Below are 56,255 nucleotides of genomic sequence, written 5' to 3' on the forward strand. Positions count from 1 at the left end.
GCACGCCGGGCTGCACCTGCTGTTGCGGGGCCAGCGCACGGATGAGCTGCCCGCCGAGCAGGCCGGCGCGCTGCGCAGCGCCTTCGGGCTGGAACCAGCGCGTGATGCCGATCGCTTCCTGGTGGGAATGGCGGTGCTGACCCTGCTGGGGCGGTTGGCGGCGCATCGCCCGCTGTTGTGCGTGATCGACGACGCCCACTGGCTCGATGCCGCTTCCGCGGAGGCGATGCTGTTCGCCGCCCGCCGATTGGACGGCGAACGCGTCGCCGTGCTGTTCGCGGCCCGCGACTCCTTCGCTCCGGACTTCCCGGCCCCGGGAGTGCCCGAGCTGCTGCTCGGAGGGCTGGACGAGGCGGCGGCCGCCGACCTGCTCGCCGCCGACCTGCCCGACCTCGCCCGCGCCGCGATCCTGCGCGAAGCCCGGGGAAATCCGTTGGCGCTGCTGGAAATCCGGCGCACGGGCCTGGGCTACGACCCGGGTGCGCCGCCGCCGCGCCACCCGGTCCAGCGCGGCTTCGCCGCCCGGCTCGCCGAGCTGCCGCCCCGCACGCGGAACCTGCTGCTGATCGCGGCCGCCGCCGACGCCGGTGAGGCCGAAGCGGTGCTCGACGCGGCGAGCCGGCTCGATTCGTCCATAGTGGATCTCGCGCCCGCCGAGAACGCCGGGCTGATGAGGCTTTCCGGCGGGGTGTTCGTCTTCGGCCACCCGCTGATCCAGGCCACCGCTTACCAGCGCGCCGAGCTGGTCCAGCGGCTCGCTGCGCACCGCGCCCTCGCAGCCGCCTTCGCCGATCGGGCGGATCCGGGCCGCCGGGCCTGGCACCTGGCCGCCGCTACCCTCGAACCGGACGAGGACATCGCAGCGGAGCTCCAACGGATCGCGGCCGACGTGCGCGGATGCGGTGGCTACGCGGTGGCCGCCGAGCTCCACCGGCGGTCCGCCGCGCTGACGCCCGATCCGCGTCGGCGGGGCCGTCGGCTGCTCGCAGCGGCGCGGGCAGCGGCCAACGCGGGCCGGCTCCGGCTCGCTTCCGGCCTGGTGGAGGAAACCGGCAGGTTCCTCACCGACCCCGTCGATCTGGCCGAGGCGGTCGACGTGGCCGCGGTGCTCGCCCACGAACAGGGCCGCCGCCCGTACCGCGAGCTGGTCGACGCGGCGGCCGACATCGCGGCACGGGCCCCGGAGCTGGCCGGGCGCCTGCTGTTCCGCGCCGCCAAGAACGCCTGGGAATCCGGTGATCTGGCTGCCGTCGTCGACGCCGCGGGCAGCGCGGACGCGCTCGGCCGGAGCAATTCCGCGCTGGTCGGCGCGTTGGCCCGGACGGCGACCGGGTTCGGCAGGCTCACCACCGGCGGGGCTGTGGACGGGATGGCCGCGCTGCGGGAGATGCGCACCGAGCTCGGGGTGATGTCCGGTTCCCTGCGCAAGCGCGCGGTCATCGTGTGGTCGCACGTGCTGCTCGGGGACTTCCGCACCGCGCGCGAGCTCGCCACCGCGTTGGAGGCCGGCTGCCGGACGGACGGCGCGATCGGGCTGCTGCCCAACGTGCTGGCGCTCTCGGCGATGGCCAACCTGCAGCTCGGGGGTTTCCAGGAGGTGCGGAACAGCAGTGGGGAAGGGCTTCGGCTGGCCGAGGAGATGGGGCAGACCGAGGTCGCGAGCACGCTGGCGGTCGTCCTCGCGCACCTGGCGGCGCTGGAAGGGGACGACGTCCGGTGCCGGGAACTGCTCGACGCCGCGTTGCGCGCCGGCGCGCCGGCGGCCGCGATCCGGGCGACCCGCGCGCTGGCCCTCGCCGATCTCGCGGCCGGCCGACCGGAGTCCATCCTGGACCGATCCGACGACATCGCAGCCGGCTTGACCAGGATGGATGCCCGCAACGGCTTGCCGGAACTGATCGAAGCGGCGGCGCGGGTCGGGCAGCCGGAACGCGCGCAGGGCCCCTGCGACTGGTACTCGGACTGGGCGGCAAACCTCGGGCGTCCCTGGGCCGAGGCGGTCGCCCTGCGCTGCCGGGCCCTGCTCAGCGAGGGCGACGTCGCCGAACGGCAGTACGCCGCAGCCGTGCACCTGCACCGGGAGGGCGACGAGTTGCCGTTCGAGCGAGCCCGCACCGAACTGCTCTACGGCGAGTGGCTGCGCCGCCGGCACCGCCGCACCGACGCCCGGCCGCACCTCCGCTCGGCCCTGGACACCTTCGACCGCCTCGGCACCCGGCCGTGGGCGGAGCGCGCCCGCGACGAACTGCGCGCCTCCGGCGAAAGCCGCGGCGCGTCGGCCGATCCCGGGGCCCGCCTCACCCCGCAGGAACGCCAGGTCGCCCGCCTGGCCGCAACGGGTTTGACCAACCGGGACATCGCGGCCCGCCTGTTCCTCAGCCCGCGAACGGTCGGCTACCACCTGTCCAACGCCTACCCGAAGCTGGGCGTCGCCTCCCGCCTCGAACTCGCCCGCCTGCCGGGCCTTCCCGAATGACCGCGGTGCTCGTGATGACGATCACCCTGCGGATGTGGTGTGCATTTCACGATCGATGCAGCTTCCCGGAAATCCGGCCACGAGCACCCCGCCGCGTGCGGGATCATGGGTGGGGGAGTCGAGGAGTGAGGAGCGGGCCCATGCGGATTCGCGTGCTCGCCGCGGTGGTCGCCGCGGCCGCGGTGCTGTCGGGTTGCGGGCAGGACGCGCCGGTCGAGCCGAACGCGCTGCCCGGGCCGAAGCCGCACGCCCCGACCACGGCGCCGACGAGCCAGGCCCCGTCGGCCGGCAACTCGGTCGAACTCGACACCTCCCCGACCCTCGCGCGGATCAAGCAGCGGCGCCTGCTCCTGGTCGGCGTGCGGGAGGACGCGCCCCAGTTCGCCACCCGGGACGGGGCGGGCGAATACCGGGGATTCGACGTCGAAATGGCCCGTGACCTGGCGAAACGCATCGGCCTGGATCCGGCGCAGGTGCAGTTCCGGCGGCTGCCGTCGACCCTGCTGCTCGACGGCGTGGCCGCGGGCAACGTGGACGTCCTGTTCGGCGGGACCGCCGACAACCCGCAGCTGGCCCAGGTCGGGCCGTACGTGATCACCGGCAGCGAACGCTACCTCGTGGTCAAGTCCGACGACCGTAAGCTGGTCGAGGAGCTGCAGCGGATGCTCGACGAGGCGGTCGCGGACGGCAGTTGGCAACGCGCCTACGACGCGACCCTCGGCGCGGCCGGGATCCAGGCCCGGCCGGGCTCGTGACAGGGATTCCCGAAGTGCGCTGACCACCACGACGCGACCGGGTTCGGGGACGAGGCCCCGGAGCCGCCTGCTCTCCGGAAAAGGACGTGCCGATTCGTCGGCGGATGAGCAGACTCGTAGTCCACACCTCGTGCTCGTTGCCGGACATGGCCAAAGGCGGCCGTGCCCGCGGTCGAGCGCGACCCGACTTCAGTGAGGTGCCCCCAACCATGATCGACTCCGCGAGCGCTACGACCGCGGATGCCGGCCGCGAAACGACGCCACCGCGCGCCCCAGTGCTGATAGCCGTGCTGGTGGCCTCGGCGTTCGTGATGATCCTCAACGAGACGATCCTGAGCGTCGCGCTGCGCGAGCTCACCATCGATCTCAATGTCACCACCACGACGGTGCAGTGGCTGACCAGCGGCTTCCTGCTGACGATGGCCGTGGTCATCCCGACCACGGGCTTCCTGCTCGAACGCTTCACGCCGCGCCAGGTGTTCCTGGCCGCGCTGACGCTGTTCAGCGTGGGCACGCTGCTCAGCGCGCTCGCCCCGGGCTTCGCGGTCCTGCTGGTCGGGCGCGTCGTGCAGGCGTGCGGCACAGCGGTGATGATCCCGCTGCTGATGACCTCGGTGATGCGCCTCGTGCCGCAGGAGAAGCGCGGCGCGACGATGGGCACGATCAGCATCGTCATCGCCGTCGCGCCCGCGGTGGGGCCGACGATCGGCGGCGCGGTGCTGGCCTCGCTGGGCTGGCGCTGGATGTTCTGGATCGTGCTGCCGCTGGCGGTGCTCGCGCTGGTCATGGGCGCGGTCTGGATGCGGTTGGACACCGAAACGCGGTCGGTGCCGCTGGACCTGCCCTCGGTCGTGCTGTCGGCCATCGGCTTCGGCGGCGTCCTCTACGGGCTGTCCTCCATCGGGGAGTCCAGCGGTGAGCCGCACCTGGTGGCGCCGTGGATCCCGATCGCGGTCGGCGCCGTCTCGCTCGCCGCGTTCGTGGCGCGCCAGGTCCGCCTGCAGCGCGACGACCGGGCCCTGCTCGACCTGCGCCCGTTCACCAACCGCGCGTTCTTGGTGGCCCTGGTCCTGAGCATCCTGCTGTTCATCTGCCTGCTGGGCGCCGGGGCGATCCTGCTGCCGATGTACCTGCAGGCCGTCCTGCACGCCAGCACCTTCGTCAGCGGGCTGGCCGTGCTCCCCGGTGGGCTGGTCCTCGGCCTGCTCGGGCGTCCGGTGGGCCGGCTGTTCGACCGCGTGGGCGCCCGGCCGCTGGTGATCCCCGGGGCGCTGGCGATGGCGTTGTCGTTGTGCCTGTTCGCCGCCCTTGGACCGGGTTCGCCGGTGATCGCGGTGGTCGGCATCCACATCGTGCTCATGGCCGGGCTCGGGCTGATGATGACTCCGCTGATGACCGAGTCCCTCAGCGTGCTGCCCGATCACCTCTACTCGCACGGCAGCGCGATCCTGGCGACCCTCCAGCAGGTCGCGGGTGCGTTCGGCATCGCGGTGTTCATCACCATCGCCTCCGTGTCGACCACCGACCCCTCCGGCGCGCCCGACGCGGTCGGCCTGCGCACGGCGTTCATCGCCGCCGCCTGCATCGGCGTGCTCGCGTTCGTCGCGTCGCTGTTCCTCCACCGAGCGCCGAAGCCTGCTCCCGCGGATCGCGAGGAGGCGCAGGAGGAAAGCCGAGCGATGTCCAAGCCGTGACGCTCGCCGTGTCCGGCCGGTGACTACCGGCCGGACACGGCTCACCGCTACCGGGCCGCCGTCGGGATGGCTGCGTCGAGCAGCGATTCCGCGGCGGCTCTCGCGTATCGGCCGCAGCCGGCATCGTTGAGCACCATCGAACGGCTGGCGGCGCCGTCGGCGAGGATCGCGAGCTGTTCGACCAGAACCGCGGGTTCGGCGACCCCGAGCGCGCCCACCAGCTCGGCCAGCCGGTCGGCGAGCCGCCGCTTCTGCTCGGCCGCGTACCGGTGCACCGGGCTCCGCGGGTCCGGGAACTCGGCCGCCGCGTCGATGAAGGGGCAGCCCCGGATCGGGCCGTCGCCCTCGTCCGGCACCGCGAACAGCGCGAGGAGCCGCTCCCGCGGGGCGAGATCTTCGCGCTCCAGCACGGATTCCATCGTGCGCCCGGACTCCACGAGGTGCCGGAGGTAGCCCACGACCAGCTCGTCCTTGGTGGGGAAGTGCGCGTACAAGGTGCGCTTGGAGACCGGGGCGGCGGCCGCCACCTGTTCCATGCCCGTCGCGATGATCCCCTGGCTCTCGAAGAGCGCGGTGGCCGCGGCGATGATGCGCTCGCGCCCGCCCCGGCCTCGGCGGCGCTGGACCGTCTGTTGCTCACCCACCCGCAAAGTGTACACATCCGTTTACTTAAAGCGGGTTCTGCGTGGTAGCCTCACGACGCGTTATGTAAACGCTTCCGTTTACTGCGATCGAAGGGTTGAGCCTTGGTGGGCACCACGATGCGGAACTACTCGCCCGATCACGTCGAGGAGCTGATCCGCGGCCGACGAGCCGTCCGCTCCTTCCGGCCGGATCCGGTCCCGGACGCGACGATGCGCGCCGTCTTCTCGCTGGCGAGCGCGGCTCCGTCGAACTCCAACACCCAGCCCTGGAGCGTCGAAGTCGTCAGCGGGGCGGCGCGCGACCGGCTGAGCGATGCGCTGCTGGCCGCGCACGCGCAGCAACGCCTCTCCGTGGACTTCCCGTTCCGGGAGGATCTCTACGACGAGGTGCACCAGCGGCGGCGCAAGGACTTCGGCGAAGCGATGTACGGGGCGCTCGGCATCGGTCGCGAAGACCGGGAAGCCCGCGACGCCTACAACGCGGAGAGTTTGCGGTTCTACGGCGCACCGCACGTCGCGTTGGTGTTCGCACCGTCCAATGCGGACGCACGGATGGCTGCGGACGTGGGCATGTACGGGCAGACGCTGCTCCTGGCGATGACGGCGTACGGGATCGCCAGCTGCCCGCAGGGTTTGCTGGGCTTCTACGGGGACGCGATTCGCGAGTCGCTGGAAATCCGTGGCGGCAAGGTGCTTTTCGGCGTCTCCTTCGGATACGCCCGCGAATCCGCTCCGGTGAACCACATCGCGGTCGGCCGCGCGGAACTCGGCGAGACGACGAGGTTCCGCGCGTAGCCGCCGGCCGGATCAGGTGGCGGTGCGCCGGGCTTCGGCGAGGCGCTGCAGGCCGTCCAGCTGCCACTCCAGGTGCTGCTCGGAGGACACCACGTCGGCCAGGCAGTCCGGTTCGCCGAGCCACCGGATGTAGTGCGGGTACTTGCCTTCCGCCCTGATCCGCTCCAGGTAGGGGTGCGCCGCCTCGGCGAGCTGGGCATCGGACACCAGTCCGGTCCGCTCCCGCATCGCGCGTTCTTCCAGCAGCGCGAGCCCGGACTTCAGGGCCTGTCCGAGCACCGTGTTGACGAAGGTGATGCGGGTCGCGGCGTCCAGGTCCAGCTCGTCGACGGCGGCGAGGGCCGCGTCGTAGAGGCGCAGCGCGTTCGGTCCCAGCGGTGGCCGGCTGAACGACATCCGCGCGAACCAGGGGTGCCGCTGCACCGCCGCCCATGCGGAGCGGCCCATTTCGCGCAGGCAGGCCCGCCAGTCGCCGGGCGGCGGGACGGTGATCTCGCCGTAGACCTCGTCGACCATCAGGTCCGTCAGGCCGTCCTTGCTGCCGACGTAGCGGTACAGCGCCATCGGGCTGCGCGTGCCGAGGCGGCTCGCGATCGCCCGCATCGTGATCTCGCCGGTCGGGCTTTCGTCGGCGAGCGCGATCGCTGCGGCGACGATCCGCTCGCGGCTGAGCTGCGTGGTGGCCGGCGGGGGCGGCGGCTCGTCGAACCAGACCAGGCCGCCCGGAGGTTTCGCAGAAGTCATTTGCCTCGGATACTAACCTGCGTGTACAACGTACATCGTGAATGTACAACGTACACAGACTGAGGTGCTGATCGCCGGCGGTGGACTCGTCGGGCTGACGACGGCGTTGGTGCTGCGCCACCACGGCGTGGACGTGACGCTCGTCGAGAAGCGCGCGACGACCTCGCCGCAGCCCAAGGCGCGCCGCTTCCACGTGCGCAGCCTGGAGATCTTCCGGGAACTGGGGCTGGCCGAGACCGTCCACGAGGCCGCGCGAGGGCTCGCCGACCACGACTGCATGGCCACCGGGCGGACCCTGGCGGAGGCCGAGCAGTTGCCGCCGTGGCGGCCGTCCGGGTCGGGCGAGTCGATGGACGTCAGCCCGGAGCTGCCCTGCCTGGTGGCGCAGAACGTCCTTGAGCCGGTGCTGCGCCGGGCGGCCCAGGACGCGGGTGCGGACATCCGGTTCTCGACCGCTCTCGCGTCATTCGAGCAGGACGCCGATGGAGTCGTCGCCGAGCTCGCGGGCTCCCGGCTGCACGCGGCGTACCTGGTCGCCGCCGACGGGGCGCGCAGCCCGGTGCGCTCGGCGCTGGGCATCGGCCGCTCCGGGCGCGGCGCCATCGGCGAGGACAACGTGAACGTCTACTTCCGCGCCGATCTCGCGGATGTCGTGCGCGGCCGGGAGTTCAACATCTGCCAGATCCAGCACCCCGACGCGCCCGGCGGGCTGGCCTCGGTGGACGGCCGGCTGGACTGGGTGTTCATGACCCCGGGCGGCGAAGTCGACCGCGACTGGCCGGCGCTGCTGCGCACCGCGCTCGGCGTGCCCGCGCCGGACCTCGAAGTCATGAGCGTGCTGCCCTGGCGGCCCGAGATGCTCGTCGCCGACCACTACTCGTCGGGGCGGGTGCACTTGGCCGGCGACGCTGCGCACGTCATGCCCCCGTACGCCGCGGTCGGTGCCAACACCGGCATCGCCGACGCGCACAACCTCGGCTGGAAGCTCGCAGCGGTGCTCTCCGGCGCTGCGGCGCCGTCGCTGCTGGACAGCTACGACGCGGAGCGCCGTCCGGCGGGCTGGTTCGCCGCGGACCAGTCGAGCAGGCGCTCGACGGACCTGACGGCCGCCCCCGATCCCACGCTGGCGCATCCGTTCGTGCTGGCGGCGGGCGGGTTCCAGTACTCGGCCGGGGCGATCTCCGGAGGCCTGGCGGAGGGCGGAGAGGTGGAACCGGTCACCGAGTTCGCGCCGGCCGGGCGGGTCGGCACCCGGGTCCCGCACCGCTGGCTGGACGCCGCCCGCACCAAGTCCACAGTGGACCTCGCAGGTCCCGGGTGGGCGCTGGCCGTGGCCGACGATCCGCAACGCTGGCAGTCCGCCGGGATCCCGGTCCACCGCCTCGACGTCGACTTCCTGCGAGCGGGCGAGGGCGTCCTGATCCGCCCCGACGACGTGGTCGCCTGGCGCGGTACCGACCCCACCGCGCCCGCGAACGTCCTGGAGAAGCTGCTCCGCGCCTGAGAAGCGAAGGGCGCCTCCGACCGGCCCGGTCGAAGGCGCCCTCCACTCGGTGCGGTGCTCAGTCGCCTGCCGTGGCCTCCGCCAGCGGCTTGGCGGCCGGAGCGAGCTGCCTGGTCTTCTTGGTCCGGCGGTTGCGCCGGTCCAGGTACGTGGCGAACCACGTGAGCAGCAGGCACATCGTGATGTAGATCGCCGCCACCACCAGGCTGACCGGGATGATCGGGCGGTCCAGCGTGGGGATGCCGCCGAGGTAGCGGGCGTAGTACAGCAGCTCCTGGTAGGTGATCAGGAAGCCGAGCGCGCTGTCCTTGAGCAGCACCACGAGCTGGCTGATGATCGCGGGCAGCATCATCCGGATCGCCTGCGGCAGCACCACGGTCCGCATGACCTGGTTCTTGCGCATCCCGATCGAGTACGCGGCCTCGCTCTGCCCCTTGGGGAGCGCGGCGACGCCGGCCCGGAACACCTCGGCCAGCACCGAACCGTTGTAGAGCGTCAGGCCGAGCACGACCGACCAGTACTGGCCGAAGTTCACGCCCAGCCCCGGCGCCGCGTAGTACAGGAAGAAGATCAGGATGACCAGCGGGATCGCGCGGAAGACCTCCACGATCGCCGCGCACGGCACCCGGATCCAGGCGTGGTCGGAGAGCCGGCCGAGCGCGAAGACCGCGCCGAACGCCAGCGCGAGCACGGCGCCCATGAGGAACGCGCGGACGGTGTTCCACAGCGCCCCGAACAGTTCCAGCTGGATCTGCTCGTAGAGCAGCCATTCCCACTTGCTCGCGTCGAACTGCCCCGTCTCGTAGAAGCGGAACACCACGTAGCCGAGCAGGCCCAGCACCACGACGGTGCTGACGACGCTGATGAGCCGGTTGCGCATGCGGGCGCGCGGTCCGGGGGTGTCGAACAGGACGCTGCTCATCGGGCCACGCTCCACCGCTTCTCGAAGCTCCGCTGGACCAGGGTCAGCGGGATGACCAGGATCATGAAGCCGACTGCGATCCAGATGAATGCGTTCAGCGTCGGCTCACCCTGCTCGTTGAGGTAGGGGATGACCGAGCCGACCTCGGCCACGCTGAACCCGGCCGCGACGGTCGTGTTCTTCAGCAGCGCGATCAGCACGCTGACCAGCGGCGGGACCACGGCGCGGAAGGCTTGGGGAAGGATCACGTTGGTCAGCGACTGGGCGAACCCGAGCCCGATGGAGCGCGCCGCCTCGGCCTGCCCGACCGGCACCGTGTTGATCCCCGCCCGCAACACCTCGCAGACGAACGCGGAGGTGTAGATGGTCAGGGCGATCACCGCGGCGGTGAAGAACGGGAACTGGATCAGCTCCAGCTTGGGGTAGGCGAAGACGAAGAAGAAGAAGATCAGCGTCAGCGGCGTGTTGCGGAGCAGGGTCACGTAGCCGGCGCCGGCCGCCCGCAGCGCGGGGACGGGGCTGACCCGCAGCGTCGCCAGGATCGTGCCCAGCACCAGCGAACCGGCGGCCGCCAGCAGGAAGAGCTCGATCGTCTGCAGGAAACCCCTGGCGAGGACGTCGCCGTACTCCACCAAGATGTCGATCAATGAGTACTCCTGAAGTAATCGGATGCCCAGGGCGCGGTCCGGCCCTGGGCATCCGATGACGGGATCAGTAGCGGTCCACCTTGGGCGGCTCGGCGGGCGAGCCGGACTTGCCGAGGGTGGCGTCGTAGACGCGCTTCCACTCTCCGTTGGTCGCGGCCTGCTCCAGGATGTCGTTGATCTTGTTGCGCAGGGCGCTGTCGTCGTGCGCGAGGCCGACGCCGTAGGGCTCCTCGGAGAACGGCTTGCCGACGACCTTCAGCTTGTCCGGGTCCTGCGCGGCGTAGCCCTTGAGGATGGCGTCGTCCGTGGTGACCGCCTCGACCTGGCGGTCGAGCAGCTGCTGGACGCACTCCGAGTAGCGCTGGAACTCGACGATGTTCTGCGGCTCGGTGAGCTGGTCCTGCTTGACCCGCTGGATCGGCGTCGAGCCGGTCGCGGAGCAGACCTTCTTGCCCTTGATCGACTCCTTGCCGGTGATGTCGGTGTTGTCCGAGCGGACCAGCAGGTCCTGCCCGGCCATGAAGTACGGCCCGGCGAAGCTGATCTGCTCCTTGCGCTTGTCGTTGATCGTGTAGGTGCCGACGTAGTAGTCGACCTCACCGGTGGAGATCGCCTGCTCGCGCGCGGTGGACGGGATCGGCTTGTAGTCGATCTGCGTGTTCGGGTCGAACCCGAGCTGCGCGGCGATCAGCCGGGCGACCTCGATGTCGAAACCGGAGTACTGGTTGGTGACCGGGTCGCGGAAGCCCAGGCCCGGCTGGTCCTCCTTGACGCCGATCGTGACGCGGCCCTTCTGCTTCATCCGGTCGAACGTCGGAGAGCCCTGGACCTGCACGTTCTGGGCGACGTCCTGCTGGACCTGCGGTTCGCCGCCGCCGGGACCGCCTTCGCGCCCGCAACCGGTCAGCGCCAGCGCCAGCGACGCCGCCAGCACCGTCACCAGCCGCATTTTCTTGGCTCGCATTTCGTCTCGCTGCCTCTCTGTGCAGTGGTCGGTCAGTGGGTGAGGATCTTGCCGAGGAAGTCCTTGGCGCGGTCGCTCTTCGGCGCGCCGAAGAACGACCCCGGTTCGGCGTCCTCGACGACCTCGCCGTCGGCCATGAAGAGCACGCGGTGCGCGGCGCGGCGCGCGAAACCCATCTCGTGGGTGACGACCACCATCGTCATGCCCTCGGCGGCGAGGCCGGTCATGACCTCCAGGACCTCGTTGACCATCTCCGGGTCCAGCGCCGAGGTCGGCTCGTCGAACAGCATCACCTTCGGCTTCATCGCCAGCGCGCGAGCGATCGCCGCGCGCTGCTGCTGCCCACCGGAGAGCTGCGCCGGGTACTTGTCGGCCTGGTCGGCGATGCCGACGCGCTCCAGCAGCTCCATGGCGGTTTCCCGAGCGGCGTCCTTGGCCTGCTTGCGCACCTTGATCGGACCCAGCGTGACGTTCTCCAGGATCGTCTTGTGGGCGAAGAGGTTGAACTGCTGGAAAACCATGCCGACGTCGGCGCGCAGTTCGGCCAGGGAGCGGCCCTCGGCGGGCAGCGGAACCCCGTCGATCTCGATGCGGCCGGAATCGATCGGTTCCAGTCGGTTGATCGCGCGGCACAGCGTCGACTTGCCCGAGCCCGACGGCCCGAGCACGACGACGACCTGCCCTCGAGGCACCTCGAGATCGATCGCCCGCAGCACGTGCAAGGAACCGAAGTACTTGTCGACCGCGGACATCCGGATCATCGGGGAGTCCGTGGAAGCTGCGGCCATTCGTTCTCCTGAACGCATCGGAATTGGATTCGTTGGCCGAAACTTAAGCCTCTGCTGGGGGATAGTCCAGACAGAACGGGCCAGGTGAGATTGCAACTCGGTTACGCTCCGAAGTCGCCAGTCGTGAGTGGTACCTCACTTGCAGTAGTCGCGTCGCGCGCGCCGAGGCCGCCGGGCGGGTGAATCTGCGATCTGACCAGGCGCTACCGTGGAACGGTGAGCACGAGGACCTACGAGATCCGAACCTTCGGCTGCCAGATGAACGTGCACGACTCCGAGCGGCTCGCCGGCATGCTGGAGGACGCCGGGTACGTGCGCGCGGATTCAGATGCCGCTGACGTGGTCGTGTTCAACACCTGCGCGGTCCGCGAGAACGCCGACAACCGCCTCTACGGCACTCTCGGTCACATGCGGCCGGCCAAGGACCGCAACCCGGACATGCAGATCGCCGTCGGCGGCTGCCTGGCGCAGAAGGACCGCGACACGATCGTCAAGCGGGCCCCGTGGGTGGACGTCGTGTTCGGCACGCACAACCTCGGCTCGCTGCCGACCCTGCTGGAACGCGCCCGGCACAACCACGAGGCCGAGGTCGAGATCCTCGAGTCGCTGGACGTCTTCCCGTCCACGCTGCCCGCGCGCCGCGAGTCGGCCTACTCGGGCTGGGTATCGGTCTCGGTCGGCTGCAACAACACCTGCACGTTCTGCATCGTGCCCGCGCTGCGCGGCAAGGAGAAGGACCGCCGCCCCGGCGAGATCCTGGCCGAGGTGCAGGCGCTGGTGTCCGAAGGCGTGCTCGAAGTGACGCTGCTGGGCCAGAACGTCAACGCCTACGGCGTCGAGTTCGGGGACCGCTTCGCGTTCGGCAAGCTGCTGCGCTCCTGCGGGGAGATCGAAGGGCTGGAGCGGGTCCGCTTCACCTCGCCGCACCCGCGCGACTTCACCGACGACGTGATCGAGGCGATGGCCGGGACTCCGAACGTGTGCCCGCAGCTGCACATGCCGCTGCAGTCCGGCTCGGACCGGATCCTCAAGGCGATGCGCCGCTCCTACCGCTCCGAGCGGTACCTGAACATCGTGCGGAACGTGCGCGAGGCGATGCCGGACGCGGCGATCACCACCGACATCATCGTGGGCTTCCCCGGCGAGACCGAGGAGGACTTCGAGCAGACGCTGGAGGTCGTGCGGCAGGCGCGGTTCTCCAGCGCGTTCACCTTCCAGTACTCCAAGCGGCCCGGCACGCCCGCCGCGGACATGCCCGACCAGCTGCCGAAGGAGGTCGTGCAGCAGCGCTACGACCGGCTGATCGAGCTGCAGAACGAGATCTCCTGGGACGAGAACAAGAAGCTGGTCGGCCGCCCGGTGGAACTGCTGGTCGCCGAGGGCGAGGGCCGCAAGGACTCGGAGACCCACCGGCTCTCCGGCCGGGCCCGCGACGGGCGCCTGGTGCACTTCACGCCGACCGGCGCCATCGACGGCGAGATCCGGCCCGGCGACGTCGTGCACACCACGATCTCCCGCGCCGCACCGCACCACCTGGTCGCGGACGCGGACATCACCGGACACCGGCGAACCACCGCCGGCGATCACTGGGAGGCGGGCGTGCGGCCCAAGACCTCCGGAGTCAGCCTCGGGCTGCCGTCGTTCGGAACCCCGCCGCCGCAGCCCGTCGAACAGCAGGGATGTGCGTGTTGAGCAAGCCGGAAGGTGCGGACGAGCCGCGCCGCGAGCTGACCAAGTCGGAGCGCGAGGTCCTGCGCCGCATCGACCCCGGCTCGCGCGCGCTGGTGATCGCGTCGGTGATGCTCGTGCTCGTCCTGTGCTCGCTGTTGCCTTGGGCCGGCGATGCCGCGGGCTGGCAGGTGCTGATGGGGCAGACGGACCCGGCGCTCAAGGTCGGCCTGCTGCCGCGGCTGTTCGCGATCAACTCGACGATCGTCGGGATCGGCCTGGGCGCCCTGGCGCTGATCACCCGGCGGTGGATCGTCGCGTTCCTGGCCGGGCTCGCCGGCGTGGTGGTGACCTTCGAAGGCGTGATCGCGATCTGGTCGCGTCAGACCAGCGGCGTGGAGAGCCCGTCGATCGGCCTGCTGCTCGCGGTGGCCTGCATGGCGATCCTGGCGGTCCAGTGGATGCGGATCGTCTGGTCCCGCTCCTGACCAGCCCGTCCCGGCACCAGAAATTCCCAAGTTTAGGCAAAATTGGAGATCGCTCGGTGCGGGGCGGGTGTTCCAATTTTAGGCAGAATTGGAATTCTCTCCGGCCCGCCGGACCGGGGCTCCGAGCCGGGACCCGGTGATCGTCGGGCACGTAGCCTCGGCGGCATGTCACGAGACCTCGCCTGGGACGGCGGCTACAACATCCGCGATCTCGGCGGGCTGCCCGCCGCGGCGGGCAGCAAGATCCGCCGGGGCGCGGTCGTGCGCTCCGCCAGTCCGGCGTTCCTGACCGAAGCGGGCTGGGCGCAGCTGTGGGAGCACGGCGTCCGAACCGTCGTGGACCTGACCGACGACGGCGAGTCGTTGCCCGAGACCGCGGCGAGGCCACCGGGGCTGAACAGCCTGAAGATGCCGCTGAACCCGGTGCACGACACCGAGTTCTGGGGGAACTGGGGCAACCGGCTGCACGGCACGCCGCTGTACTACCGGCCGTTCCTCGACCGCTTCCCGGACCGCACGGCCAAGGTCGTCAGCGCGATCGCGCGCGCCGAACCCGGCGGGGTGCTCGTGCACTGCACCGCGGGCCGCGACCGCACCGGGATCATCGCGCTGGTGCTGCTCGCGTTCGCGGGGGTTGCGGCCAACGACATCGTTGCCGACCACCAGCTCAGCCACGACCGGCTGCGGCCGATGTTCCACCGGCTCGGCAAGCCCGACCAGGAACCGTTCATCGACGAAGCGCTCGCCGAACACGGCACCACCAAGCACGAGGTCCTGCACTCGGCGCTCGACGCCTTCGACGCCGAGCAGCACCTGCGCGCCGGCGGCTGCGCCGACGCCGACCTCGACGCCCTCCGGGCGAGGCTGCTCGCGCCGCCCGCCTGACGGCGCGAGCGAAACGCCTACCGGCTGGCGATCGCGTGCTCCGCAGCCTCCAGCCACTCGCGCCACTGCGCGGCCTGCGCCTCCGCCTGCTTCGCACGGCGTTCGTCGCCCGCTGTGCGGGCCTTCTCGGCCTGCGCCTCGAACTGCTCCACCCGGTCGCGGAACTGGTCGACGCGGGCCTGCGCCTCCGGGTCGGTGCGCCGCCACTGCGCGTCGGCTGCCGACCGCACCCGGTCGGCGACCGTGCGCAGCTTGCCTTCCAGCTCCCGCATCCGCTCCCGCGGCACCTTGCCGATCTCGTCCCAACGCTCCTGGATCCGCTGCAGGTGGGCCTGCGCGGACTTGAGGTCGGCGGACGGATCGATCTGGTCGGCCTCGACGAGCAGCTCTTCCTTCAGCTTGGCGTTCGCGGCGAATTCGGCGTCGCGTTCGGAGAACGCCTCCGAGCGGCGGCTGAAGAACCGGTCCTGCGCGGCGCGGAAGCGCTGCCACAACGCCTCGTCGCTGTCCTTCGGGGCGCGGCCGGCGGCCTTCCAGTCGGCCATCAGCTGCTTGTAGCGGTTGGCGGTCTCGCCCCAGTCGTTGGACTCGGTCAGCGATTCGGCTTCCTCGACCAGATCCTGCTTGTGCGCCTTGGACGCCGCGCGCTGCCGGTCGAGCTCGGCGAAGTGCGAGCCCCGGCGGCGGCTGAAGGCGTCCCGCGCCTTCGAGAACCTGCGCCACAGCTGCTCGTCGGTCTTGCGGTCGACGCCGCGGATCTTCTTCCACTCGTCGAGGATCTGGCGCAGCCGGTCACCGGCGCTCTTCCAGTGCGTGGATTCGGTGGCGATCTCCTCGGCCTCGACGACCAGCGCCTCCTTGCGCGCGATCGCGTCCGCCCGGGCGCGTTCCTTCTCGTGCTTCGCGCCCTCTACGGCCTGCTCGGCACGCGCCAGCAGGTGCTCGATCCGGGCGGTCAACGCCGCCAGGTCACCGATCACCGCGGCTTCGGTCAGCGACTCGTGCAGGTGCTTCGCGCTGGTCAGGGTGTGCTTCGGCTCGCCGGCGTGGGTGCCCAGCCTGGTCTCCAGCAGTTCGACCTCGGTGAGCAGGTCGTCGAACTTGCGCGCGTAGAGGGCCAGGCCCTCGGCCGCATCACCGGCTTGCCAGGAACCGATCGCGCGCTCACCGTCGGGGGTGCGGACGTACACCGTGCCATCGGCGTCCACCCGCCCCCACTTGGTGGGATCTGCGGAAGCGGTCGGTACCGCCGGCGCAGCCGTGGGTGACCCGGTGGTGCTGGTGGTCGAGTCCGCGGCCGCCTTGTTGGCGACTGCCTCGGGGGTCGTGTCCTGGTGCGTCATGGCCGGCTTCCTCCTTGCGTGCCCGCTCCGATGCCCGTGTCCGGCACGGGCGCCCCGCATCGGCGGGGCCCAGCAAGCGTCGACCCGAACCGTTCGGTGGTCCGGCCGCCGCTGGCGCATTCAAACAGGTCAGGGCGCGAATCGGTACTCCGTCGCGGAATCGGTTCGCCGATGGATCGGCGCGCCGCGCGACGTGTTGACCGGGCCGGGCACGTGACCTGCACGGGTTCATTGTCATCAGGCACCGGTTCGGTCGCAGCGGGCAGGGGCGGGAAACCCGCGCCGTGTCCTGCCGCCGGTTGCGACTCCCTGCTCCAGTCAACTCGCCCGTGACCTCTACCGTGCACAGGTGTGATCACCCGTGTCGCTGTGGTGCCCTACCCGCCGTTGCTGGTTCCCGAACTGACCGTGCGGGCCGACCCGGAAACCGCTCGCCTACGGGGCGCCTGTCTGCGCGCCGTGTCCAGTCTGACTGAATCTGCCGCCGAATGGGTGGCCCTTGGCGTAGATCAGTCGGGACCGGTGGTGCTCGGGCCGGACGCGGCGGGCACGTTCGCTGGCTTCGGCGTCGACGTCCCGGTGACGCTCGGCGGCGCCGGTACCCCGGATCCGCGGCTGCCGCTGCCTGCGCTGATCGCGGGCCTGTTGCGCGAGCAAGCAGGGGCGCGGACGGTCACGACGCACCTGCTGGCGCCGGATGCACCGGCCGAGGAATGCCAACGGCTCGGCACCGAGCTGGCGGCGGAAGACGTCGGCCTCCTGGTGCTCGCCGACGGCACCAATCGCTCCGACGAGCGTTCGCCGTACCCGCCGGACGAGCGCGCCAAGCCGGTCGACGAGCAGATCCGCGCCGCGCTGGCCGATGTGGACACGAACGCGCTGCTCGCGCTGGAGCCGGAGCTGTGCGCAGAGCTGGGCGTCGCGGGTCGGGCCGCGCTCCAGGTCCTGCCCGGGGTCGTAACGGCCACCGGCGGAACCTGGCGCGGCGAACTGCTGTACTCGGCCACCCCGTTCGGCGTCACCTACCACGTCGCCACCTGGACCCGCACGGCCTGAACAGGTGTTGCCGCTGGTCACCACCCGTGAGTGCTTCGGGGTGCCATAGCGCCCCGAAGCACTCACGCCCTTGGCCGACCGGTCCGGGGCCGGCGGACCGCTGTGCGGCAGGCCCGGCAGGCGCTTCTAAGGTCGAGGGGTGCAGTCCCTTTCGCATCTGGTGGCGATCGTCGGTCCCACCGCCACCGGCAAGTCGGACCTCGGCATCGAGCTCGCCGCGGCGTTCGACGGCGAGGTGATCAACGCCGACGCCATGCAGCTCTACCGCGGGATGGACATCGGCACGGCCAAGCTGCCGCAGGCGGAGCGCCGCGGCATCCCGCACCACCTGCTGGACGTCCTCGACGTCACCGAGACCGCCTCCGTGGCGGCCTACCAGGAGCAGGCGCGCAGCGCCGTCGAAGACGTCCTCGCCCGCGGCCGGACGCCGGTACTGGTGGGCGGCTCCGGCCTCTACGTGCAGGCGGTCGTCGACGACCTGTCGTTCCCCGGCACGGACGCCCAGGTGCGGGACAAGTACGAGCAGGAGCTGGCGAGGGTCGGCCCGGACGAGCTGCACCGGCGGCTGCGGGAGCTCGACCCGGTGGCCGCGGAGGCCATCCTGACCAGCAACGGTCGCCGCATCGTCCGGGCGCTGGAGGTCATCGAGATCACCGGTCGGCCGTTCTCGGCGAACCTGCCCAAGCCCGGACCGCCCCGCTACGGCGCGGCGCTGATCGGCCTGGACCGCCCGGTCGAGGACCTGGACGATCGCGTCGACCGGCGCGTCACCAGCATGTTCGACGCCGGGCTGGTCGACGAGGTCCGGCAGCTCGAAACGCTCGGACTCCGGCGAGGCCGCACCGCCAGCCGCGCGCTCGGCTACCAGCAGGTGCTCGCCGAGCTCGACGGGGCGGGCGACATGGCCGCCGCCGCGGCCGAGACCGCGAAGCTCACCCGCCGCTTCGTCCGGCGGCAGCGCTCCTGGTTCCGCCGGGACGGGCGGATCCACTGGTTCGACGCCGCCGCCCCGACCCTGGCCACCGACGTCCGAGCGCTGCTGACCTCGGGCACGGCTGAGCGTCAAGAGCCGTCCGGGCGAACGTAGACTGGCCCCGTGCATTCCTCCCAGGGCCCCGAGTTCGTCAAGGGCCACGGCACCCAGAACGACTTCGTCATCCTGCCCGACCCGGACGGCGAGCTCGCCCTCACCGACGAGCGGGTCCAGGCGCTGTGCGACCCGCGCCGAGGGTTGGGCGCGGACGGCGTCCTGCGGGTGATCCGCGCAGGTGCGCTGGAGGACGCCCCAGCCGACGTGCCGGCCGACGTGTGGTTCATGGACTACCGCAACGCCGACGGCTCGATCGCCGAGATGTGCGGCAACGGCGTGCGGGTGTTCGCCCGCTACCTCGTCGACGCAGGGCTGGCCGCCCCCGGTGAGCTGCCGGTGGGCACGCGCGCGGGCGTTCGACCGGTCCGGATCCACGACGACGGCCGGGTCACGGTCGACATGGGCCCGGCCAAGGTCTTCGGCGAGTCCACCACCAGCGCCTCCGGCCACTCCTTCGCGGGAGTCGCGGTGGACGTCGGCAACCCGCACCTGGCCTGCGTGGGCGACGTGGACCTCGCCGAGCTCGATCTGAAGACGGCGCCGCCGCACGACCACCACCTCTTCCCGCACGGCGTGAACGTCGAGTTCGTCCGGCCGCTCGAGGGCGACCACATCCAGATGCGCGTGCACGAGCGCGGGGTCGGCGAAACCCGCTCCTGCGGCACCGGCACGGTCGCCGCCACGGTCGCGGCCCTGCGCGCGGCCGGCGCGGAAACCGGGCGCCGGGTGGTCCACGTCCCGGGAGGTACCGTCGAGGTGGAGGTCACCGCGGCGTCCTCCACGCTCACCGGCCCAGCCGTGCTGGTGGCGCGCGGGAACCTCGATCCCACCTGGTGGCAGCGGCCGTAGGTGGGCGTCACAACAGTGCAAACGGGTAATGGCGGGCGCGACACGTGAAAATCGGTCGCGGACCGTGGGACAATGGCCTTGATATGAAAAATTCCCTGACCTGGTCCGCCGAGCCCGACCGCGACGCGGTCGAACCCGACGAATACGACCCCATCCTCACTGCGGAACCCTCCACGGGCGAGATGGAGCGCGCTGAACGTGCGTCGCTGCGGCGGATCGCCGGGCTGTCCACCGAGCTCGCGGACATCACCGAGGTCGAATACCGCCAGCTCCGCCTGGAACGCGTGGTGCTGGTCGGAGTCTGGACCGACGGCGACGCGGCGCACGCCGACGCGTCGCTGGACGAGCTGGCGCGGCTCGCCGAGACCGCCGGCTCGCAGGTGCTGGAAGGCATCATCCAGCGCCGCGATCGCCCGGACCCCGGCACCTACGTCGGCTCCGGCAAGGTCCGCGAGCTGCGCGACATCGTCGTCGCCACCGGGGCGGACACCGTCATCTGCGACGGTGAGCTCTCGCCCGGCCAGCTGCGGCAGCTGGAGGAGAAGCTCAAGGTCAAGGTGGTCGACCGGACCGCCCTGATCCTGGACATCTTCGCCCAGCACGCCCGGTCCAAGGAGGGCAAGGCGCAAGTCGAGCTCGCCCAGCTCCAGTACTTCCTGCCGCGCCTGCGCGGTTGGGGTGAGGCGATGTCCCGGCAGGCCGGTGGCCGGGCCGGCGCGAACGGCGGCGTCGGCACCCGTGGTCCCGGTGAGACCAAGCTGGAGACCGACCGGCGGCGCATCCACAAGCGCATCGCCAAGCTCCGCAAGGAACTCGCCGCCATGCGCACGGTGCGCGGCACCAAGCGCGGTCGGCGCGAATCCAACGAGGTCCCGAGCGTGGCCATCGCCGGTTACACCAACGCCGGGAAGTCCAGCCTGCTCAACGCGTTGACGGGCGCCGGGGTGCTGGTGGAGGACGCGCTGTTCGCCACCCTGGACCCGACGACCCGCAGGGCGGGCACGCCGGACGGCCGCGAATACACGCTGACCGACACGGTCGGTTTCGTCCGGCACCTGCCGCACCAGCTGGTCGAGGCGTTCCGCTCGACCCTCGAAGAGGTCGGCGGTGCGGACCTGCTGGTGCACGTCGTGGATGGCTCCGAGGTCTCGCCGCACGAGCAGGTCGCCGCGGTGCGCGAGGTGCTGAACGAGATCTCCGAGGACCACGAGACGGCGATGCCGCCGGAACTGCTGGTCGTCAACAAGATCGACTCGGTCGACGCCACCCGGATGGCCGAGCTTCGGCGGCTGTTGCCCGCCGCGGTGTTCGTCTCCGCGCGAAGTGGCAAGGGCATCGAGGAGCTGCGCGAGGCCATCGCCGAGCGGCTGCCCCGGCCCGACGTCTTCGTCGACGCGCTGGTGCCGTACACCCGCGGCGAACTCGTGGCGCGGGTGCACGCGGACGGCGAAGTGGTCGACGAGGAGCACACCCCGGAGGGCACCAGGATCCGCGCGAAGGTCCGGCCGGACCTGGCCAGCGCGCTCCAGCCGTTCGTGGGAATCGGGTGAGCACTGCCGGTGCGGGTGGTGCGGCTGCCGCCGCGCTGCTGCTGTCGGTGGCGTCGGGCGTGGTTCCGGCCGCCGCCGCTGAGCAGTCGCTCGCACCGGTCGACAAGTGCCGTGTCGGGGACAAGCGCCTAGCCGAGCTGTCCGGCCTCGCGTCGGACGGTTCCGCCTGGTACGCGATCAGCGATGGTGGCAGCTCGCTGCGGGTGTTCGTGCTCGACCCGGCCGATTGCTCGGTCCGCGGACTCCGGACGGCCTCCAACGATCCGTACGACGTCGAAGACCTCGCGTTGGGGCCCGACGGATCGCTCTGGCTGGCCGACACCGGGGACAACCGCCGCCGCCGGGACAACATCGGATTGCACGTGATGCCGCCGGGCGGCGGCGCGACGCTGTACCACCTCACCTACCCGGACGGGCCGCACGACGCGGAAGCGCTGCTGCTCGACCGGACCGGCGTGCCGCACATCGTCACGAAGGAACCGCTGGGTGTTGCCGGGGTCTACCGCCCGAGCGCGCCCTTGGCAGCGGACCGCACCGTGCCGCTGGAGCGGGTCGGTTCGATCTCGCTGCGCTCCACGCAAACACCGGGCGGTCCGGTGCGCGGCGCGTTCGGTTCGGTGCTGGTGACGGGCGGCTCCGTGAGCCACGACGGCACGATGGTCGCCATCCGCACCTACACCGAGGCGTACGTGTACAACGCGCCGGACGGCGACCTGGTCGCGGCGTTCCAGCGCGAACCGCTGCGCATCCCGTTGCCGAACGAGCAGCAGGGTGAGGCGATCGCTTGGGACCCGGACGGTGCGTTGCTGTCCGGGTCCGAAGGAAACCAGCCGGTCCGCCACATCCCCGGAGTCGCGGCGGCCGCGCGAACGTCCGGTGCGCAGGGCGAAGACACTGCGGCTCCGCCGCCGGGCGGCGACGCGGACCAGGCTCAGCCGCCGGCCGCCCCGAGCGGTGCCGGGATGTCCACGGGGCAGGCCCTGCTCCTCGCGGCCGCGCTGTCCGGACTGCTCATCTTCGTGACCCGTCGGCTGCGCCGCCGCGGCGGCTAGTACCGCCGACCCGAGCGCCCTTCGCGGGCGCTTCCAGCAATTGCGGAGTGGCCACCGGCGTGCGCTCGCCGTCGCGGCTGCGGGATTCGCCGGCTCATGTCGAGACCGGGAATCCCGCAGCGAGCGTCCAGCGGGGGCGCCGGTTGCCTGAAGCTCAGAGGCGTCGCAGCACCGCGACGACCTTGCCCAGGATCGCCGCGTCATCGCCGAGGATCGGCTCGTAAGCCTGGTTGTGCGGCATCAGCCACACGTGGTCGTCGGTTCGCTTGAACGTCTTCACAGTCGCTTCGCCGTCGATCATCGCGGCCACGACGTCGCCGTTGTCCGCGTCGGGCTGCTGGCGCACGGCGACCCAGTCGCCGTCGGTGATGGCGAGGTCCACCATCGAGTCGCCGACGACCTTGAGCAGGAAGAGCGTGCCGTCGCCGACGATCTCCTTCGGCAGCGGGAAGACGTCCTCGATGGATTCCTCCGCCAGGATCGGGCCGCCGGCCGCGATCCGGCCCACCACCGGCACGTACGCGGGCTTGGCCTGCCCGGTCATCTCGAGGGATTCGGGCTCGCCACCGACGAGCACGCCGACGGTGCGTGGTCGGTGCGGATCTCGGCGCAGGTAGCCCTTTCGCTCCAGCACGCGGAGCTGGTACGCCACCGACGACGTCGAGGTGAGCCCGACGGCGTCGCCGATCTCGCGGACGCTTGGCGGATACCCGTGCTCGCGCATCCACTTCCTAATGGCCTCCAGCACCTTCAGCTGGCGGTCGCTGAGCTCGTCGGTCCCGCTGGGCTGCTCGGGCAGGGTGTGCACGTCGGCCCGGGAGTCGTCGCCCTTGACGTCCTGTACGCGGCCCTTGATCGAGCCGGTCGCATTCCTCGCCACCGCTGCCTCCTGTCCGTGTGAACTGCTCCGTGTGAACTGCGGTGCTGATCGCGGGTGGAGTGTCGGTCCGCCCGATTTCCACAGTAGACGCGAGAAACCCAGAGATCAAACACCTGTTCGAGTTAATTTTGGGCCTTAAGTCTCGCCTTGCGGTGTGCTCGTGGTACACAATCGCACGCAGGTTCGATCGAACATTCATTCGATCATGATCTCGGGTGCGGGAGGCGTCATGACCACGTTCATCGATGCGGCGAGGCGGGCACGTCCTGTCGAGCGGGAGGTCGCCGACCGGCGGCAGGTGGGCGTGTCGGTCGCGGCGCCGCGGTCGCGCCACGGCGTCCGGCGGGCGTCCGGTCGCGTCGTCTTCCGCTCGCTGGATGCGCCGGCCGAGGAGTCCGTCGCGGCGTGCGGCCGGGCTCGCCGGAGCGGCGAGTGGCTTTGGCTGACCTCGGTGGCGATCTTCACTTTCCTCATTGTCATGCTGATGGGGTTCTTCGGGCTCGGCGACGCGCCGGTGGCGGGCGGCAACGCAGTCGTCGAAGTGCACGCCGGGGACACGTTGTGGGGGATCGCGGACCGGGTGGCGCCGGACAGTGACCCGCGCGCGGTGGTCGCGAAGATCGTCGAGCTCAACGGGCTGGACGAGGCCGCCCTCGAGGCAGGCCGTCTGCTGGTGGTCCCGGTCGGCGATTGATCGGTGCCCGGACCGGTGCCGGGGGTGGCGCCGACCGGTGATCGATCGACTGCCGGGCGCCGTCGGGCGGTCGTCGTCGGGCGGTCGTCGGTGTGCGGCCGGCCGGTGGCGGCCCGGTGGCCGGGGGTCCGGGGCCGTGGCTTCGGCGGCGACCAGCGGGTTCTCGCGGTCGGTGTCGATCGGCGTCGGCCGGGCGCGCCGCGGGGGCGTGTCGAGTTTGCGTCGCGGTACGCCGCGGATTAGAGTCGACCACAACATCTAGTAGTTACGTCCGTGTATTTAGTCCACAGGTTGGGCTTGTAGGGTGTTCGAGCGCCCACGGACGGTGAGTTGGTCGACGGTCGCCGAGGTGTGGTCGCGGCCAAGCTGGGGAAGGGGGTGAGGGCCGGTGCGGTGCCCGTTCTGTCGCGGCGAGGACTCCCGGGTCGTCGATTCGCGCGAGGTCGAGGAAGGCCAGGCGATCCGGCGCAGGCGATCGTGCTCGACGTGTGGTCGGCGGTTCACGACCATCGAAGAGCTGGTGCTTTCGGTGGTCAAGCGTTCCGGCGTCACCGAGCCCTTCAGTCGCGAGAAAGTGGTCCGCGGCGTGCGGCGTGCCTGCCAGGGGCGCCCCGTCGAAGAGGACGCGCTGCAGCAGCTCGCGCACCAGGTGGAGGACACGGTCCGGTCCCTCGGGGTCTCCGAGCTGCCCAGCCACGAGGTGGGGCTGGCGATCCTGGGGCCGCTGCGGGAGCTCGACGAGGTCGCCTACCTGCGGTTCGCGAGCGTGTACCGGGCGTACTCCTCGGTGGAAGACTTCGAGAAGGAGATCGCCGACCTGCGCGCGGCGCGGCGCGCCGCGCAGGCCGGTGCGGAGCAGAACGCGGAGACCGGCCGTGAGTAAGCCGCGTCGGCGGACGCCCCGCCGAGGGGGCGGAAACGCAAAGCGTCAGCCGGCGGCCCAGGGTGGGGCGCCGCTGAGGATTGAGGCACGACCGAACCGGACGGGGAGCCCGGACGGGGCCGACGAAGCACGACGAGCGAGCGACACGCGCGCGATCAAGAAGGAAGAGGGTCAGGTCATGACAGAGACCGTCGGTAGCCCGGCCGGCGCATCGGGGGAGTCGGCAGCAGGTGCCCGCGAGGGCATCCGGGTGCAGCGCGTCTACACCACGGAGGGGGTGCATCCCTACGACGAGGTCAAGTGGGAGCGCCGCGATGTGGTGATGACCAACTGGCGGGACGGGTCGGTCAACTTCGAACAGCGCGGGGTCGAGTTCCCCGACTTCTGGTCGCTGAACGCCGTCAACATCGTCACCAGCAAGTACTTCCGCGGCGCGGTGGGCAGCGACGAGCGGGAGGGCAGCCTCCGGCAGCTCATCGACCGCGTCGTGCTGACCTACGTCGCGGCGGGCGTCGAGCACGGTTACTTCGCGACCGACGCCGACGCCGAGATCTTCGAGCACGAGCTGACCTGGATGCTCATGCACCAGGTGTTCAGCTTCAACTCGCCGGTGTGGTTCAACGTCGGCACCAACTCCCGCCAGCAGGTGTCGGCCTGCTTCATCCTGTCCGTCGACGACACGATGGAGTCGATCCTCGACTGGTACAAGGAAGAGGGCCTGATCTTCAAGGGCGGTTCGGGCGCGGGCTTGAACCTGTCCCGCATCCGCTCCTCGCGCGAGCTGCTGTCCTCCGGCGGCACCGCGTCCGGCCCGGTGTCGTTCATGCGCGGCGCGGACGCGTCCGCGGGCACCATCAAGTCCGGCGGTGCGACCCGCCGCGCGGCGAAGATGGTGGTCCTGGACGTCGACCACCCGGACATCGAGGAGTTCATCGAGACCAAGGCGCGCGAGGAGCACAAGATCCGCGCGCTGCGCGACGCCGGTTTCGACATGGACCTCGGCGGCGCGGACTCCAACTCGGTGCAGTACCAGAACGCAAACAACTCGGTGCGCGTCTCCGACGAGTTCATGCGCGCGGTGGAGAGCGACGGCCGGTTCGGCCTGCGGGCCCGGATGACCGGCGAGGTGCTGGACACGGTGCAGGCCCGCGACCTGTTCCGCAAGATGGCGAAGGCCGCCTGGGACTGCGCGGACCCGGGCATCCAGTACGACGACACGATCAACGACTGGCACACCTCGCCGGAGACGGGCCGGATCACCGCGTCCAACCCGTGCTCGGAGTACATGCACCTGGACAACTCCAGCTGCAACCTGGCCTCGCTGAACCTGCTGAAGTTCCTGCGCGATGACCTGACCTTCGACGCCGAGCTGTTCGAGAAGGCCGTCGAGTTCGTCATCACCGCGATGGACATCTCGATCTGCTTCGCGGACTTCCCGACCGAGGCGATCGGCGACACCACCCGCAAGTTCCGGCAGCTGGGCATCGGCTACGCCAACCTGGGCGCGCTGCTGATGGCGACCGGCCACGCCTACGACTCCGACGGCGGTCGCGCGCTGGCGGCGGCGATCACGTCGCTGATGACCGGCACCGCGTACAAGCGGTCGGCGGAGCTGGCCGGCGTGGTCGGCCCGTACGACGGCTACGCCCGCAACGCCGAGGCCCACCAGCGCGTGATGCGCAAGCACGCGGCGGCCAACGACCTGGTCCGCACCTACCACCGCAACGACGCCGCCGTGCACAAGCTGGCGACGAAGGTGTGGCAGGAGGGCCTGGAGGTCGGCGCCCGCAACGGCTGGCGCAACGCGCAGGCTTCCGTGCTGGCCCCGACCGGGACCATCGGCCTGATGATGGACTGCGACACCACCGGCATCGAGCCGGACCTGGCGCTGGTCAAGTTCAAGAAGCTGGTCGGCGGCGGCTCCATGCAGATCGTCAACCAGACGGTGCCGCGCGCGCTGCAGGCGCTGAACTACCAGGACGAGCAGATCGAGGCCATCGTCGAGTACATCGCCGAGCACGGCCACGTGGTCGACGCGCCGGGCCTGCGGCAGGAGCACTACGAGGTCTTCGACTGCGCGATGGGCGAGCGCTCGATCGCGCCGATGGGCCATGTGCGGATGATGGCCGCGGTGCAGCCGTTCATCTCCGGCGCGATCTCCAAGACGGTGAACATGCCGGAGTCGGCGACCATCGAAGAGGTCGAGCAGCTGTACTTCGAGGGCTGGAAGCTGGGGCTGAAGGCGCTGGCGATCTACCGCGACAACTGCAAGGTCGGCCAGCCGCTGTCGGCGGGCAAGGGCGACAAGGGCGAGTCGGAGAAGGCGGTCGAGAAGCAGATCGAGTACCGCCCGGTCCGCAAGCGCCTGCCGAAGAAGCGCCCGAGCCAGACGGTGTCGTTCACCGTCGGCGGCGCCGAGGGCTACCTGCACGCCGGTTCGTACCCGGACGACGGGCTGGGCGAGATCTTCGTCAAGCTGGGCAAGCAGGGTTCGACGCTGGCCGGTGTCATGGACGCCTTCTCGATGTCGATCTCGGTGGGTCTGCAGTACGGCATCCCGCTGGAGTTCTACGTCTCGAAGTTCCAGAACCTGCGCTTCGAGCCGGCCGGGATGACCGACGACCCGGACATCCGGATGGCCAGCAGCGTGCTGGACTACCTGTTCCGCCGGCTCGCGCTGGACTACCTGCCCTACGAGAAGCGGGCCCAGCTGGGCGTCTTCACGGTCGACGAGCGGGAGGCGCAGGTCAACGGCACCGATGTGGCGCCGGCCGGGCAGGACGCGGCCGTCGAGCTGGACACGATGCGTTCCACTGTGGACTACTCGAAGAAGTCCGCGGAATCGAAGGCCGAGGAGCAGCGGGCGGGCAGCTCGACCGAGCTGCTGGAGCTGCGCCTGGGCAAGGCCGCGGACGCGCCGCTGTGCATGACCTGCGGCACTAAGATGCGTCCGTCGGGCTCCTGCTACCTCTGCGAGGGCTGCGGCTCGACCTCCGGCTGCAGCTGATCCCCGCACGAGGTTCGAGATGAACTAGCTGGTCACATGGGGTGTCAACCGTCTCGGTTGACACCCCATGTCGGCCGGCTCGACAACCCGTCTGATGCATCAGATGCAACGGGACGGGCCGTCGACCGAGAGATTTTCGCTTGCCCGGCAGGCGAAACTGATTCCGTGACTATCGACTACGCCCTGGCGGGTTACCGCGTTGCTTCGCGAGCCACTCGGTGGGATTGGCAGGACGTCGGTCTGCCGAGCACTGATCTGGTATCGGTGAGTGGTTGTGTGGTGGACCTGCTGGCGGTGGACCCGCAAGGCTGGGATGACTGGTTCGGCGACTCGGAATCGGCCGAACAAGCACGTGTCCGGGCGAATCGGGCTGGCCTGCATGTGCTCGGGGTGGGGATCGCCTCCCCGGATGTTCCGGCCTTGTCGGCAGATATGGCCGAAGGCGGGTGGGAAGCAGCGGGCAGCCTGCCGGAACGGCTGGCGCGACGGGAGCCCGTCCCCGCAGGTCAGCCGCTCGGTTTCGAGCTGGTCGGCTACGACTGCGGGCTATGGCACACCTGGACCTGCCTCGGCGGCCTCGTCCGTGATGTCGGGCTCGCGACCGGCGTCCGTCCTGGACGATGGGGGTTGATCCAGGATGAGCGGCGCGCGCGCCTGGCGGCTGACTGGCTTACGGCTTCCAATCTCGGGGACCCCAAGGTCTTCCTATGGGTCGCGGCCATGCTGGTCGCAGTCCCAGGCGCCGAGGAACAGCGCACGTTCGGAATGAGTGCCGTGCGCCAGGAGGTCGGGATTCATCGCGCAAAGCACAAATCGGGCATCTGAAGCCAAGGCGTGAAGGTGCTGGTGGAAGGGGAGTAGGCCGATTCGGCCGGCTCCCCTTTTCTCGTGCATGGGGATTGAGCTCGGGACAGATCCGAGGTGTTCCGTAACAAACCCCGCATCTGGAGCCGGAGACGACGGCCTGCCGGGTACGAAGTGGACGTTCGCTCGCGAGCTGGGCGAGATCGGTGATCTGCGACCCACGCGCTGACGACCGCGAGCCGACCCGGAATAGCTGGCCGACCCGAATCCCAATGCAGGCAGGAGAGATTGCCGAGCGCTTGCTCGCAGCGGTTCCCGCGAGGTCGGTGAGGTGTGAGGCGAGTCGGAGGAGTTGGCCAGCCGGCTCGGCAACCGGTTGGCCGTGGTGACCGTTCCGCCTCTCCTTGATCAGCCTCGACGTGCTGCAGCGGCCGAACTCAATGCGCCCTGCAGTGCGCCGAGGCACATCTCCCGCAGTTCGATGCGGGAGAACGCTTCGTTCGTCAGCCATTCCACGCAGATCGCGCGGACGAACACCAGCCACGCGTGCAGCGCGGCCGATGCGACCTCGCGGCTCAGGCCGCCGAGTTCGGCCGAGTTGAGGATGCGTTGCCGGAATTGCCCCATCTCGTCGGCGATGATCGCCTGGATCACCGAGTCGCCCGACAACGTCCGGTTCGCGGCCAGCACGGTCTGCCGGTTGGCGACGAAGTAGTCGATGTGCGCGTCCAGTCCCGCCGACACCTGTTCGGCCATCGGGCGGGCAGGGTCGACCTTCGCCGCGTCCAGTAGTTCGTCGGCCGCGCGCTGGTAGATCGCGGCGAACAGGTCTCGTTTGCTCGCGAAGTAGCGGTACAGGTTGGCCCGGGAAATCCCGGCCAGCTCCGCTACCTCCTCCATCAGCACGTCGTCGTAAGGCCGCGTCGCGAACAGTTGCGCGCCGATTTCGAGCAGCTCGCCGCGGCGCTGGTCCGGTGGCAGTCGTCGTCGTGCTCCCATGCGGGAAACACTAATTGACGCATGTCTCGTACGAGTCGTACGCTCCTCTCGTTACGAGACATGTGTCTAGTAAGGCGGGTATGGTGACTGGTACCGAAACAGCGACCGGCAGAGTGAAGGCGACCGTCGCTCCCGGTGATGTCAGATCGCGCGCATCGCTGCCGAAACCCGACTACCAGGACGCGTTCGCCGTCGATACCGACGAGGAGGATCCCCAGGATCCCTGGGACGCAGAACGCTGGATCCGCGAGGTTTTCGAATCGGCCCCGGCGCCCGTCCGTGCCTTCCTCCGGATCGGCTGGTCGATGTTCGGAGCACAACTCGGCCCGTCGGGATCCCCAGCGCACGTCTTGGGCTGGCAGATCGGCGAGAACCACCCGGACTGGATTCGCCTGGAAGTCTTCTGGAAGCTCGGACTGCGGGCGAACCTGGTGTTGCGCGCGCAATTGTCCGCGATCGTTCTGGCGACCTTCGTCGAGCACCAGCGCAGGGCCGCTCGAATCCTCTGGCCGGCGCTGATTCCCGTCCACCGCCTGACCCTGCGCTACCTGCTCTCCCGCGCTGCAGCGAAAGCCCCTTCTGGAATCACCTAAACTGGGGGCGAGTCGTGACTGGCGTTCGGGTGGAGCACCACCGGGGAACGGCCCGGGTCGGCTGATCGCCGGCTTGCAGCCGCGCGCCTGGGTGCTATCGGAAGGCCGACGCCCGAGGAGCGAACGTGGCCGAAACCCTTGATGTCCCCCTGATGTCCGGTACCGAACCGGCGCGCGAGGTCATGGCTCGTGCCGCCGAGCGCGCAGCGCGATTCGAGCAGCAGACGGGCGAAAAGCCTTGCCTGGCGACCGTTCTGGTCGGCGATGACCCGGCATCGGCTACTTATGTGCGGATGAAGCGGAACCGGTGCGCGAAGCTCGGCATCGAGTCGCGGCACGTTCCCCTTCCGGCTTCCACCACGACGGAAGCATTGGTACCCGGGCGCAACTGCTCACCCCAGTCCCTGGCGGAGTGGGGCCGATGACGATCGCGCTGCTCATGGAGCAGACCGTCGAGGCAGCATTCCGGCAGGCTGGGCTTCTCTGACGTTCAGCGAAGGTGCCCGTACCGCTCGTTCAGGTCTTCGGCCGTGTCCGGGCTCTCCTCGCCGTCGGTGTAGCCGGACTCCCACGGCACCGCACAGGGCGAGTTGTGCTCGGGGTCCGGGCAGATGACGCGGGTGAGCTCGTCCCGGAGGACGTCCATCTGCGGGCGGGAGGTGAGCAGGCCGACCCGGACCTGGTGGATCCGCCGGGGTCCGGGGTCGGCTTCAGGGTGCCCGAACTCCCACTGCCGGGGGAGGTCCTCGTAGAACTCGGCTAGCGGCATGGACGCCGAGTTCTCCTGTCGCGCAACGGAGAGCTGGTACGGCACTGCGCGGCCGTCCAGCAGCCGGGTCCATCCTTCGGTGAGTCGCGCTGTGTCTTCTTCGGTCGCGTAGAAGCCGATTTGGATCTCGAAGAGGCGTTCAGGTGGCACGGGTTCTCCAGGACGGGCAGTGGTTGGCGGTGCACTCGACGGTAGCGCGGGGCACGGGGCTATCGCTCGCCATTTGTCCGTTGCCCGGGTTCTCCGCCGGTTGGTGCGGGGAGGCCGAACTTCCGGCGGTACGCAGTGGGCGTGAGGCCGGTCCGGCGACGCATCTGGGCCCGCAGGTTGGCTGCCGTCCCCAACCCGCTCGTTGCGGCCACGCGGTCGAGCCGGAGCTCGCCGCGCTCGATCAGTCGGCAGGCCAGCGTCACGCGCTCGGAAGTGAGCCACTCCAGCGGCGTGGTCCCCAACTCGACCTGGAACCTGCGGTGCAGCGTCGCCGGGCTCACCGCGGCTCGCTCGGCCAGGTCGGCCACCGCCATCGGCTGATCCAGCCGTCGCTGTGCCCAGGCCAGCACCGGGCCCAGGGATGCGTCCGGCACGGCCGCGACCGGCCGTTCGATGAACTGCTGTTGACCGCCATCGCGGTGCGCGGCGAAGACCAGTCGGCGGCTCACCGCATTCGCGATCTCGGCGCCGTGGTCGCGGCGGATGAGGTGCAGGCCGAGATCCAGCGCGGCAGCGCTGCCCGCGGCGGTCAGTACATCGCCGTCGTCCACGTACAGAACATCCGGCTCCAGCCGGACCGCCGGGTAGCGGGCGGCGAACAACTCGGCCCACCGCCAGTGCGTTGTCGCCCGGCGATTGTCGAGAACGCCTGCCGCTGCCAGCGCGAAGGTCCCGGTGCAGAAGCTCACCAACCGGGCTCCCCGCTCGGCGGCCCGCCGGATGGCCTGCAGCACCGCAGATGCCGGCGTCACCTCGGGATCGGGCCTGTTCGGGACGATCACGGTGTCGGCCGCGTCGACCGCTTCCAGGGTGGCCACCCCGGACATCGTGAACAGCCCGCGGTGCATGCGCACCACCGGCTCGGCCGCGCAAAGCGTGCACTCGTACCACGGCCGGTCCAGCTCGGGGCGGCGCAATCCGAACAGTTCCGTGGCCACACCCAGCTCGAACGGGTTCGAGCCCTCGTCGACGATCACGGCCACCCGGTGCGAGGATTCTTGCGGCATGTGCAATTCCTAGCACTCCCGCAGCGACTCGTCGCCGGACAGGATCGCGTTGTGAGTGATGAACCGATCGACCTGCAAGCCGCGCTGGGGGCCTTCGATGCCCTGTGGAGCCCCAGGATCGTCACGCAGGTCAACGACTACGACGTCCGGATCGCCAAGGTGGCCGGCGAATTCGTTTGGCACAGCCATGACAACACCGACGAGTTCTTCCTCGTCCTGGAAGGAGAACTGGGCATCGGGCTGCGCGACGCCGGCGGCGAGCGCGTCGTCACCCTGCCCCGGGGATCGGTCTTCGTCGTCCCCCGCGGCGTCGAGCACCGCCCGTTCTCGACCGGCGGTGCGTCCATCCTGATGTTCGAGCCGACCGGGACGTCGAACGTCGGCGACCGGCATGACCGGATCCCCGACCACATCACGGCGACCACCGGGCGCGCGCTCGCCTGACCGGTGGGAGCGGGGAGCCGTCCGGTTCCCCGTTCCCCTCGGCGATCGCGCGAGTCCCGGCTCATGCGCCGATTTCGGCGAGGCGGTACGTCGCGTCGTCGATGCCGTGCTCCATGCTGCTGGCCCGCGCCGCGTCCCGGTCAGGCGAGCCGACAAGCGGAGGGCGGCTCGGGTCAGGCGGCTACCGACCGCAGGCCCTCCCGGTACGTCGGGAACTGCGGCACCCAGCCCAGCTCGCGCTTGGCCTTGCCGTTGTCCAGCCGGATGTGCGTGCCGACCAGCAGGGCATGCAGGTAGGGGGTGACGCGCAGCAGCCAGCTGGGAATCCGGCGCGGAGCGGGTGCGCCGGCGGCGGCCGCCACGGCGTCGAGGTAGTCGTCCATGCCGACGGGCTCGTCGTCGACGATGTTGTAGGCCTGGCCGGCGCGGCCGCGTTCGAGCGCGGCGACCGTCGCGGAGGCCGCGTCGGCGATGTGGATGAGGTGCATGGTCCCCGCCGGGCGGGGCACCGGAAGCCGGCGTCGCCGGGCCATGTCCATCATCGAGAGGGTGGACCGCTCGGGCCCGTAGAACAAGCCGTAGCGGAGCGCGATGCCGTCGATGCCCGCCGCGCCGAGCACTTGGTCCTCATTGGACCGAAGCGATCGCAGGTGGCGGTCGAACCCGCCGCGACCGGGCTGCCCGTACGGGTGTTCCTCGGTGAGGCGGGCCGGGCCGTGGTCGCGCCAGCCGTAGCCGAGGAAGAACGACTGCGTGATGAAACGGGTTGCGCCCAGGCTCCTCGCCGCGCGCAGCAGGTTGCGCGTGCCTTCCTCGCGCAGTGCATCGGTGGCGTAGAGATCGCGGTGGAACGTCGGCGTGCGGGTGATCGCCGTGGCCTGGTGGATCACCGCGTCGGCGGTTCGCCCGTCGAGGGCGGTGAGCAGCGCGTCCGCATCCATCACGTCTGCGACCACGGGTTGGACCCCCGCGGTGCGCAGGCGTTCGGCTCCGCTGGTCGTGCGGGTGAGTCCGAGCACGGTGTGGCCTGCGGAGAGAAGCAGGGGGAGCAGCTCGGAGCTGATCGTTGCCGTTGCGCCGGCGAGCACGATTCTCATGTCAGTTCTCCGTTCTGGTCGTCGAGCGGCGCAGGCTGCGCATCCGGGCCGCGAGCGCGACCGCGGCGATGGCCGAAACGGCCAGCAGGGACCATCCGTCGGACGGGCGACCGCCGCCCGTGTCGAGCATGTGGTTGATCGCATGCAGGAGGTTGGTGGACACGAAGCCCGCCAGCACGACGGCGAGGACGTCGCACCACCACAGCGCGGCGAGCATCATCAGACCGATGCCGATCTGGAAAACCCCGGCGTCGTGGAGGAAGTGCTCGTGGTTCGGCCAGTTGGCCCACTGCGCGAAGCTCGCGGGCGCGAAGCGGCACCAGGCGCCGAGGATCACCATCATGACCGCCCCCAGGACGGTGACCGTCGTGATGAAGGCGTGTCGGCGGGTTCTCATCTGCTTGCCCTCCCAGATCGGGCGGAATCCGGCGTTCGTGCAACAGACGAGATCGGCCGGGCGGATGTGACGGGACCGCCTCTTGTCGAGCGGACCGGGTGTCCCGCCTCGGTATTGGACAGTACGTTACAAAATTTGGTAGGGTCGCCGCATGGCACGACCGAGGTTGTTCGACGAGGAGCGGGCGCTGGAAGCGGCGATGCGCACCTTCTGGGCGAATGGCTACGAGGCCACCTCCACGCAGGACCTGTGCGAGGCGACCGGTCTCGGGCGCAGCAGCATCTACAACACCTTCAGCAGCAAGCACGACCTGTTCATGCGCGCGCTGACCCGCTACATCAACACGACCTCGGCCGTTCAGCTCGCGATCCTGGAGGATTCCGGGCGATCCGAGGTGGATCGCATCCGCGCGCTGCTCGCCGTGATCGTCGATACCGAGCTGGAGAACCGCCGCGACGGGCGCAGCTTCGGTTGTCTGACGGTCAACTCCACCGTTGAGCTCGCCGGGCGCGATCCGGAGACCGCGAAGCTGCTCGATCGCGACACCGAGGCGCGGCTGACCGCCCTGCGGGCCGTGATCGAGGCGGGGCAGCGGGATGGCGGGATCGCGTCCGCGCGCGATGCCGATTCGCTGGCCCGCTTCGTCAACGCGGTGATCGGCGGCATGCGGATCGCCGGGCAGGCCGGTGCCGATCGGGCCGTCCTCGAGTCCATCGCCGAAACCGCCATGGACGCGTTGGCCCGCTGAAATCGCGTTCGTCCACCGCGTGTCCTTTCATGCCCAAGTTTTGAACTGATCAATCTAAAATATGGAGAGCGTCATGCCACGCGCCGTCTACATACTCGCCCTCGGCATCTTCGCCATGGTGACCAGCGAATTCGTGGTCGCCGGGCTGATGCCGCAGATGGCCGAGGGACTTTCGGCGACCATCCCGCAGATCGGCTACCTCATCACGGCCTTCGCGGCGGCGATGGCCTTCGGCGGACCGTTCCTGACCGTCGCGCTGCTGAAGATGAGCCCGAAACTCGCGCTGCTGGCCCTGTTCGCGATCTTCCTCGCGGGCAACCTGCTCGCGGCCACCGCCACCGGCTACAGCCTCATGCTGGTTGCCCGCATCGTGACCGGCGTGGCTTCACAGGCGTTCTTCGGGATCGCCATCTCGCTCAGCGCGCAGCTGACCCGCCCGGAGGTGCGCGGTCGGGCCATCGCGGTCGTGATGAACGGCCTGATGCTCGGCACCTTGCTGGGCATGCCGCTGTCCACATTGGTCGGTGAGCGGTTCGGCTGGCGGGCGGCGTTCTGGGCCATCGCCGCGCTCGCCGTCATCGCCGCGCTGTGCACCGCGCTCGGCGTGCCGAAGCTGGGGCGAGTCGGCGATGAGGGGAACTTCCGGCAGGAGCTCGCCGCGTTCCGCAAGCCGAAGCTGTGGATGGTGCTGACCACCAGCACGCTCATCATCGGCGCTACCTTCGCCGCCTTCAGCTACTTCAACCCGATCCTCACCCAGGTCACCGGGTTCAGCACCGGCACCGTCCCGCTGCTGCTCGTCGCCTATGGCGCCGCCACGGTGGTCGGAAACACGATCGTCGGACGCCTCGCCGACCGGTACACGATCCCGGTCCTGCTCGGCGGGCTGGTCCTGAACGCGGGCTTCCTCATCGGCTTCGCGCTGCTGGCGCACCTCAGCGTGCCCGCGGTCGTCTTCATGCTCGGCATCGGCCTGGTCGGGGTCACCATGAACCCGGCGATGATCACCCGAGTGCAGCGCACCGGCAACGCCCGGCCGCTGGTCAACACGGTGCACTCGTCCTTCATCACGCTCGGCGTGATCATCGGGTCCTGGATCGGCGGGCTGGTCATCGACGGATTCGGTCTGCGAGCGCCGCTCTGGCTGGGCGCGGGCCTGGCTGCGATCGGCATCGTCACGCTCCTGCCCGACCTCGCCCGCCTGCGGCGGCCTGCGGCGCAACCTGCCGCGGAGCCGAGCCTCGCGAGCCAGTAGCCCGCAGTCGTGAGTTGGCGGTGGCCGCCCAGGCGAGCCACTGCCACTCATGCCGTTCGGCTAGACTCCGTGACGTGATGACACCGATTCATGCTGCTGTGGTCGGTTAGTTCCGGGCTGCTGCCCCCACCGGCCGATCGACGTGCCCGTGCCCGTTGGCCGGGATGTTCGTGCTGATCCAGCGACTCCGCTGTTGCTCGCCGGGTGCCGGGGCGCAAGCCGTCCACTTCTCACCTTTCGCAGGTCGCTGACCTGCGCTCGGCCGCATCAGCAGGAGCGGTTCATGAATTCTTCCCCTAGCAGTGCTGCGCGCCCGCAGCACGTCGTTTCCGAAAGCGGTGCCCTCCGCTGGCTTTCGGCGAACGGTTTCCGCCCACCGGCGCGGATCGTCGACGCGGATGACCGGATGTCCGCGAACGAGGCGCATCGGTTGGTCTCGCGCGGAACGGGCTTGCTGTGGCACGGCGACTTCCACAACGCGCGCCAACTGCTCAGCGCCGTGTCTCGCCGCCTCCAGCCGAAACGGCGAGGCGGCTCGTCCGCTGCCGAGTCGTTCCGGCTGCATCGACAGCAGCAGGCGCGCCGAGCACGCGCGCTGGCGTTGGTTCTGGTGCGACTCGATCCCGGCCATGCGTTGAACCTGCGGCGCGCGCCTGATGTCCGGTCGGCGTGCCAGGAGGCGTACGGCCCGGCGGACACTCCGTACGTGGTCCCGCTGCGGGAGTTGCTCGGCGTGATCGGGGCTAGCGAATGGCGCCGGAAGGGCGTTCCGGTCCCGGCGCTCGGCGCTCGAATCCACCCGCACTACGGCGTTTTCGCCCCCACCAGAAGCGAGTACGTGGACCTGGTCGCCGGAAGTCCGATGCCCCCGGCGGAAATCGCCTTCGACATCGGCACTGGGACGGGTGTGCTGGCCGCAGTGCTCGCCCGCCGCGGCGTCGAACGCGTCGTGGCCACGGACACCTCGGCGCGGGCGGTCCGGTGCGCCGAGGACAACGCCGGGCGGCTGGGCCTCGCCGGGCGGATCGAGCCGGTGCAGGCCGACCTGTTCCCGCCCGGGCGCGCGGAACTGGTCGTGTGCAACCCGCCGTGGCTGCCGGCGAAACCCCATTCGCTGCTCGACCACGCCGTTTACGACCAGGGAGGCCGGATGCTCCTGGAATTCCTCGCCGGGGTGCCGGAACACCTGAAACCGGGCGGCGAGGCTTGGCTGATCCTCTCGGATCTCGCCGAACGACTCGGACTGCGCACCCGAGACGACCTGCTCGCGGCCATCAGCGGGGCCGGGCTCCGCATCGTCGGGAGATCGGAAGCCCGGCCGAGCCATCCGAAGGCCGGGGATCCCACCGATCCGCTGCACGCCGCCCGAGCCGCCGAAGTCACGACGTTGTGGCGGCTCGCGCCGGTTGGGGACGACACCATCCGGACGTAGCCTCGGGGCAGTCGTCTTGCTGCACGCGGCTCTGAGCTGGTTGTTCGTGCGCTGGTGAGAGCGGACCGCGTCGGTTCCGGCGAGGGTGCTGCGGCCGTGGCACCCTCGCCGGGCGGATGACCTGTCACATCCGGCAGGGCCGCCTCGTCCTACCGGTGACCAGCTCAGGAAGGACGGGTAAATGCAGAAGCCGACCCTGGTAACAGGCGGGACGGGCACGTTGGGCAGGGCAGTGGTGCGGCAGCTGCTCGACGCCGGGCACGAAGTGCGGGTGCTCAGTCGCGGCCCGCGACCAGAGAACGTCCAGCACGGGTGGGCGACCGGGGATCTGCGCACGGGAGCGGGCATCGATGCGGCGACCTCCGATGTGGACGCGATCGTGCACTGCGCCACCACGTTGGGGCGCAAGGACGTGGCGGCCACCCAATGCCTGATCGATGCCGCGCGCCGCAACGGCGTTCCGCACCTGGTCTACATCTCGATCGTCGGCGTGGACCGGGTGCCGATCCCGTACTACCGCGCCAAGCTCGAAGCGGAAGAGCGGGTGACGAGCTCGGGGCTGCCGTGGACGATCCTGCGGACCACCCAGTTCCACGACCTGATCGCCCGCATCACCTCGGCGCAGCGCCGGTCCCCGGTGGTCGCGACGCTCGCCGGCGTGAACTTCCAGCCCATCGACGTCCGCGACGTCGCGGAGCGCCTGGCCGAGCTCGCGGCCGGATCGCCGGCGGGCCGGGTAGCGGACATGGGCGGGCCGGAGGTCCGCAGTCATCGCGACCTGACCCGGGCCTACCTGGGTTCGACCGGGCGCCGCCGAATCCTGCTGCCGGTGAGGTTGCCGGTGGCGGCGTTCGACGCCTACCGCCGAGGCGGTCACCTCGCCCCGGACAACGCCGTCGGCCGCATCAGCTTCGACGACTTCCTGGCCGGGCGGTGACGGTGCGCGCCTGGCTGCGGGCAGGCTTGATCTTCCTGACGTTCGTGCACGTCGCAGTGGGTTCCTGGACGTTGCTCTTCCCGCATTCGTTCTACGGCCGGGTACCGACGGTGGGCGACTACCCGCCGTTCAACGAGCACCTCTTCCGCGATTTCGGCGCGATGAACCTCGCCATGGCCGTGGTGCTCGGCACGGGTGCGGTGCTCCTGGAACGGACACTGGTCTACGTCGCGTTGACGTCGAACCTCGTCTGGGCGGTTCCGCACCTGGCGTTCCATGCCGCGCATCCGCCGCACACCGCGGGGACGTTGCTGGTGGTGGCGCTCGTCGTGATCGCGACGATCCCGGTAGTGCTGCTGGTGCTCACCCGCGGCGCTTTGCCAGCAGGTGAGCGGCGACGGCTGTCGCGCCGGTGACCGCGAACACCGACGGCCAGGCACCGACCTTCTTGGCCAGCGGGTGCGAGCCGGCCAACGCCGCTGTGTAGGTGGCGCCCAGCGCGAGGGCCGGCGCCACGCCGGTCCGCCGGCGGCACACCTCCATCGCGCCCAAGCCGGCACCAGCGGCCACCACGCCGCCCCAGTGCCGGTGCTTGGTCGCGCGGGCGACCGCGAAGCCGCCGATCAATCCGGCCGAGGTCAACAGGCTGGACGGAATGGACATGCTCGCTCCTCGCGGGTTCGGTTCCGGCTCCCGCACTGACTCTACTGGGCGGCGAGCGGTGGGTTCTGGCGTAAACCCGCCGGGGGAGTGTTTGACTTCGCGTTCCGCTGTAAGAAAAGTGCTGGTGTCGAAATCCCTTCGGTCCCCGGGAGCCTGCATGCGACGCGTTCGGATGGGTTTGCTGGCGGCGGTTTGCGTCCTGCCGCTCACCGGGATGCCGGCTCTCGCGGAACCACCGCAGGGCCCGGTGTTCCAGGACGGCGAGGCACAACCGGTGTTCGACCCGGCGCACGCGGTGCGCGAGGACCTGTTCGTCACAGCGCCGGTGGACAGCGATCGCGACGGGCAGGACGACGTCGTGCACGTCCAGGTGGTGCGGCCGGCGGAAACGACGCAGGGCCTGCGGGTGCCGGTCGTCTACCAGGCCAGTCCGTACTTCTCCGGCGGGAACGACGTCCCGTACCACAACGTCGACACCGAGCTGCACGTGCCAGCGAAACCGGGCAACCGGACCATCCGCACCGCCGGCGGCGACGAACGCCTCGCGGCGGCCGCCGACATCAGCTGGGCCTACGAGGAATACCTGCTGGCCAGGGGATATGCGGTGGTGTACGGGGAATCGCTGGGCACCGGGCTGTCCACCGGTTGCCCGACCACCGGTGCCGAGAACGAGACGATCGGCGCCAAGTCGGTGGTCGACTGGCTGAACTCCCGCGCACCCGGGCACGACGGCTCCGGTGCGCCGGTCGAGGCGGCCTGGGCGACCGGCAAGGTCGGCATGATGGGCGTCTCCTACAACGGAACCCTGCCGAACGCGGTGGCCAGCACGGGCGTCGAAGGGCTGGAGGCGATCGTGCCGATCGGCGCGATCTCGAACTGGTACGACTACTACCGTTCCGACGGAGCGGTCGTGGCACCCGGCGGCTACCAGGGCGAGGACGCCGACGTGCTGGCCAAGTACGTGCACACCCGGGCGGACCGGGAACCGTGCCGGACGGTGCTCGACCGGCTCACGGCGGACCAGGACCGGATCACCGGCGACTACAGCCCGTTCTGGGACGAGCGGAACTACCTCGACGACGTCGACAAGGTCCACGCCGCGGTGCTGTCCGTGCACGGGCTCAACGACTGGAACGTCAAGACCCGGCAGGCCGCGCAGTGGTACGCGGCGCTGCGGGAACACGACGTGCCGCACAAGATCTGGTGGCACCAGTCGGGGCACACCGACCCGCTCCGGCTGCGGGAGCAGGAGTGGCTTCGCACGTTGAACCGGTGGTTCACCCGGTACCTGTACGACGTGCCCAACGGCGTCGAGGGCGAGCCGAGGGCGACCGTGCAGCGGGAGGACGGCAGCTGGGCCGACGAGGCCGAGTGGCCCGCGCCGGACACCCGCGAGGTGACCTTGCGGCCCACCCCGGGTGGCCCTGAGCGAGGCGGGCTCACAGCCGCGCGGGTTCCCGGCCGGGTGTCGGAGTCGCTGCGCGACGACGCGGGCCAGTTGGCGGAAGACCTCGCGACGGCGCCGAGTTCGCCGAACCGGCTCGCCTACTTCGGCGCCCCGTTGGCGGCTCCGGCCCGGGTCAGCGGCACGGTTCGGGCCGAACTGGCGCTGACCTTCGACCGGCCGGCCGCCAACGTGACGGCGCTGCTGGTGGACCAAGCGCCGGACGGCGCGGTCACGGTGGTCACCCGGGGCTGGGCGGATCCGCAGAACCGGCACGCGATCGACCGGACGTCGCCGATCGAGCCGGGGAAGAACTACTCGATCAACGTGGTGATGCAGCCCGACGACTACATGTTCGCGCCGGGGCACCGGCTCGGGATCGTCGTGCTGTCCAGCGACCACGACTTCACGTTGCGCCCGAAGCCGGGTGCCGGGCTGGAGCTCGACCTGTCCCGCACTCGGTTCCGACTGCCGATCGTCGGGTCGGTCGAGTAGGCCGACCGCGACGAAGATTCGCGATTGAGGCGTGGAAACGGAGAGTTAGCGTCGAAGTAGTGATGCGATTGGCCCGGCCGATCGTCACTCCATAGTGGATATATCGGCTATGTCGGCCGAGTTGTCCACAACGGACGGATCTGTCCACAGATTCCGAAAATGCCCTTTCGTCGACGCGGGTTCGGCGTCGATCGTTGCGGCATGACAACACGACTCAACGCCACCATCTCGCTGACCGAGCCCGCCGACCTGATCGCCGCTGTGCCGCACATGCTCGGGTTCCACCCGGTGCATTCGCTGGTGGTGCTGACCCTGCACGACGTGGCGGAAACGCCGACGTTCGGCGTGACGCTGCGCACCGACCTGCCATGCCCGATGGGTGTGTGCGGCTTCGGTGAGCACCTGCTCGACGGCCCATTGGGTCAACGGCGGATAGAAGCCGTGATCCTGGTCGTCGTCGGGGAGAAGACCAGCACCGCGGCCTGCGGCGACGCCTGTGCCGGGCGATGCGAAAGCCTCGAACGATCCACGGTGGATGATCGCGATACCGGTCCGCCGCACGCCGACCTGATCGAAGTGATCCGCGGCGCGTTCCACCGCGCCGGGGTCGCGACGGCCCACGCGTTGTGGGTGCCGGAGATCCGAGCCGGTGCCGAGTGGGAGTGCTACGCCGATCCGGGCTGCTCCGGTGTGATCGCCGATCCGCGGGGTTCAGCGGTCGGCGCGGCGCTGGCCGCGGAGGGGGCGGTGACCTTCGGAAGCCGCGATGAGCTGCGGACGCTCGTCGCGGCGGAGTCCGACGAGGTCTTGGCGCGCTGGTCGGCGAAGCTCGACCTGCTGGCCGAGGAACGCGCCGAGGGCTACGACCCGGGAAAGGTCGCCCGCGACGTCCGGATCGTCTTCGCGGCCATCGAACGCGTCGGCAGCGGTGCCGCGCTCACCGAGGACGACCTGCTGCGCGTGCTGGTCGCGGTGTCCGACACCAGGGTTCGCGACATCGCCCTGGGCACAGCGCTGGGCGATGCGGCCAGGGCAGCCGAAGAGCTGTGGCTGACCCTGGTCCGCAAGGCCCCCGACCCGGAACTTCCCGAGGTCGCCGCGCTGCTGGCGTTCTCCGCCTACCTGCGGGGCGAAGGGGTGCTGGCCGGCGCCGCATTGGAGCGAATCGAGCAGGCCCAACCCGACCACCGGCTCGGGATCCTGCTGCGGCAGGCCATCGAAGCCGGCATCTCACCGGCCGACCTGGCGGTCATCGCCCGCGACGCCGCCGAAGACGCCCAGATCATGCTCGAAGAGGACGGAGCCTGGTGATGAATCACGACGAGACGATCCGAAGCGAAATGCCTTGGCGGCGTTCAGGATCCCTGGCGCTGCCGGGTGAACTCCCAAGCGTCCCGCACGATCACCTCAAGGTCGGCGCGCTGCGGCGTCCAGCCCAGTTCCTCCCGCGCGCGCTGGCTCGACGCCACCAGCGTCGCCGGGTCACCGGCCCGGCGCGGCGCGACCTTCGCCGGGATCGGGTGGCCGGTCACCTCGCGGCAGGTGTCGATCACCTGCTTGACGGAGAAGCCGGTGCCATTGCCGAGGTTGTAGATCCGGTGCCGGCCCGGGGCGGCGCTCTGCAACGCCAGCAGGTGGGCGTCGGCGAGGTCGGTGACGTGGATGTAGTCGCGGACGCAGGTGCCGTCGGCGGTGGGCCAGTCCTCGCCGAAGATCTGCACCTGCTCCCGCTGGCCGAGCGCGACCTGCAGCACGATCGGGATCAGGTGCGTCTCGACCGTGTGCCGCTCGCCGAACGCCCCGTGCGCGCCGGCGACGTTGAAGTACCGCAGGCTGACCGCGCCGATGCCGTGGGCGGCGGCGTAGGACGTGATCGCGTGGTCGATCGCCAGCTTCGTCGCGCCGTAGGTGTTCGTCGGGCGCGTCGCGGTGTCCTCGGTGATCGGCGTGACCTCCGGCTCGCCGTAGGTCGCGGCGGTGGAGGAGAACACCAGCCGCGGCGTGCCGTGCTCACGCATCGCGTCCAGCAACCGCAGCGAGGTGGCCACGTTGCCCTGCCAGTACTTCTGCGGGTCCTGCATGGATTCGCCGACCAGCGACTTCGCCGCGAAGTGCAGCACGCCGTCGAACGGCTCCGAGAGCAGCTCGCTCGCCGCCGTCGAGATGTCGGCCTCGACGAACTTGCAGCCGTCCGGGATCGCGTCGGCGTGCCCGGTGGACAGGTCGTCGACCACGACGACCTCGTGGCCGGCTTCCACCAAGCGCGCCGCGCACACGCTTCCGACGTAGCCTGCGCCGCCTGTGACGAGGAGCTTCACCTGCGTACTGCCTTCCGTGGGAGATCTTCTGAGGGCGCCGTCAACCGGCAGGCGGGAGCGGTCGCCCGGTGGTCACCGGTCCCGCCCCGCACCGGCGGAGGGTACCGCTGTGAACAAGCGGGGCGCCGCGAGGTGCCGCCCCTCGAAAGCGTCCCGGATGGCGCGCTCGATGCGGTGCCTGTCGTCGGCCCGCACCAGTGCGATGGCCGAGCCCCCGAAGCCGCCGCCGATCATCCGGGAGCCCAGCGCGCCGGCGGCCAACGCGCTGTCCACCACGAGGTCCAGCTCGGAGCTGGAAACCCGGTAGTCGTCGCGGAGGCTGGTGTGGGAGGCGATCAGCAGCGGGCCGATCTCGGCGTACCGGCCGGCGCGGAGTTCGTCCACAGTGGCCAGCACCCGGCCGTTCTCGGTGACGATGTGCCGGACAAGCGGTCGGAGTTCTTCCGGAAGCTTCGGCAGGGTCGCCGCGAGGTCATCGCCGGGCACGTCGCGAAGTGCTTTGATCCCCAGCAGTTCCGCCGCGCGTTCGCAGCCCTGCCGCCGCTGTCCATAACCGGACTCGCTGTGCGAGTGCTTCACGCGAGTGTCGATCACCAGCAGCTCCAGGCCGGCGCTGCGGGGATCGAACGGGATCTGCTCGGAGTCGCCGGAGCGGACGTCGTAGAACAGCGCGTGTTCCGCGGTGCACGCCAGCGACGCGGTCTGGTCGAGCAGGCCGGTCGGCGCCCCGGCGAAGTCGTTCTCCGCACGCTGCACCAGGCGCGCGATCTCGCCCAGGCTCGGGGCGTTCGGCTCGCCAGGCGCCAGCCGCGCGGTGTCGAGCAGCGCCAGCGCCACCGCGCATTCCAGGGCGTGGGAGGACGACAGCCCGGCACCGGTCGGCACCTCGCCGACGATCACCAGGTCGGCACCGCCGAGCGGGAACCCGGCCTCACGCAGGGCCCATGCGACACCGGCCGGGTAGGCGACCCAGCCGGTGGTGGTGCCGGGGCTCAGCTCGTCGAGCGACACGACGGGCGCGCGGTGCACTCGTCCGTCGCTGCCGAGAGTGGCGACGGAGAGGAACCGGTCGGGACGGGGACGGATGGCGACGGCGGTGCGGTGCGGCAGGGCGAAGGGGAGCACGAACCCGTCGTTGTAGTCGGTGTGCTCCCCGATCAGGTTCACCCGCCCAGGGGCGGACCAGACCGCGCTCGCCGCGCCGCCGTGCTCGTCGGCGAACAACGCCGCCGCGCGGTCCGCCGGATTCACTTGGTGCGCACCATGACCGCGTGCGCGATGCTGACCGACAGCTCGGTGCTGCCGTTCTGGCCGCGGACCTCGATCGGCTTGTTCGGCCCGACCACCGACATGATCTCCACCTCGTTGCCCGGCACGACGCCGACGTCCTTCAGTTCGGTCATCAGGTCGGGGTCGAGCTGGACGTGCTCGGCGATGCGGCGGATGACGGCGCGACCCCCGCCGCTGCGGGCGATCTCGTCGACCCGCTGCAGGTCTCCGTCGGCCGGCGCCTCGACGTGGTCCACGCCGAGCTCGTCGAGCCCCGGGATCGGGTTGCCGTAGGGCGAGGTCGTGGGACCACCGAGCAGCTTGACGAGCTTGCGCTCGACGGCTTCGCTCATCACGTGCTCCCAGCGGCACGCTTCATTGTGGACGTGCTCCCACTCGAGGCCGATCACGTCGACGAGAAGCCGTTCGGCGAGGCGGTGCTTGCGCATCACGCTGATCGCGCGGGCGCGGCCGGCCTTGGTGAGTTCGAGGTGGCGGTCCTCGGCGACGGTCAGCAGCCCGTCGCGTTCCATGCGGGCGACCGTCTGGCTCACCGTGGGGCCGCTCTGCTCCAACCGTTCGGCGATGCGGGCCCGGAGCGGAACCACGCCCTCTTCTTCGAGGTCGTAGATGGTGCGGAGGTACATCTCAGTGGTATCGATGAGATCGTTCACGTCGGCTCCCCATTCAGTCCCAACCACGATGCTAGTCGCCCGGGGCGACAGCGGTCAGTGGTCCGGGAGTTGACTTCCAGGATTTCCGACAGACCTCGTCGCCGGGCTACGAAAGGGCCGTCATGCATCCTTTGATCAGTACTGATGATCTCATGGCCACGTTGCGGCGGCAGCCGCCCCCGACGCTCCTCGACGTCCGGTGGTCGCTGCTCGGGCCGCCGGGCCGGGAGGACTACGAAAAGGGGCATCTGCCCGGTGCGGTGTTCGTCGATCTGGACGCCGAGCTTGCGGCCGAACCGGGCCCCGAGGGACGCCATCCGCTGCCCGACCCGGCCGACCTCGAGGCGGTGTTCCGCAGGGCGGGCGTCGACGCCGAGCGCCCGGTGGTCGTCTACGACGCGGACAACGGTTCGGTGGCGGCCCGCGCTTGGTGGCTGCTGCGCTGGGCGGGACACGAGTCGGTGGCGGTGCTCGACGGCGGCTACGCGGCCTGGGTGGCGGCGGGGCAAACCACCACGACGGACCTCCCACAGCCCGCGGCGGGTGACTTCCGGGTCCGGCCGGGCTCGATGCCAGTGGTGGACGCGGACGCCGCTGCCCGGCTCGCCAGGGAAGGCACGCTGCTGGACGCCCGTGCGCCGGAGCGCTACCGCGGCGACGTCGAGCCGGTGGATCCGCGGGCCGGGCACATTCCGGGCGCGCTGAACGCGCCGTTCGCGGCGCACGTGGCGGAGTCCGGCCGGTGGCGGTCCCCTGCGGAGCTGGCGAAGCACTTCGCCGGCCTGGGCGTCGATGCGGCGGGCCCGGTCGGGGCGTACTGCGGGTCGGGCGTGACCGCCTGTTCGGTCCTGCTCGCGTTGGAGCACGCGGGCCTGTCCGACCGGCAGCGCCCGGCGGTGCTGTACGCGGGCTCGTGGTCGAACTGGTCGGCGGACCCGGCGAGGCCGGCCGCGACCGGATCGGAGGCCGGATGACAGATCGTTCCGCCGGTGCGCGCGGGTGACTCGGAACACTGTGTTGGCCGACACAGGGCAGGTAGCGTCCGGGGCATGGGTTCTCAGTGCGCGGTCGTGTGGGACGAGTCGGTGCTCGGCTACGACCTGGGTGGGCAACACCCGCTGCATCCGATCAGGCTGGAGCTGACCATGCGGCTGGCCTGTGAGCTCGGGGTGCTCGACGGCGTCGAGACGATCAAGCCCGAACCGGCCACCGACGCGGACCTGGAGCGCGTGCACACCGCCGAATACATGGCGGCGGTGCGCTCGGCGCCGATGGCGGGCTGGGAGGTCGGCCATGGGCTGGGCACCGACGACAACCCGATCTTCGACCGGATGCACGAGGCATCGGCGCTGATCGCGGGCGCCTCGATCCGGGCGGCCGAGCAGATCGTGTCGGGCAAGGCCGACCGGGCGGTCAACATCGCCGGCGGACTGCACCACGCGATGGCCGACCGCGCGGCGGGCTTCTGCGTCTACAACGACTGCTCGGTGGCCATCGCGTGGATGCTGGAGCAGGGCGTGGAGCGCATCGCTTACCTCGACGTCGACGTGCACCACGGGGACGGCGTGCAGGCGTCGTTCTACGACGACCCGCGGGTCATGACCATCTCGTTGCACCAGCACCCGCTGACGCTCTGGCCGGGCACCGGGTTCTCCGCGGAGATCGGCTCCGGCGGGGCCGACGGCACCGCCGTGAACATCCCGCTGCCGCCGGGCACGGGTGACGCCGACTGGCGGCGGGCCTTCCACGCGGTGGTGCCGTCGGTGCTCGACGCGTTCCGGCCGCAGGTGCTGGTGACGCAGTGCGGCGCGGACGCGCACCGGGAAGACCCGCTGGCGGACCTGTCGATGAGCGTCGACGGGCAGCGTGCGACCTACCAGGACCTGCGAGAACTCGCCGACAGCTGCGCGGGCGGCAAGTGGCTGGCGCTGGGCGGCGGTGGCTACTCGCTGTTCCGGGTGGTGCCGCGCGCCTGGACGCACCTGCTGGCGACGCTGCTGGACCGCGACCTCGCCCCGGAGACGACCATCCCGGAGGACTGGATCGCGCACACCGTGCGCGTCGCGGACAACGTTCCGCTGCCGACTTCGATGACCGACGGGGCCGACCCGGCCTTCCAGCGGTGGTCGGGGGTCACCGCGTCCGCGGTGGACACCTCGATTCGCGACACCCGGCACGCGGTGTTTCCGTTGCACGGTCTCGACCCGGTCGACAGCCGCGACTGAGGAGTCCGAAGTGGACGGAGTAGTGGAACAGCAGGAAGCGGCCACCCCGCGGGCGGACTACCCCCGCCGGTGGGAGGCGGACGTGGTGCTGTCCGACGGCGGCACCGTGCACCTGCGGCCGATAACCGAAGCCGATGCCGAGAAGCTGGTGGCCTTCCACGGGCGGCTCAGCGACCGGACCAGGTACTACCGCTACTTCGGCCCGTACCCGCGAATGCCCCAGCGCGACGTGGAGCGGTTCACCCGCGTCGACTACGTCGACCGCGTCGCGCTGGTGGCGCTGCTCGGCGACGACATAGTGGCGGTGGGCCGCTACGACAGGCTCGGCGAGCAGCAGTCGGCCGAGGTCGCGTTCGTGGTGCAGGATCAGCACCAGGGGCGCGGCCTGGGATCGATCCTGCTGGAGCACCTGGCCGCCGCGGCCCGGGAACGCGGGTTGCGGCGCTTCGTGGCCGAGGTGCTCGCCGAGAACTCGACCATGGTCCGGGTCTTCCGCGACGCCGGTTATCAGGTGAGCCGGGCCATGGAAGAGGGCGTGGTGCACCTGGAGTTCGACATCGACCCGACCGAGGAGTCGGTGGCCGTGGCCCGCGCCCGCGAGCAGGCGGCCGAGGCCCGCAGCGTGCACAACCTGCTGCGGCCGCGTTCGGTGGCGGTGATCGGGGCGTCCACCGACCACGCCAAGATCGGCCACGCGGTGCTGACCAACCTGCTCACGGCGGACTTCACCGGCCCGGTCTACCCGGTCAACCCGGAGCACCGCTCGGTGCGCGGCGTGCGCGCCTACCCCTCGGTGCTCGACATCCCCGACGAGGTCGACCTGGCGGTGGTGGCGATTCCGGCCGCCGGCGTGACCGGGGTGCTCGACGACTGCCTGGCCAAGGGCGTGAAGGCCCTGGTCATCGTCAGCGCCGGGTTCAGCGAGGCCGGCCCGGACGGCCGCGAGGTGGAACGCGAGATGGTGCGGGCTGCGCGCGTCCACGGCATGCGCGTGGTCGGCCCCAACGCACTGGGCGTGGTCAACACCGATCCGGAGTTCCGGTTGAACGCGAGCCTGGCACCGCAGCTGCCCGGCCGCGGCCGCACCGGCTTCTTCTGCCAGTCCGGCGCGCTCGGGGTGGCGATCCTGGCCACCGCGACCGAGCGCGGCCTCGGGCTGTCGACGTTCGTCTCGGCGGGCAACCGCGCCGACGTGTCCGGCAACGACCTGCTGCAGTACTGGCAGACCGACCCGGCCACCGATGTCGTGCTGCTGTACCTGGAGTCCTTCGGCAACCCGCGCAAGTTCGGCCGGTTGGCGCGGCGGCTGGCCCGCAGCAAGCCGGTCGTGGTGGTGAAGTCGGGTCGCAACGCGGTGCGTCCCGGTTTGGCGGCCACGTCGGTGCAGATCGACGAGACCAGCGTGCAGGCGTTGTTCGAGCAGTCCGGCGTCATCCGGGTCGAGTCGGTTGCGCAGATGTTCGACACCGCGTTGCTGCTGGCGCACCAGCCGTTGCCGCAGGGCGACCGGGTCGCGATCGTGGGCAACTCCTCGGCGCTGGGCATGATCGCAGCCGACGTGGCGCAGGCGCAGCAGCTGGAATTGGCCTGCGCCCCGGTCGACGTGGGTGCATCGGCGGGGCCGGAGGAGTTCGCGGCGGCGGTCCGCGACGCCGCCTTGCGCCCGGACGTCGACGCGTTGGTGACGGTGTTCGCCCCGCCGGTGGCGGTTCCCGGCACCGCGTACGCCCGCGCCTTGCGGGAGGCGTTGCAGGAAGCCGGTGTCGCGCGTTCGAAGCCGGTGGTGACCACGTTCCTGGCCGCCGAAGGCGTGCCCGACGAGCTCGTGGTTCCCGGCCCGGACGGATTGACCGGCAAGGGCTCGGTGCCGTCCTACCCGAGCCCGGAGCGGTCGGTGCTGGCGCTCGCGCGGGTCACCAGGTACGCGCAGTGGCGCGCCGCGCCGAAGGGGCATTTCGTGCGGCCGCCGGAGATCGACGAGGATCGGGCGCGGGCGCTGGTCGACGGCTGGCTCGCGGAGGGCATCACCGACCTCGACGACGCCCAAGCGGTGCGGCTGCTCGGCTGCTACGGCATCGACCTGGTGCCGTTTCGCCTGGTCACCGGCGTCGAAGAAGCCGTCGCGGTGGCGGAGGAGCTGGGCTACCCGGTGGTGCTGAAGTCGGCGAGCGATCAACTGCGGCACCGCAACGATCTGGTGGGGGTCCGACTCGACCTGGGCAGCGCCCATGCCGTGCGGTCGGCGTACGCCGATATCCGGCAGGTCTCGGGGATCGACGAGGTCTACGTGCAACGCATGGCGGCCCGGGGCACTTCGTGCGTCATCGACCTGACCGAGGACCCGTCGTTCGGCACCCTGGTGTCGTTCGGCCTTTCCGGGGTGGCCAGCGAATTGCTCGGGGACAAGGCGTACCGTGCGCTACCGCTGTCCGATGTGGACGTCTCTGCGCTGGTGCGCGCGCCTCGGGCGGCGCCGCTGCTGGCCGGGTACCGGGGCACCGAACCGGCCGATCTCGCGGCGCTGGAGGACTTGGTGCTGCGGGTGGCGACCCTGGCCGAGGACCTGCCGGAGGTTCGCGACCTGGCGCTGCAGCCGGTGCTCGCCTCGCCGACGGGTGCCGTGGTCGCCGGGGCCAGGGTCGGCATCCGGGCGTCGCCGGAGGCGCTGGACGCCGGTCCGCGGCGGCTGCGCTGATCGCTGCGACGCGGCACACTGCCCGAAACTGACTGGTTCCGTTAATCTGGCGGCGTGGACGAGCAGACCGTCGAGAACAACGCCGAGAACGGTTCGGGCGACCAGGCTTCCCTGGTGCTCGGGCAGGTTTCGGCCGGCGCGCACCGGCTGACCGTGCGCGCCGCCAAGCAGGACGATCCCGCCAGTCCGGTGGTCGTCCTGCTCCCAGCGATGGGCGTGCCCGCCAGGTACTACCGCCCGTTCGTCGCCGATCTCCACGCCCAGGGCCTGGCGGTGGTGACCTTCGACGCGCGCGGGCAGGGCGAGAGCAAACCGTCGGCCGCCCGCGGCGTGCGTTTCGGCTACCAGAGCATGATCGACGACGTGGATGGCGTGCTCGATCTCGTCGACGCCGCTTTCCCGCAGGCGCCGCGGTTCCTGCTCGGGCACAGCCTGGGGGGCCAGATCGCACTGCTGCACGCGGCATGCCGTCCGGACCGGGTGCAGGGCGTGGCACTGGTGGCTTCCGGTTCGGTGTGGTTCGGGAGCTTCCCCGGGATGTACAAGCTCCGCACCCTGTTCGGCACGCAGCTGGTGGCGGCCACGTCGGCGCTGATCGGCTACTGGCCCGGCCACCGGTTCGGCTTCGGCGGCCGCCAAGCGACCGACCTGATGCAGGACTGGGCGCGGCAGGCCCGCACCGGCCGTTACCGGCTCAACGGCTCGACGACCGAGTACGAGGCGGCGCTGCGGGAAGTCCGGCAGCCGCTGCTGACCGTCAGCGTCGCGGGCGACCGGCTGGCCCCGAAGTCCTCGGTGGACCACCTGGCGGCGAAAGCCGGGCGGGCGCCGCGCACTGAGAAGCACTACACCCGGGCGGCGTCCGGCGCGGAGAACCTGGGCCACTTCAACTGGGTGCGCAACGGCGGCGAACTGTCCCGCTGGGTCCGGGACTGGATCGCCGCCGTCGATTCCTCGGTGCACGCCTAGCGAGGTCGCGGAAGCCGATCGCTTCGGTGGGGCGGGAAATCCGCCCCACCGGGCGTCAGCAGACCGAGTCGGTCGGCTTGGGGACGTCGAGCCCGAACAGGGGGCGCAGCTTCAGCCCGACCCAGGTGCCGACCAGCGCCAGCAGGCCCCAGGCCCAGCCGTGCAACGAGAACGAGGCGATCCCGGAGAAGTAGGCGCCGATGTTGCAGCCGTACGCCAGCCGCGCGCCGTAACCCATCAGCAAGCCGCCGATCACGGCAGCGAACACGACCTTCGCGGGCAACCGCTTGGCCAGCACGAAAGCGCCCGACGCCGCCGACGCCACGAGCGCGCCGACGATGATCCCGAAGTCCAGCACCGAGGTGGAGTCGGCCAGCACCGGACCGGTCAGGGTCGCTGCGCGTTCCCCTTGCCAGTACGGCCAACTCGTCACGTCCACACCCACCGCCTGCAGAGCCTTCGAGCCCCACAGCACGAACGCCGAGGTGATGCCCCACGGGCTGCCGCGGGTCAGCAGCACGACCGCGTTGAGCCCGGCCAGCACGAGCGCCCCGACCCAAAGCGGCCACGAGCCGCGCAGCACGCGCCAAAGCCCGCGCGCCGTCGGCGGGCGGCCCGCCGGGGGCGCGTTGTGCCGCCGAGCCCATCGCGTTGCGGCGTAACCGATCGCGCCGAGCACGGCGAGCTGAACCACCAGTGCGCCGAAGTAGCCGAGCCCGGTGTCCTCGGCGAGGGAGAACGATCCGAGGGTGATCGCGTCCGAGGTCCACAGTGGAAGGTGTAGCGCACCGAGCACCGAACCGCAGATGAAGAAGAAGAGCGTGACCACCAGCAAGGTGTTCCCGCCGCCGACGGCGAACAAGGTGCCCGATGCGCACGCGCCCCCGAGCTGCATCCCGATGCCGAACAGGACCGCGCCGACGACCAGCCCGAGCCCGAGTGGTTCGACGTTTCCCTCCGGTGTGGCACCGAAGAACGTCACGCCGCCGGCCAGGATCGGGGCGAACAAGATCGACGCCGCGCCGAGCATCAGCAGGTGCGCCTGGACTCCCGACGTCTGTCCAACCGAGACGAGTTGCCGCCAGGCCGAGGTGAAACCGAAGCGGGAGTGGAAAAGCGTCAGCCCGAGCGCGAGGCCCAGCCCGGCCAGCACGGCGGACTTCACGCCGACCACAACGGCCGCAGCGGTCACGAGCGCCACGGCCGCGATCAACCCGACGGTCAGCGGAACCCACTGCGGCTTGCCCTGCGGTGCTGGGGCCGCAGTGGCGGATGTGGCAGGTGTGGCGGTGGTGGACATTCCTCACTCCCGGATGTGAAGCGGATTCGTCGACGAAACCACGCGCAGGCCGTCTACCACCAGCCGTTTCGAAATGTGGGAAAGATGTGGATCCAACTCGGTGCGGATTTCGCGCAACCGGCCGTGCGGGGCGCTCCGTCCTTAGGGCATGAGACGCCTACAAACCGCAGTGGGCGCGGGTGTTCTGCTCGTAGCGTTGGCAGCCTGCGCCCAACAGCCATCCAATGAAGTTGGTTTCGGCGGCCAGCCCCCGGCTCCGCCCGGCCCGGTGCAGCCGAAACCCGAACAGGAACGCGCTCCGGTCGCCGAGACCGCGGTCGACGTGTCGTTGCTCCCCAAGGGATATCCGAAGAAGGTCTGGACCCAGGACGGCGGAGTGGTCGTCGTGGCCACCGGTCAGGAAGGCGGCTGCAGCAAGGTGCACGCCGAGCTGGCCGAACAGACCGCCGACCACGTGAAGGTGGTGCTGGTCGAAGAAACCCCGGAACCACCGGGAATGTGCACGATGGACCTGCGCTACCCGCCGGTGGCGGTGCAGCTCGACGCGCCGCTGGACGCGCGGAAGGTCGTTCTGGAACAACGAGATGTCAAGGTTCCACGCTGATCGGTGACCACGTGATACCTGCCAATCGCGTCGATCGGCTGAGCTGAAACCGGTACTCCCGCAGGAGGTGGGGCTCCTGCGGGAGTACCGGTGTGTGGTCAGCGGCCGAAGGAGATCTGCAGGGTCGGCTTGGTGGAGTTGGCGAAGAAGTCGTTGCCCTTGTCGTCGACGACGACGAACGCGGGGAAGTCCTCGACCTCGATGCGCCACACCGCTTCCATGCCGAGCTCGGGGTACTCCAGCACCTCGACCTTGCGGATGCAGTCCTGGGCCAGGCGCGCGGCGGGGCCGCCGATGGAACCGAGGTAGAAGCCGCCGTGGGTGTGGCAGGACTCGGTCACCTTCGCCGACCGGTTGCCCTTGGCGAGCATGACCAGCGAGCCGCCCGCGGCCTGGAACTGCTCGACGTAGGCGTCCATGCGACCGGCGGTGGTGGGGCCGAACGAGCCGGAGGCGTAGCCCTCCGGCGTCTTGGCCGGGCCCGCGTAGTACACGGGGTGGTCGCGCAGGTATTCGGGCATCGGCTCGCCGGCGTCCAGCCGCTCGGCGATCTTGGCGTGCGCGATGTCGCGGGCGACCACCAGCGGGCCGGTCAGCGACACGCGCGTCTTGACCGGGAGCTTGGACAGCTCCGCGCGGATCTCCGCCATCGGCCGGTTCAAGTCGATCTTGACGACCTCGTCGGAGAGCTGCTCGTCGACCACGTCCGGCAGGTAGCGGGCCGGGTCGCGCTCCAGCTGCTCCAGGAACACGCCCTCCGGGGTGATCTTGGCCTTGGCCTGGCGGTCCGCGGAGCAGGACACCGCGACACCCACCGGCAGCGAGGCGCCGTGCCGCGGCAGCCGGATGACCCGCACGTCGTGGCAGAAGTACTTGCCGCCGAACTGCGCGCCGATGCCGAACTGCCGGGTCATCTCCAGCACCTGCTGCTCCATCTCGACGTCGCGCAGGGCGTGCCCGGAGGCCGAGCCCTCCCGCGGCAGCTCGTCGAGGTAGCGGGCCGAGGCGAGTTTCGCGACCTTGAGGTTGAACTCGGCGGACATGCCGCCCACCACGATCGCCAGGTGGTACGGCGGGCAGGCCGCGGTGCCCAGCGAGCGCAGCTTCTCCTCCAGGAACCGGCCGAGCCGCGTCGGGTTCAGCAGGGCCTTGGTCTCCTGGTACAGGAACGTCTTGTTGGCGCTGCCGCCGCCCTTGGCCATGAACAGGAACTCGTAGGCCGGGTCGGTGCCGGTCTTGTTGTACAGCTCGATCTGCGCGGGCAGGTTGCTGCCGGTGTTGCGCTCGTCCCAGAAGTTCAGCGGCGCCATCTGCGAGTACCGCAGGTTGAGGTCCTGGTAGGCGTCGAAGACGCCCCTGGCGATCGCCTCTTCGTCTCGACCGCCGGTGAGCACGGTCTCGGTGCGCTTGCCGATGACGATCGCGGTGCCGGTGTCCTGGCACATCGGCAGCACGCCGCCGGCGGACACGCACGCGTTGCGCAGCAGGTCGGTGGCCACGAACCGGTCGTTGGGGCTGGCCTCCGGGTCTTCGACGATCGCGCGCAGCTGCGCCAGGTGGGACGGGCGCAGCAGGTGCTGGATGTCCTTGATCGCCTCGGTTGCCAGGGCGGTGAGCGTGGTCGGCTCGACTTCGAGGAATCGTCGCCCGGCCGCCTCGACGACTCGGATGCCTTCGGTGGTCACCAGGCGGTAGTCGGTGTTGTCGGGGCCGAGGGGGAGCACCTCGGTGAAATCGAACGTGGTGGGCACGTCGCGGCTCCTTTGCGCGCGTTCGGGTTACGCGATGACCAATAAAACCGCGCGGTCGATCAGCGCGTCCACGGGGGTGGCCCAGGTGTGACGGATCGCCCGCCCTGGTGGCGCGGCGGAGCACCTGCGAGGCTGGCGGTCGAACGTCTCATCGCACCCCGGACGCGGGGCCGGAGCAACGGAGGTCGCCTTGCCGACGACAGATCCCCTCGATGCGCTGGTCAACCTTCGTGACCTGGGCGGGCAGCCCGCCGGTGACGGCGTGATGACGAGGGCCGGCGTGGTGTTCCGGAGTGATGCTCCGCACAGCGGCGACCGGGTGCCGGAGGGAGCGTCGCCGTGGCCGCCGAAGGTCGTGGTGGACCTGCGGGATTCGGTGGAGACCCGTGACCAGGAACACCCGCTCGCGTCGGTGGCCACCGTGCACCACGTGCCGCTGCTGGAGGAGGCGCGGGACGCGGACATCGATGTCGACGAGGCGGCCCACGAGCTGACGGCGCTGTACCAGTCGATCCTGCAGGGCGCCCCGAAGAAGCTGGTCGAGGTGTTCCGCATCGTCCTGGAGGCGGACGGTCCGGTGCTGATCCACTGCGCGGCGGGCAAGGACCGCACGGGAGTGGTCTCGGCGATGCTGCTGGGCGCGGTGGGAGTGCGCCGCGACGCGATCGTGGCGGACTACGTGCGCACGGACCGGAACATGTTCCGCGTCCTGCAGCGCCTGAACGTGGCGCCGGAGCTGCCGCCGGGCGTGGACGAGGAGATGGTCCACGAGCTCCTGTCGACGCCGACGGAGGCGATCGAGAGCGTCCTGAGCGCCTTCGAGGTCTACGAGGAGGGCGTCAGGGGCTGGCTGCGGACGCACGGGGCGACGAACGAAGAACTGGACCGCTGGCAGGCCAAGTTCATCGGCTGAGCCAACGCGGCGAGAAGCCTGCAGCGAACGGCCTGTTCACCTCGGAAGAGGAGGTGGACAGGCCGTTCGCGTAGAAGCGGTGCGCGGACCGGAAAAGGGGTCGGGAGGCCGGACCCGCCCCGACGACGAGTCCGCCCTCCCGTGGCGAGCGGCGAACCCGCCGCTAAGACCGAAGCGGAAGAACAAAAAGGGGGGAAGAACGATGTTCCCGCCGAAACCCAGCAAGGTCAACAAGCCATCCGGGTGTACCAAAACGCCCGGAACAACAACAAAAGAACGAACTCCCCAACCCAAGCGCCCGAACCAAGGCGCAAACAAGATCGAGAACCGAAAGCGAACCACCCGAACCCCGAACCAGAACCCCGGAAGCCCAGAACCCGAGAGGTTCAGGACCAGGAAGGTTCAGAACCCCCGGAGGCTGGTCGGTGAGCAGGCCGGGAACGCTCGACAACGCGAAGAGCATTCCCGAAAGCGACCACCGCACCGTGGGGGTCTGCGGGGGCTCGGCCCCCGCAAAATCATCTAAGGGGGCGGAATGGTCTGCGCTTTCCGCAGACACACTCCGCCCACCGAAGCCCCATTAGCTCGCGTACGCGCGCAGGCGGTCGGCGCGGTCGCCCTGGCGGAGCTTCGCCATGACTTCCCGCTCGATCTGCCGGACCCGCTCGCGGGACAGCCCGAACGACTTGCCGATCTGGTCCAGGGTGCGCGGCTGGCCGTCGTCGAGGCCGTAGCGCATCCGGATCACCGCCTGCTCGCGCTCCTCGAGCGTGGCCAGCACGCGGCGCAGGTCGTCCTGCAGGAACCCGGAGATCACCGCGTTCTCGGCGTCGGCCGATTCGGCGTCCTCGATGAAGTCGCCGAG

At 70.4% G+C, this 56,255-nt stretch carries 54 protein-coding genes and 1 riboswitch (2 of these 55 only partly in view); of the genes, 34 read left to right on the plus strand and 20 right to left on the minus strand.

Annotation, left to right across the window (positions count from 1 at the left end; translation table 11 throughout):
• From AC07EQ_RS07840 to AC07EQ_RS07850, 3 genes are all read left to right on the plus strand, one after another.
• Window positions 1–2,476 carry the 3' portion of a helix-turn-helix transcriptional regulator gene (locus AC07EQ_RS07840; protein ID WP_478387249.1) on the plus strand. It extends 191 nt beyond the left edge of the window, so the window shows 2,476 of its 2,667 coding nt (coding positions 192–2,667); its start codon lies off the left edge, out of view; it ends in the stop codon at window positions 2,474–2,476.
• 140 nt (window positions 2,477–2,616) lie between these two features.
• Complete coding sequence (locus AC07EQ_RS07845) at window positions 2,617–3,231, plus strand: transporter substrate-binding domain-containing protein (RefSeq protein ID WP_478387251.1); 615 nt, start codon at window positions 2,617–2,619, stop codon at window positions 3,229–3,231.
• A 209-nt stretch (window positions 3,232–3,440) separates the two neighbouring features.
• Window positions 3,441–4,925 (plus strand): DHA2 family efflux MFS transporter permease subunit, encoded by a 1,485-nt coding sequence (locus tag AC07EQ_RS07850; RefSeq protein WP_478387253.1) that lies wholly within the window; start codon window positions 3,441–3,443, stop codon window positions 4,923–4,925.
• Between the two features lie 47 nt (window positions 4,926–4,972).
• Here the strand turns inward: AC07EQ_RS07850 and AC07EQ_RS07855 are convergent, their stop codons facing one another.
• On the minus strand, window positions 4,973–5,569 hold the full coding sequence (locus AC07EQ_RS07855) for a TetR/AcrR family transcriptional regulator (RefSeq protein ID WP_478387255.1): 597 nt from the start codon (window positions 5,567–5,569) through the stop codon (window positions 4,973–4,975).
• Window positions 5,570–5,686: 117 nt separating this feature from the next.
• On the opposite strand from AC07EQ_RS07855, the gene AC07EQ_RS07860 reads away from it, so the two are divergent.
• Complete coding sequence (locus tag AC07EQ_RS07860) at window positions 5,687–6,364, plus strand: nitroreductase (protein ID WP_478387257.1); 678 nt, start codon at window positions 5,687–5,689, stop codon at window positions 6,362–6,364.
• Between the two features lie 12 nt (window positions 6,365–6,376).
• On the opposite strand, the gene AC07EQ_RS07865 is transcribed toward AC07EQ_RS07860, so the two are convergent.
• Window positions 6,377–7,108: a TetR/AcrR family transcriptional regulator gene (locus AC07EQ_RS07865; RefSeq protein ID WP_478387259.1), complete on the minus strand. Its 732-nt coding sequence runs from the start codon at window positions 7,106–7,108 to the stop codon at window positions 6,377–6,379.
• Window positions 7,109–7,172: 64 nt separating this feature from the next.
• Here AC07EQ_RS07865 and AC07EQ_RS07870 point away from each other — a divergent pair, with 64 nt between their 5' ends.
• Window positions 7,173–8,612, plus strand: coding sequence for an FAD-dependent monooxygenase (locus AC07EQ_RS07870; RefSeq protein ID WP_478387260.1), 1,440 nt, complete (start codon window positions 7,173–7,175; stop codon window positions 8,610–8,612).
• Between the two features lie 58 nt (window positions 8,613–8,670).
• Here the strand turns inward: AC07EQ_RS07870 and AC07EQ_RS07875 are convergent, their stop codons facing one another.
• The 4 genes from AC07EQ_RS07875 to AC07EQ_RS07890 form a co-directional block, all read right to left on the minus strand.
• Window positions 8,671–9,534: an amino acid ABC transporter permease gene (locus tag AC07EQ_RS07875; protein WP_478387261.1), complete on the minus strand. Its 864-nt coding sequence runs from the start codon at window positions 9,532–9,534 to the stop codon at window positions 8,671–8,673.
• On the minus strand, window positions 9,531–10,178 hold the full coding sequence (locus AC07EQ_RS07880) for an amino acid ABC transporter permease (RefSeq protein WP_478387453.1): 648 nt from the start codon (window positions 10,176–10,178) through the stop codon (window positions 9,531–9,533). Before AC07EQ_RS07880 ends, AC07EQ_RS07875 begins: the two co-directional genes overlap by 4 nt.
• Before the next feature lie 67 nt (window positions 10,179–10,245).
• Window positions 10,246–11,145 carry a glutamate ABC transporter substrate-binding protein gene (locus AC07EQ_RS07885; protein ID WP_478387262.1) on the minus strand — a complete coding sequence of 300 codons (900 nt, stop codon included), beginning with the start codon at window positions 11,143–11,145 and terminating at the stop codon, window positions 10,246–10,248.
• Window positions 11,146–11,177: 32 nt separating this feature from the next.
• The gene (locus AC07EQ_RS07890) at window positions 11,178–11,906 is read right to left on the minus strand and encodes an amino acid ABC transporter ATP-binding protein (RefSeq protein WP_478387454.1); all 729 of its coding nucleotides are present in this window, start codon (window positions 11,904–11,906) and stop codon (window positions 11,178–11,180) included.
• Between the two features lie 243 nt (window positions 11,907–12,149).
• Here AC07EQ_RS07890 and miaB point away from each other — a divergent pair, with 243 nt between their 5' ends.
• From miaB to AC07EQ_RS07905, 3 genes are all read left to right on the plus strand, one after another.
• On the plus strand, window positions 12,150–13,625 hold the full coding sequence (gene miaB / locus AC07EQ_RS07895) for a tRNA (N6-isopentenyl adenosine(37)-C2)-methylthiotransferase MiaB (protein WP_478387263.1): 1,476 nt from the start codon (window positions 12,150–12,152) through the stop codon (window positions 13,623–13,625).
• Window positions 13,613–14,089, plus strand: coding sequence for an Rv2732c family membrane protein (locus AC07EQ_RS07900; RefSeq protein WP_478387264.1), 477 nt, complete (start codon window positions 13,613–13,615; stop codon window positions 14,087–14,089). The genes miaB and AC07EQ_RS07900 overlap by 13 nt, the downstream gene beginning before the upstream one ends.
• Before the next feature lie 165 nt (window positions 14,090–14,254).
• Window positions 14,255–14,974 (plus strand): tyrosine-protein phosphatase, encoded by a 720-nt coding sequence (locus AC07EQ_RS07905; protein WP_478387265.1) that lies wholly within the window; start codon window positions 14,255–14,257, stop codon window positions 14,972–14,974.
• A 17-nt stretch (window positions 14,975–14,991) separates the two neighbouring features.
• On the opposite strand, the gene AC07EQ_RS07910 is transcribed toward AC07EQ_RS07905, so the two are convergent.
• Entirely contained in the window at window positions 14,992–16,317 is a 1,326-nt protein-coding gene (locus AC07EQ_RS07910) for a DUF349 domain-containing protein (RefSeq protein WP_478387266.1), read from the minus strand.
• 351 nt (window positions 16,318–16,668) lie between these two features.
• Here AC07EQ_RS07910 and AC07EQ_RS07915 point away from each other — a divergent pair, with 351 nt between their 5' ends.
• The 5 genes from AC07EQ_RS07915 (at window position 16,669) to AC07EQ_RS07935 (ending at window position 21,914) form a co-directional block, all read left to right on the plus strand.
• A complete protein-coding gene (locus tag AC07EQ_RS07915) occupies window positions 16,669–17,373 on the plus strand; it encodes a class III extradiol ring-cleavage dioxygenase family protein (RefSeq protein WP_478387267.1) in 705 nt (234 codons plus the stop codon).
• Between the two features lie 139 nt (window positions 17,374–17,512).
• Window positions 17,513–18,460, plus strand: coding sequence for a tRNA (adenosine(37)-N6)-dimethylallyltransferase MiaA (miaA, locus tag AC07EQ_RS07920; protein ID WP_478387268.1), 948 nt, complete (start codon window positions 17,513–17,515; stop codon window positions 18,458–18,460).
• Between the two features lie 9 nt (window positions 18,461–18,469).
• A complete protein-coding gene (gene dapF / locus AC07EQ_RS07925) occupies window positions 18,470–19,312 on the plus strand; it encodes a diaminopimelate epimerase (RefSeq protein WP_478387269.1) in 843 nt (280 codons plus the stop codon).
• A gap of 182 nt (window positions 19,313–19,494) precedes the next feature.
• The gene (hflX, locus tag AC07EQ_RS07930) at window positions 19,495–20,862 is read left to right on the plus strand and encodes a GTPase HflX (protein WP_478387455.1); all 1,368 of its coding nucleotides are present in this window, start codon (window positions 19,495–19,497) and stop codon (window positions 20,860–20,862) included.
• Complete coding sequence (locus AC07EQ_RS07935) at window positions 20,859–21,914, plus strand: hypothetical protein (RefSeq protein ID WP_478387270.1); 1,056 nt, start codon at window positions 20,859–20,861, stop codon at window positions 21,912–21,914. The genes hflX and AC07EQ_RS07935 overlap by 4 nt, the downstream gene beginning before the upstream one ends.
• A 154-nt stretch (window positions 21,915–22,068) precedes the next feature.
• Here the strand turns inward: AC07EQ_RS07935 and lexA are convergent, their stop codons facing one another.
• Complete coding sequence (gene lexA / locus AC07EQ_RS07940; protein WP_478387271.1) at window positions 22,069–22,794, minus strand: transcriptional repressor LexA; 726 nt, start codon at window positions 22,792–22,794, stop codon at window positions 22,069–22,071.
• Between the two features lie 229 nt (window positions 22,795–23,023).
• Here lexA and AC07EQ_RS07945 point away from each other — a divergent pair, with 229 nt between their 5' ends.
• The 4 genes from AC07EQ_RS07945 to AC07EQ_RS07960 all read left to right on the plus strand — a co-directional run bounded on the left by AC07EQ_RS07945 (window position 23,024) and on the right by AC07EQ_RS07960 (window position 28,203).
• On the plus strand, window positions 23,024–23,488 hold the full coding sequence (locus tag AC07EQ_RS07945; RefSeq protein ID WP_478387272.1) for a LysM peptidoglycan-binding domain-containing protein: 465 nt from the start codon (window positions 23,024–23,026) through the stop codon (window positions 23,486–23,488).
• A 388-nt stretch (window positions 23,489–23,876) separates the two neighbouring features.
• Complete coding sequence (nrdR, locus tag AC07EQ_RS07950) at window positions 23,877–24,371, plus strand: transcriptional regulator NrdR (protein WP_132482893.1); 495 nt, start codon at window positions 23,877–23,879, stop codon at window positions 24,369–24,371.
• Window positions 24,372–24,549: 178 nt separating this feature from the next.
• Window positions 24,550–27,378 (plus strand): vitamin B12-dependent ribonucleotide reductase, encoded by a 2,829-nt coding sequence (locus tag AC07EQ_RS07955; RefSeq protein ID WP_478387273.1) that lies wholly within the window; start codon window positions 24,550–24,552, stop codon window positions 27,376–27,378.
• A gap of 165 nt (window positions 27,379–27,543) precedes the next feature.
• Window positions 27,544–28,203, plus strand: coding sequence for a hypothetical protein (locus AC07EQ_RS07960; RefSeq protein WP_478387274.1), 660 nt, complete (start codon window positions 27,544–27,546; stop codon window positions 28,201–28,203).
• Between the two features lie 387 nt (window positions 28,204–28,590).
• Here AC07EQ_RS07960 and AC07EQ_RS07965 read toward each other — a convergent pair whose 3' ends face one another.
• Window positions 28,591–29,181, minus strand: coding sequence for a TetR/AcrR family transcriptional regulator (locus tag AC07EQ_RS07965; protein WP_478387275.1), 591 nt, complete (start codon window positions 29,179–29,181; stop codon window positions 28,591–28,593).
• Window positions 29,182–29,261: 80 nt separating this feature from the next.
• On the opposite strand from AC07EQ_RS07965, the gene AC07EQ_RS07970 reads away from it, so the two are divergent.
• The 3 genes from AC07EQ_RS07970 to AC07EQ_RS07980 all read left to right on the plus strand — a co-directional run bounded on the left by AC07EQ_RS07970 (window position 29,262) and on the right by AC07EQ_RS07980 (window position 30,261).
• Complete coding sequence (locus tag AC07EQ_RS07970) at window positions 29,262–29,774, plus strand: hypothetical protein (protein WP_478387276.1); 513 nt, start codon at window positions 29,262–29,264, stop codon at window positions 29,772–29,774.
• Between the two features lie 4 nt (window positions 29,775–29,778).
• A riboswitch (ZMP/ZTP riboswitch) is annotated at window positions 29,779–29,874 on the plus strand.
• Between the two features lie 25 nt (window positions 29,875–29,899).
• Window positions 29,900–30,199, plus strand: a complete 300-nt coding sequence (locus AC07EQ_RS07975) for a tetrahydrofolate dehydrogenase/cyclohydrolase catalytic domain-containing protein (protein WP_478387277.1) — start codon at window positions 29,900–29,902, stop codon at window positions 30,197–30,199.
• Entirely contained in the window at window positions 30,187–30,261 is a 75-nt protein-coding gene (locus AC07EQ_RS07980) for a hypothetical protein (RefSeq protein WP_478387456.1), read from the plus strand. The genes AC07EQ_RS07975 and AC07EQ_RS07980 overlap by 13 nt, the downstream gene beginning before the upstream one ends.
• Before the next feature lie 3 nt (window positions 30,262–30,264).
• Here the strand turns inward: AC07EQ_RS07980 and AC07EQ_RS07985 are convergent, their stop codons facing one another.
• Together AC07EQ_RS07985 and AC07EQ_RS07990 are read right to left on the minus strand one after the other, a co-directional pair.
• The gene (locus AC07EQ_RS07985) at window positions 30,265–30,693 is read right to left on the minus strand and encodes a hypothetical protein (RefSeq protein ID WP_478387278.1); all 429 of its coding nucleotides are present in this window, start codon (window positions 30,691–30,693) and stop codon (window positions 30,265–30,267) included.
• A gap of 59 nt (window positions 30,694–30,752) precedes the next feature.
• Window positions 30,753–31,760, minus strand: a complete 1,008-nt coding sequence (locus tag AC07EQ_RS07990; protein WP_478387279.1) for a helix-turn-helix domain-containing protein — start codon at window positions 31,758–31,760, stop codon at window positions 30,753–30,755.
• A gap of 51 nt (window positions 31,761–31,811) precedes the next feature.
• On the opposite strand from AC07EQ_RS07990, the gene AC07EQ_RS07995 reads away from it, so the two are divergent.
• Entirely contained in the window at window positions 31,812–32,204 is a 393-nt protein-coding gene (locus AC07EQ_RS07995; RefSeq protein ID WP_478387280.1) for a cupin domain-containing protein, read from the plus strand.
• A 173-nt stretch (window positions 32,205–32,377) separates the two neighbouring features.
• Here the strand turns inward: AC07EQ_RS07995 and AC07EQ_RS08000 are convergent, their stop codons facing one another.
• On the minus strand, window positions 32,378–33,301 hold the full coding sequence (locus tag AC07EQ_RS08000; protein WP_478387281.1) for an NAD-dependent epimerase/dehydratase family protein: 924 nt from the start codon (window positions 33,299–33,301) through the stop codon (window positions 32,378–32,380).
• A gap of 1 nt (window position 33,302) precedes the next feature.
• Window positions 33,303–33,698 (minus strand): hypothetical protein, encoded by a 396-nt coding sequence (locus tag AC07EQ_RS08005; RefSeq protein ID WP_478387282.1) that lies wholly within the window; start codon window positions 33,696–33,698, stop codon window positions 33,303–33,305.
• Window positions 33,699–33,849: 151 nt separating this feature from the next.
• Here AC07EQ_RS08005 and AC07EQ_RS08010 point away from each other — a divergent pair, with 151 nt between their 5' ends.
• The 5 genes from AC07EQ_RS08010 (at window position 33,850) to AC07EQ_RS08030 (ending at window position 38,486) form a co-directional block, all read left to right on the plus strand.
• On the plus strand, window positions 33,850–34,446 hold the full coding sequence (locus tag AC07EQ_RS08010) for a TetR/AcrR family transcriptional regulator (protein ID WP_478387283.1): 597 nt from the start codon (window positions 33,850–33,852) through the stop codon (window positions 34,444–34,446).
• Window positions 34,447–34,519: 73 nt separating this feature from the next.
• Window positions 34,520–35,701 (plus strand): MFS transporter, encoded by a 1,182-nt coding sequence (locus tag AC07EQ_RS08015; RefSeq protein ID WP_478387284.1) that lies wholly within the window; start codon window positions 34,520–34,522, stop codon window positions 35,699–35,701.
• Window positions 35,702–35,984: 283 nt separating this feature from the next.
• Window positions 35,985–37,133 carry a methyltransferase gene (locus tag AC07EQ_RS08020; RefSeq protein ID WP_478387285.1) on the plus strand — a complete coding sequence of 383 codons (1,149 nt, stop codon included), beginning with the start codon at window positions 35,985–35,987 and terminating at the stop codon, window positions 37,131–37,133.
• A 181-nt stretch (window positions 37,134–37,314) separates the two neighbouring features.
• Window positions 37,315–38,070: an SDR family oxidoreductase gene (locus AC07EQ_RS08025; RefSeq protein WP_478387286.1), complete on the plus strand. Its 756-nt coding sequence runs from the start codon at window positions 37,315–37,317 to the stop codon at window positions 38,068–38,070.
• Between the two features lie 2 nt (window positions 38,071–38,072).
• Window positions 38,073–38,486 carry a hypothetical protein gene (locus AC07EQ_RS08030; RefSeq protein ID WP_478387287.1) on the plus strand — a complete coding sequence of 138 codons (414 nt, stop codon included), beginning with the start codon at window positions 38,073–38,075 and terminating at the stop codon, window positions 38,484–38,486.
• Here AC07EQ_RS08030 and AC07EQ_RS08035 read toward each other — a convergent pair.
• On the minus strand, window positions 38,434–38,733 hold the full coding sequence (locus tag AC07EQ_RS08035) for a hypothetical protein (protein ID WP_093265065.1): 300 nt from the start codon (window positions 38,731–38,733) through the stop codon (window positions 38,434–38,436). The genes AC07EQ_RS08030 and AC07EQ_RS08035 overlap by 53 nt on opposite strands.
• A 157-nt stretch (window positions 38,734–38,890) precedes the next feature.
• Here AC07EQ_RS08035 and AC07EQ_RS08040 point away from each other — a divergent pair, with 157 nt between their 5' ends.
• Window positions 38,891–40,672 (plus strand): Xaa-Pro dipeptidyl-peptidase, encoded by a 1,782-nt coding sequence (locus AC07EQ_RS08040; protein WP_478387288.1) that lies wholly within the window; start codon window positions 38,891–38,893, stop codon window positions 40,670–40,672.
• A gap of 201 nt (window positions 40,673–40,873) precedes the next feature.
• Window positions 40,874–41,983 carry a DUF4192 domain-containing protein gene (locus tag AC07EQ_RS08045; protein ID WP_478387289.1) on the plus strand — a complete coding sequence of 370 codons (1,110 nt, stop codon included), beginning with the start codon at window positions 40,874–40,876 and terminating at the stop codon, window positions 41,981–41,983.
• A 44-nt stretch (window positions 41,984–42,027) separates the two neighbouring features.
• Here the strand turns inward: AC07EQ_RS08045 and galE are convergent, their stop codons facing one another.
• The 3 genes from galE to AC07EQ_RS08060 form a co-directional block, all read right to left on the minus strand.
• Window positions 42,028–42,990 carry a UDP-glucose 4-epimerase GalE gene (gene galE, locus AC07EQ_RS08050; protein WP_478387290.1) on the minus strand — a complete coding sequence of 321 codons (963 nt, stop codon included), beginning with the start codon at window positions 42,988–42,990 and terminating at the stop codon, window positions 42,028–42,030.
• 72 nt (window positions 42,991–43,062) lie between these two features.
• The gene (gene galK / locus AC07EQ_RS08055; RefSeq protein ID WP_478387291.1) at window positions 43,063–44,241 is read right to left on the minus strand and encodes a galactokinase; all 1,179 of its coding nucleotides are present in this window, start codon (window positions 44,239–44,241) and stop codon (window positions 43,063–43,065) included.
• On the minus strand, window positions 44,238–44,933 hold the full coding sequence (locus tag AC07EQ_RS08060; protein ID WP_478387292.1) for an iron-dependent transcriptional repressor DtxR: 696 nt from the start codon (window positions 44,931–44,933) through the stop codon (window positions 44,238–44,240). Before AC07EQ_RS08060 ends, galK begins: the two co-directional genes overlap by 4 nt.
• A gap of 122 nt (window positions 44,934–45,055) precedes the next feature.
• On the opposite strand from AC07EQ_RS08060, the gene AC07EQ_RS08065 reads away from it, so the two are divergent.
• The 4 genes from AC07EQ_RS08065 to AC07EQ_RS08080 all read left to right on the plus strand — a co-directional run bounded on the left by AC07EQ_RS08065 (window position 45,056) and on the right by AC07EQ_RS08080 (window position 50,822).
• Window positions 45,056–45,907, plus strand: a complete 852-nt coding sequence (locus AC07EQ_RS08065; RefSeq protein WP_478387293.1) for a sulfurtransferase — start codon at window positions 45,056–45,058, stop codon at window positions 45,905–45,907.
• Between the two features lie 75 nt (window positions 45,908–45,982).
• Window positions 45,983–47,158: an acetoin utilization protein AcuC gene (locus tag AC07EQ_RS08070; protein ID WP_478387294.1), complete on the plus strand. Its 1,176-nt coding sequence runs from the start codon at window positions 45,983–45,985 to the stop codon at window positions 47,156–47,158.
• Between the two features lie 10 nt (window positions 47,159–47,168).
• Complete coding sequence (locus tag AC07EQ_RS08075) at window positions 47,169–49,853, plus strand: bifunctional acetate--CoA ligase family protein/GNAT family N-acetyltransferase (protein ID WP_478387295.1); 2,685 nt, start codon at window positions 47,169–47,171, stop codon at window positions 49,851–49,853.
• A gap of 54 nt (window positions 49,854–49,907) precedes the next feature.
• A complete protein-coding gene (locus AC07EQ_RS08080; RefSeq protein WP_478387296.1) occupies window positions 49,908–50,822 on the plus strand; it encodes an alpha/beta hydrolase family protein in 915 nt (304 codons plus the stop codon).
• A 55-nt stretch (window positions 50,823–50,877) separates the two neighbouring features.
• On the opposite strand, the gene AC07EQ_RS08085 is transcribed toward AC07EQ_RS08080, so the two are convergent.
• Entirely contained in the window at window positions 50,878–52,122 is a 1,245-nt protein-coding gene (locus tag AC07EQ_RS08085; RefSeq protein WP_478387297.1) for a YeeE/YedE family protein, read from the minus strand.
• Window positions 52,123–52,390: 268 nt separating this feature from the next.
• Between AC07EQ_RS08085 and AC07EQ_RS08090 the strand changes: the two genes are divergently transcribed.
• Window positions 52,391–52,726, plus strand: a complete 336-nt coding sequence (locus AC07EQ_RS08090) for a hypothetical protein (protein ID WP_478387298.1) — start codon at window positions 52,391–52,393, stop codon at window positions 52,724–52,726.
• A gap of 98 nt (window positions 52,727–52,824) precedes the next feature.
• On the opposite strand, the gene AC07EQ_RS08095 is transcribed toward AC07EQ_RS08090, so the two are convergent.
• Window positions 52,825–54,477, minus strand: a complete 1,653-nt coding sequence (locus AC07EQ_RS08095) for a fumarate hydratase (RefSeq protein WP_478387299.1) — start codon at window positions 54,475–54,477, stop codon at window positions 52,825–52,827.
• 190 nt (window positions 54,478–54,667) lie between these two features.
• Between AC07EQ_RS08095 and AC07EQ_RS08100 the strand changes: the two genes are divergently transcribed.
• Window positions 54,668–55,390, plus strand: a complete 723-nt coding sequence (locus AC07EQ_RS08100; protein WP_478387300.1) for a tyrosine-protein phosphatase — start codon at window positions 54,668–54,670, stop codon at window positions 55,388–55,390.
• Between the two features lie 580 nt (window positions 55,391–55,970).
• On the opposite strand, the gene AC07EQ_RS08105 is transcribed toward AC07EQ_RS08100, so the two are convergent.
• A protein-coding gene (locus AC07EQ_RS08105) for a sigma-70 family RNA polymerase sigma factor (RefSeq protein WP_478387301.1) crosses the window boundary here: on the minus strand, window positions 55,971–56,255 show its 3' end. Its footprint extends 687 nt past the window's final position; only the last 285 of its 972 coding nucleotides appear in the window; the start codon falls outside the window, past its right edge; its stop codon occupies window positions 55,971–55,973.

This window comes from Saccharopolyspora sp. NPDC045839 (assembly GCF_056431645.1).

Coding starts and splice junctions, on each gene's coding strand:
- AC07EQ_RS07845 (WP_478387251.1), top strand. CDS start 2,617: ATGCGGATTCGCGTGCTCGCCGCGGTGGTCGCCGCGGCCGCGGTGCTG.
- AC07EQ_RS07850 (WP_478387253.1), top strand. CDS start 3,441: ATGATCGACTCCGCGAGCGCTACGACCGCGGATGCCGGCCGCGAAACG.
- AC07EQ_RS07860 (WP_478387257.1), top strand. CDS start 5,687: ATGCGGAACTACTCGCCCGATCACGTCGAGGAGCTGATCCGCGGCCGA.
- AC07EQ_RS07865 (WP_478387259.1), bottom strand. CDS start 7,108: ATGACTTCTGCGAAACCTCCGGGCGGCCTGGTCTGGTTCGACGAGCCG.
- AC07EQ_RS07875 (WP_478387261.1), bottom strand. CDS start 9,534: ATGAGCAGCGTCCTGTTCGACACCCCCGGACCGCGCGCCCGCATGCGC.
- AC07EQ_RS07885 (WP_478387262.1), bottom strand. CDS start 11,145: ATGCGAGCCAAGAAAATGCGGCTGGTGACGGTGCTGGCGGCGTCGCTG.
- AC07EQ_RS07890 (WP_478387454.1), bottom strand. CDS start 11,906: ATGATCCGGATGTCCGCGGTCGACAAGTACTTCGGTTCCTTGCACGTG.
- AC07EQ_RS07900 (WP_478387264.1), top strand. CDS start 13,613: ATGTGCGTGTTGAGCAAGCCGGAAGGTGCGGACGAGCCGCGCCGCGAG.
- AC07EQ_RS07905 (WP_478387265.1), top strand. CDS start 14,255: ATGTCACGAGACCTCGCCTGGGACGGCGGCTACAACATCCGCGATCTC.
- AC07EQ_RS07910 (WP_478387266.1), bottom strand. CDS start 16,317: ATGACGCACCAGGACACGACCCCCGAGGCAGTCGCCAACAAGGCGGCC.
- hflX (WP_478387455.1), top strand. CDS start 19,495: ATGGAGCGCGCTGAACGTGCGTCGCTGCGGCGGATCGCCGGGCTGTCC.
- AC07EQ_RS07945 (WP_478387272.1), top strand. CDS start 23,024: ATGACCACGTTCATCGATGCGGCGAGGCGGGCACGTCCTGTCGAGCGG.
- AC07EQ_RS07955 (WP_478387273.1), top strand. CDS start 24,550: ATGACAGAGACCGTCGGTAGCCCGGCCGGCGCATCGGGGGAGTCGGCA.
- AC07EQ_RS07965 (WP_478387275.1), bottom strand. CDS start 29,181: ATGGGAGCACGACGACGACTGCCACCGGACCAGCGCCGCGGCGAGCTG.
- AC07EQ_RS07970 (WP_478387276.1), top strand. CDS start 29,262: ATGGTGACTGGTACCGAAACAGCGACCGGCAGAGTGAAGGCGACCGTC.
- AC07EQ_RS07990 (WP_478387279.1), bottom strand. CDS start 31,760: ATGCCGCAAGAATCCTCGCACCGGGTGGCCGTGATCGTCGACGAGGGC.
- AC07EQ_RS08000 (WP_478387281.1), bottom strand. CDS start 33,301: ATGAGAATCGTGCTCGCCGGCGCAACGGCAACGATCAGCTCCGAGCTG.
- AC07EQ_RS08005 (WP_478387282.1), bottom strand. CDS start 33,698: ATGAGAACCCGCCGACACGCCTTCATCACGACGGTCACCGTCCTGGGG.
- AC07EQ_RS08010 (WP_478387283.1), top strand. CDS start 33,850: ATGGCACGACCGAGGTTGTTCGACGAGGAGCGGGCGCTGGAAGCGGCG.
- AC07EQ_RS08015 (WP_478387284.1), top strand. CDS start 34,520: ATGCCACGCGCCGTCTACATACTCGCCCTCGGCATCTTCGCCATGGTG.
- AC07EQ_RS08020 (WP_478387285.1), top strand. CDS start 35,985: ATGAATTCTTCCCCTAGCAGTGCTGCGCGCCCGCAGCACGTCGTTTCC.
- AC07EQ_RS08025 (WP_478387286.1), top strand. CDS start 37,315: ATGCAGAAGCCGACCCTGGTAACAGGCGGGACGGGCACGTTGGGCAGG.
- AC07EQ_RS08035 (WP_093265065.1), bottom strand. CDS start 38,733: ATGTCCATTCCGTCCAGCCTGTTGACCTCGGCCGGATTGATCGGCGGC.
- AC07EQ_RS08040 (WP_478387288.1), top strand. CDS start 38,891: ATGCGACGCGTTCGGATGGGTTTGCTGGCGGCGGTTTGCGTCCTGCCG.
- AC07EQ_RS08045 (WP_478387289.1), top strand. CDS start 40,874: ATGACAACACGACTCAACGCCACCATCTCGCTGACCGAGCCCGCCGAC.
- AC07EQ_RS08065 (WP_478387293.1), top strand. CDS start 45,056: ATGCATCCTTTGATCAGTACTGATGATCTCATGGCCACGTTGCGGCGG.
- AC07EQ_RS08070 (WP_478387294.1), top strand. CDS start 45,983: ATGGGTTCTCAGTGCGCGGTCGTGTGGGACGAGTCGGTGCTCGGCTAC.
- AC07EQ_RS08085 (WP_478387297.1), bottom strand. CDS start 52,122: ATGTCCACCACCGCCACACCTGCCACATCCGCCACTGCGGCCCCAGCA.